The sequence below is a fragment of the Nonomuraea sp. NPDC003709 genome (assembly GCF_040610775.1).
GTDB lineage: Bacteria > Actinomycetota > Actinomycetes > Streptosporangiales > Streptosporangiaceae > Nonomuraea > Nonomuraea angiospora_A.
The window spans coordinates 1-57097 of the sequence record NZ_JBEXMW010000029.1 but is presented as its reverse complement, the minus strand read 5'-3'; the positions used below and the strand labels follow the sequence as shown (position 1 = coordinate 57097).

General features: G+C 68.9%; 51 protein-coding genes and 1 pseudogene. 30 read left to right on the top strand and 22 right to left on the bottom strand.

Going from position 1 to position 57097, the window contains the following annotated elements:
• The first annotated feature begins 62 nt into the window (after nucleotides 1-62).
• Genes ABZX61_RS54675 through ABZX61_RS54660 form a run of 4 tightly spaced genes read left to right on the top strand, consistent with a single transcriptional unit; the run spans nucleotide 63 to nucleotide 5216 of the window.
• Nucleotides 63-386 carry a hypothetical protein gene (locus ABZX61_RS54675; RefSeq protein WP_355208284.1) on the top strand — a complete coding sequence of 108 codons (324 nt, stop codon included), beginning with the start codon at nucleotides 63-65 and terminating at the stop codon, nucleotides 384-386.
• Complete coding sequence (locus ABZX61_RS54670; protein WP_355208281.1) at nucleotides 383-2866, top strand: Hsp70 family protein; 2484 nt, start codon at nucleotides 383-385, stop codon at nucleotides 2864-2866. Before ABZX61_RS54675 ends, ABZX61_RS54670 begins: the two co-directional genes overlap by 4 nt.
• 11 nt (nucleotides 2867-2877) lie before the next feature.
• Nucleotides 2878-3753: an OmpA family protein gene (locus ABZX61_RS54665; protein ID WP_355208278.1), complete on the top strand. Its 876-nt coding sequence runs from the start codon at nucleotides 2878-2880 to the stop codon at nucleotides 3751-3753.
• The gene (locus ABZX61_RS54660; protein ID WP_355208275.1) at nucleotides 3750-5216 is read left to right on the top strand and encodes a hypothetical protein; all 1467 of its coding nucleotides are present in this window, start codon (nucleotides 3750-3752) and stop codon (nucleotides 5214-5216) included. Before ABZX61_RS54665 ends, ABZX61_RS54660 begins: the two co-directional genes overlap by 4 nt.
• A 94-nt stretch (nucleotides 5217-5310) precedes the next feature.
• Here the strand turns inward: ABZX61_RS54660 and ABZX61_RS54655 are convergent, their stop codons facing one another.
• From ABZX61_RS54655 to ABZX61_RS54640, 4 genes are all read right to left on the bottom strand, one after another.
• Nucleotides 5311-5568: a hypothetical protein gene (locus ABZX61_RS54655; protein WP_355208272.1), complete on the bottom strand. Its 258-nt coding sequence runs from the start codon at nucleotides 5566-5568 to the stop codon at nucleotides 5311-5313.
• 542 nt (nucleotides 5569-6110) lie between these two features.
• On the bottom strand, nucleotides 6111-7160 hold the full coding sequence (locus ABZX61_RS54650) for a hypothetical protein (protein WP_355208269.1): 1050 nt from the start codon (nucleotides 7158-7160) through the stop codon (nucleotides 6111-6113).
• Between the two features lie 39 nt (nucleotides 7161-7199).
• Nucleotides 7200-7799 (bottom strand): DUF1345 domain-containing protein, encoded by a 600-nt coding sequence (locus ABZX61_RS54645; protein ID WP_355208266.1) that lies wholly within the window; start codon nucleotides 7797-7799, stop codon nucleotides 7200-7202.
• A 132-nt stretch (nucleotides 7800-7931) separates the two neighbouring features.
• Nucleotides 7932-8360 (bottom strand): DUF2267 domain-containing protein, encoded by a 429-nt coding sequence (locus ABZX61_RS54640; protein ID WP_355208264.1) that lies wholly within the window; start codon nucleotides 8358-8360, stop codon nucleotides 7932-7934.
• A gap of 171 nt (nucleotides 8361-8531) precedes the next feature.
• Between ABZX61_RS54640 and ABZX61_RS54635 the strand changes: the two genes are divergently transcribed.
• The 13 genes from ABZX61_RS54635 to ABZX61_RS54575 all read left to right on the top strand — a co-directional run bounded on the left by ABZX61_RS54635 (nucleotide 8532) and on the right by ABZX61_RS54575 (nucleotide 23075).
• A complete protein-coding gene (locus ABZX61_RS54635; RefSeq protein ID WP_355208262.1) occupies nucleotides 8532-11183 on the top strand; it encodes an AAA family ATPase in 2652 nt (883 codons plus the stop codon).
• A 47-nt stretch (nucleotides 11184-11230) separates the two neighbouring features.
• The gene (locus ABZX61_RS54630; protein WP_355208259.1) at nucleotides 11231-11692 is read left to right on the top strand and encodes an Hsp20/alpha crystallin family protein; all 462 of its coding nucleotides are present in this window, start codon (nucleotides 11231-11233) and stop codon (nucleotides 11690-11692) included.
• 19 nt (nucleotides 11693-11711) lie between these two features.
• Nucleotides 11712-12185, top strand: coding sequence for a general stress protein (locus ABZX61_RS54625; RefSeq protein ID WP_355208256.1), 474 nt, complete (start codon nucleotides 11712-11714; stop codon nucleotides 12183-12185).
• Between the two features lie 19 nt (nucleotides 12186-12204).
• Nucleotides 12205-14097 carry a molecular chaperone DnaK gene (gene dnaK, locus ABZX61_RS54620; protein WP_355208253.1) on the top strand — a complete coding sequence of 631 codons (1893 nt, stop codon included), beginning with the start codon at nucleotides 12205-12207 and terminating at the stop codon, nucleotides 14095-14097.
• Between the two features lies 1 nt (nucleotide 14098).
• Complete coding sequence (locus ABZX61_RS54615) at nucleotides 14099-14602, top strand: nucleotide exchange factor GrpE (RefSeq protein ID WP_355208251.1); 504 nt, start codon at nucleotides 14099-14101, stop codon at nucleotides 14600-14602.
• Nucleotides 14602-15540 (top strand): DnaJ C-terminal domain-containing protein, encoded by a 939-nt coding sequence (locus tag ABZX61_RS54610; protein ID WP_355208248.1) that lies wholly within the window; start codon nucleotides 14602-14604, stop codon nucleotides 15538-15540. The genes ABZX61_RS54615 and ABZX61_RS54610 overlap by 1 nt, the downstream gene beginning before the upstream one ends.
• Nucleotides 15537-15827: a chaperone modulator CbpM gene (locus ABZX61_RS54605; RefSeq protein ID WP_355208246.1), complete on the top strand. Its 291-nt coding sequence runs from the start codon at nucleotides 15537-15539 to the stop codon at nucleotides 15825-15827. Before ABZX61_RS54610 ends, ABZX61_RS54605 begins: the two co-directional genes overlap by 4 nt.
• 9 nt (nucleotides 15828-15836) lie before the next feature.
• The gene (gene clpB / locus ABZX61_RS54600) at nucleotides 15837-18455 is read left to right on the top strand and encodes an ATP-dependent chaperone ClpB (RefSeq protein WP_355208243.1); all 2619 of its coding nucleotides are present in this window, start codon (nucleotides 15837-15839) and stop codon (nucleotides 18453-18455) included.
• A 1-nt stretch (nucleotide 18456) separates the two neighbouring features.
• Complete coding sequence (gene trxA / locus ABZX61_RS54595) at nucleotides 18457-18888, top strand: thioredoxin (RefSeq protein WP_355208241.1); 432 nt, start codon at nucleotides 18457-18459, stop codon at nucleotides 18886-18888.
• Nucleotides 18885-20552 carry an FAD-dependent oxidoreductase gene (locus tag ABZX61_RS54590; protein ID WP_355208238.1) on the top strand — a complete coding sequence of 556 codons (1668 nt, stop codon included), beginning with the start codon at nucleotides 18885-18887 and terminating at the stop codon, nucleotides 20550-20552. Before trxA ends, ABZX61_RS54590 begins: the two co-directional genes overlap by 4 nt.
• A gap of 5 nt (nucleotides 20553-20557) precedes the next feature.
• The gene (locus ABZX61_RS54585) at nucleotides 20558-21007 is read left to right on the top strand and encodes a DUF1931 family protein (protein ID WP_355208236.1); all 450 of its coding nucleotides are present in this window, start codon (nucleotides 20558-20560) and stop codon (nucleotides 21005-21007) included.
• 492 nt (nucleotides 21008-21499) lie between these two features.
• The gene (locus tag ABZX61_RS54580) at nucleotides 21500-21688 is read left to right on the top strand and encodes a hypothetical protein (RefSeq protein ID WP_355208235.1); all 189 of its coding nucleotides are present in this window, start codon (nucleotides 21500-21502) and stop codon (nucleotides 21686-21688) included.
• Nucleotides 21689-21986: 298 nt separating this feature from the next.
• Nucleotides 21987-23075: a hypothetical protein gene (locus tag ABZX61_RS54575; protein WP_355208233.1), complete on the top strand. Its 1089-nt coding sequence runs from the start codon at nucleotides 21987-21989 to the stop codon at nucleotides 23073-23075.
• A 73-nt stretch (nucleotides 23076-23148) separates the two neighbouring features.
• Here the strand turns inward: ABZX61_RS54575 and ABZX61_RS54570 are convergent, their stop codons facing one another.
• The gene (locus ABZX61_RS54570) at nucleotides 23149-23367 is read right to left on the bottom strand and encodes a hypothetical protein (protein ID WP_355208230.1); all 219 of its coding nucleotides are present in this window, start codon (nucleotides 23365-23367) and stop codon (nucleotides 23149-23151) included.
• A 47-nt stretch (nucleotides 23368-23414) separates the two neighbouring features.
• Here ABZX61_RS54570 and ABZX61_RS54565 point away from each other — a divergent pair, with 47 nt between their 5' ends.
• On the top strand, nucleotides 23415-23864 hold the full coding sequence (locus tag ABZX61_RS54565; protein ID WP_355208227.1) for a transposase: 450 nt from the start codon (nucleotides 23415-23417) through the stop codon (nucleotides 23862-23864).
• Nucleotides 23865-24347: 483 nt separating this feature from the next.
• Here ABZX61_RS54565 and ABZX61_RS54560 read toward each other — a convergent pair whose 3' ends face one another.
• From ABZX61_RS54560 to ABZX61_RS54540, 5 genes are all read right to left on the bottom strand, one after another.
• Nucleotides 24348-24836 (bottom strand): hypothetical protein, encoded by a 489-nt coding sequence (locus tag ABZX61_RS54560; RefSeq protein WP_355208471.1) that lies wholly within the window; start codon nucleotides 24834-24836, stop codon nucleotides 24348-24350.
• A gap of 129 nt (nucleotides 24837-24965) precedes the next feature.
• Nucleotides 24966-27074, bottom strand: coding sequence for a hypothetical protein (locus ABZX61_RS54555; protein ID WP_355208224.1), 2109 nt, complete (start codon nucleotides 27072-27074; stop codon nucleotides 24966-24968).
• Nucleotides 27075-27093: 19 nt separating this feature from the next.
• A complete protein-coding gene (locus ABZX61_RS54550; protein ID WP_355208222.1) occupies nucleotides 27094-29271 on the bottom strand; it encodes a hypothetical protein in 2178 nt (725 codons plus the stop codon).
• Complete coding sequence (locus ABZX61_RS54545; protein WP_355208220.1) at nucleotides 29268-29558, bottom strand: hypothetical protein; 291 nt, start codon at nucleotides 29556-29558, stop codon at nucleotides 29268-29270. Before ABZX61_RS54545 ends, ABZX61_RS54550 begins: the two co-directional genes overlap by 4 nt.
• 676 nt (nucleotides 29559-30234) lie before the next feature.
• On the bottom strand, nucleotides 30235-30534 hold the full coding sequence (locus tag ABZX61_RS54540) for a hypothetical protein (RefSeq protein ID WP_355208217.1): 300 nt from the start codon (nucleotides 30532-30534) through the stop codon (nucleotides 30235-30237).
• Between ABZX61_RS54540 and ABZX61_RS54535 the strand changes: the two genes are divergently transcribed.
• The gene (locus ABZX61_RS54535; RefSeq protein WP_355208214.1) at nucleotides 30533-30655 is read left to right on the top strand and encodes a hypothetical protein; all 123 of its coding nucleotides are present in this window, start codon (nucleotides 30533-30535) and stop codon (nucleotides 30653-30655) included. The genes ABZX61_RS54540 and ABZX61_RS54535 overlap by 2 nt on opposite strands.
• Before the next feature lie 244 nt (nucleotides 30656-30899).
• Here the strand turns inward: ABZX61_RS54535 and ABZX61_RS54530 are convergent, their stop codons facing one another.
• The 4 genes from ABZX61_RS54530 to ABZX61_RS54515 all read right to left on the bottom strand — a co-directional run bounded on the left by ABZX61_RS54530 (nucleotide 30900) and on the right by ABZX61_RS54515 (nucleotide 34151).
• A complete protein-coding gene (locus tag ABZX61_RS54530; RefSeq protein WP_355208211.1) occupies nucleotides 30900-32081 on the bottom strand; it encodes a mannosyltransferase family protein in 1182 nt (393 codons plus the stop codon).
• The gene (locus ABZX61_RS54525) at nucleotides 32078-32515 is read right to left on the bottom strand and encodes an IS3 family transposase (RefSeq protein WP_355208208.1); all 438 of its coding nucleotides are present in this window, start codon (nucleotides 32513-32515) and stop codon (nucleotides 32078-32080) included. The genes ABZX61_RS54530 and ABZX61_RS54525 overlap by 4 nt, the downstream gene beginning before the upstream one ends.
• A gap of 212 nt (nucleotides 32516-32727) precedes the next feature.
• Entirely contained in the window at nucleotides 32728-33219 is a 492-nt protein-coding gene (locus tag ABZX61_RS54520; RefSeq protein WP_355208205.1) for a hypothetical protein, read from the bottom strand.
• A 338-nt stretch (nucleotides 33220-33557) separates the two neighbouring features.
• Entirely contained in the window at nucleotides 33558-34151 is a 594-nt protein-coding gene (locus ABZX61_RS54515; protein ID WP_355208202.1) for a CHRD domain-containing protein, read from the bottom strand.
• Between the two features lie 147 nt (nucleotides 34152-34298).
• Between ABZX61_RS54515 and ABZX61_RS54510 the strand changes: the two genes are divergently transcribed.
• Nucleotides 34299-34505 (top strand): hypothetical protein, encoded by a 207-nt coding sequence (locus ABZX61_RS54510; RefSeq protein WP_355208199.1) that lies wholly within the window; start codon nucleotides 34299-34301, stop codon nucleotides 34503-34505.
• 183 nt (nucleotides 34506-34688) lie between these two features.
• On the opposite strand, the gene ABZX61_RS54505 is transcribed toward ABZX61_RS54510, so the two are convergent.
• From ABZX61_RS54505 to ABZX61_RS54480, 6 genes are all read right to left on the bottom strand, one after another.
• Entirely contained in the window at nucleotides 34689-34910 is a 222-nt protein-coding gene (locus ABZX61_RS54505) for a hypothetical protein (protein ID WP_355208196.1), read from the bottom strand.
• A complete protein-coding gene (locus ABZX61_RS54500) occupies nucleotides 34903-35331 on the bottom strand; it encodes an MEKHLA domain-containing protein (protein ID WP_355208194.1) in 429 nt (142 codons plus the stop codon). Before ABZX61_RS54500 ends, ABZX61_RS54505 begins: the two co-directional genes overlap by 8 nt.
• Before the next feature lie 189 nt (nucleotides 35332-35520).
• The gene (locus tag ABZX61_RS54495; protein WP_355208191.1) at nucleotides 35521-36084 is read right to left on the bottom strand and encodes a CHRD domain-containing protein; all 564 of its coding nucleotides are present in this window, start codon (nucleotides 36082-36084) and stop codon (nucleotides 35521-35523) included.
• A 513-nt stretch (nucleotides 36085-36597) separates the two neighbouring features.
• Nucleotides 36598-39753 carry an isoleucine--tRNA ligase gene (ileS, locus tag ABZX61_RS54490; protein ID WP_355208188.1) on the bottom strand — a complete coding sequence of 1052 codons (3156 nt, stop codon included), beginning with the start codon at nucleotides 39751-39753 and terminating at the stop codon, nucleotides 36598-36600.
• Nucleotides 39753-40553 (bottom strand): alpha/beta fold hydrolase, encoded by an 801-nt coding sequence (locus ABZX61_RS54485; protein WP_355208185.1) that lies wholly within the window; start codon nucleotides 40551-40553, stop codon nucleotides 39753-39755. The genes ileS and ABZX61_RS54485 overlap by 1 nt, the downstream gene beginning before the upstream one ends.
• Before the next feature lie 128 nt (nucleotides 40554-40681).
• Nucleotides 40682-43939, bottom strand: a complete 3258-nt coding sequence (locus ABZX61_RS54480; RefSeq protein WP_355208182.1) for an AAA family ATPase — start codon at nucleotides 43937-43939, stop codon at nucleotides 40682-40684.
• 166 nt (nucleotides 43940-44105) lie between these two features.
• Between ABZX61_RS54480 and ABZX61_RS54475 the strand changes: the two genes are divergently transcribed.
• From ABZX61_RS54475 to ABZX61_RS54445, 7 genes and pseudogenes are all read left to right on the top strand, one after another.
• On the top strand, nucleotides 44106-44840 hold the full coding sequence (locus ABZX61_RS54475) for a tetratricopeptide repeat protein (protein ID WP_355208179.1): 735 nt from the start codon (nucleotides 44106-44108) through the stop codon (nucleotides 44838-44840).
• Nucleotides 44830-45456 (top strand): helix-turn-helix domain-containing protein, encoded by a 627-nt coding sequence (locus tag ABZX61_RS54470; protein ID WP_355208177.1) that lies wholly within the window; start codon nucleotides 44830-44832, stop codon nucleotides 45454-45456. The genes ABZX61_RS54475 and ABZX61_RS54470 overlap by 11 nt, the downstream gene beginning before the upstream one ends.
• Nucleotides 45457-46004: 548 nt before the next feature.
• Nucleotides 46005-46724 carry an alpha/beta hydrolase gene (locus tag ABZX61_RS54465; RefSeq protein WP_355208174.1) on the top strand — a complete coding sequence of 240 codons (720 nt, stop codon included), beginning with the start codon at nucleotides 46005-46007 and terminating at the stop codon, nucleotides 46722-46724.
• A 371-nt stretch (nucleotides 46725-47095) separates the two neighbouring features.
• A pseudogene (locus ABZX61_RS54460) lies at nucleotides 47096-47365 on the top strand (hypothetical protein); the annotation flags it as partial.
• Nucleotides 47366-47396: 31 nt separating this feature from the next.
• Complete coding sequence (locus ABZX61_RS54455) at nucleotides 47397-48404, top strand: alpha/beta hydrolase (protein ID WP_355208171.1); 1008 nt, start codon at nucleotides 47397-47399, stop codon at nucleotides 48402-48404.
• Nucleotides 48405-48595: 191 nt separating this feature from the next.
• Nucleotides 48596-49360, top strand: a complete 765-nt coding sequence (locus ABZX61_RS54450; protein WP_355208168.1) for a pyridoxamine 5'-phosphate oxidase family protein — start codon at nucleotides 48596-48598, stop codon at nucleotides 49358-49360.
• A complete protein-coding gene (locus ABZX61_RS54445; protein ID WP_355208165.1) occupies nucleotides 49357-49602 on the top strand; it encodes a DUF2630 family protein in 246 nt (81 codons plus the stop codon). The genes ABZX61_RS54450 and ABZX61_RS54445 overlap by 4 nt, the downstream gene beginning before the upstream one ends.
• A gap of 1244 nt (nucleotides 49603-50846) precedes the next feature.
• Here ABZX61_RS54445 and ABZX61_RS54440 read toward each other — a convergent pair.
• Together ABZX61_RS54440 and ABZX61_RS54435 are read right to left on the bottom strand one after the other, a co-directional pair.
• Nucleotides 50847-51638, bottom strand: a complete 792-nt coding sequence (locus ABZX61_RS54440; protein ID WP_355208163.1) for an alpha/beta hydrolase — start codon at nucleotides 51636-51638, stop codon at nucleotides 50847-50849.
• 93 nt (nucleotides 51639-51731) lie between these two features.
• A complete protein-coding gene (locus ABZX61_RS54435; RefSeq protein WP_355208160.1) occupies nucleotides 51732-54992 on the bottom strand; it encodes a BTAD domain-containing putative transcriptional regulator in 3261 nt (1086 codons plus the stop codon).
• A gap of 195 nt (nucleotides 54993-55187) precedes the next feature.
• Between ABZX61_RS54435 and ABZX61_RS54430 the strand changes: the two genes are divergently transcribed.
• The 3 genes from ABZX61_RS54430 to ABZX61_RS54420 all read left to right on the top strand — a co-directional run.
• Complete coding sequence (locus ABZX61_RS54430; protein WP_355208157.1) at nucleotides 55188-55757, top strand: helix-turn-helix domain-containing protein; 570 nt, start codon at nucleotides 55188-55190, stop codon at nucleotides 55755-55757.
• A 607-nt stretch (nucleotides 55758-56364) separates the two neighbouring features.
• On the top strand, nucleotides 56365-56697 hold the full coding sequence (locus tag ABZX61_RS54425) for an integrase core domain-containing protein (RefSeq protein WP_355208154.1): 333 nt from the start codon (nucleotides 56365-56367) through the stop codon (nucleotides 56695-56697).
• On the top strand, nucleotides 56639-57097 hold a 459-nt coding region (locus ABZX61_RS54420), incomplete at its 3' end, for an Arm DNA-binding domain-containing protein (protein ID WP_355208151.1). The genes ABZX61_RS54425 and ABZX61_RS54420, both read left to right, overlap by 59 nt.

Below are 57097 nucleotides of genomic sequence, written 5' to 3'. Positions count from 1 at the left end.
TCGAGCGTCTCGTGAGGGACCGGCCCACGGAGACTCCGGACGACACTCTCCCAGGGCGCTCGGTGGCCGAGGTGGTGACGAGTATCTGGCGGCTCGATCGCCGGGTGCGGCGGCTCCCGGGGGAGACGCGGGCCGTGACCCGCTACCTGGAGATGGCCTGGGATACCTTCACCCAGGCCGGCATCAAGATCCAGGAGCACTTGAACGATCCGTTCGACCCGGGGCTCGCGCTCGAGGTGCTGTCCTACCAGCCCGCGCTCGGACTCGACCGTGACCGGGTGGTGGAGACCATCCGGCCGAGCATTTACCTGAACGATCATGTGATTCAGCGAGGAGAGGTGATCGTGGGAACCCCCGGCCCCGTCGCGAAGGAAGCCACCCCGTGACCAGGACCACGATCGGCTACGGGATCGACCTCGGTACCACCAACAGCTCGATCGCCGTGCTGAACGGCGTCGATGTCGAGGTGGTCAAGAACAACCGCCAATCAGAGATCACTCCTTCCGCCATCTGGATCGACCGAGCGGAACGGCTCCACGTCGGCGACGTCGCCAAGAAGCGCAGCGAGTTGGATCACGAGAACACCTGCATCGAGTTCAAGGCCAGGATGGGCATGACAGACCAGCCCAAGGTCTTCGCCGACGGCGGCCGGTCGATGACGCCGGAGGAGATGTCCGCTGAAGTGCTGAAGTCACTGAAGGGCGACGTAGCGCAGCGGACCGGCGATGATCTGCGGGCGGCGGTCATCACGGTGCCGGCGGCCTTCCAGTTGAGCGCTTGCGAGGCGACCAAGCAGGCCGCCAAGCTCGCCGGGCTGGAGCACGCGCCGCTGCTGCAGGAGCCCACCGCGGCCGCGCTGGCGTACGGGTTCCAGAGCACGGCTGACAACGCCTTCTGGCTGGTGTACGACCTGGGAGGCGGGACGTTCGACGCGGCCGTGGTCAATATCAGGGACGGCGAGTTCACCGTCGTCAACCACCGGGGTGACAACACCCTCGGCGGGAAGCTGATCGACTGGAAGATCGTCGAGGAGCTGTTCGTCCCGGCCCTGACGAGGGAGCACCGGTTCGCCGATCTCAGCCGGGGCAACCCGAGCTCACTCGCGACCATCAGCCAGCTCAAGCGGGCCGCGGAAGAGGCCAAGATCGAGCTGTCGCGGAGCGATTCCGCGTCGATCTCCCTCTTGCTGAAGGACGACCGTGGCGACGATATCGACTTCTTCTACGACCTGGGGCGGGCGGAGCTGGAGCGGCTCACCGAGCCGCTCATCGTGCGCTCGGTGAACCTCTGCAAGAAGGCCCTGGAGGAGCGCGGGCTCGGCGCGGCCGACATCGAGAAGGTCCTGCTGGTGGGCGGCCCCACACTGTCGCCGTACCTCCGGGAACGGCTTGCCGACCCCCGGGAGGGGCTCGGGATCCCGCTCGACCACAGCAAGGACCCCATCACGGCCGTGGCCACGGGCGCCGCCATCTTCGCCGGAACCCAACGCCTGGACGCCGTGGAGCCGCTGTCCGTCCCGCCCGCCGGTGAGTACGTAGTGGATCTGGCCTACCAGCCGGTAGGGGCGGACACCGAGCCGCTCATCGGAGGCCGGGTGTCGGGGGCGGACACAGCGGGGTTCGCGATCGAGCTGGTCAACCCGGAGGCCCGGCCGGAGTGGCGGAGCGGCAAGATCGCGCTGGACGCCGACGGGACGTTCACCACCACACTGTGGGCCGAGCGCGGGCGGGCCAACACGTTCCGCGTCGAGCTCACCGACGGCTCGGGAACCCGGCGCAAGGTGACCCCCGACCGGCTGACCTACACTGTCGGAGCCGTCGACTCCCAACCCACGCTCACCAACGCGATCGGCGTATGGCTGGAGGACCAAGGCGTGGCCTGGCTGCTCCCGAGGGGGACGCCGCTCCCGGCGCGGCGCAGGCACACGCTGCGCACCACGATCGCGCTCAGCCGGAGCCGTCTCGAGGGCTACATCCGCATCCCGATCGTGGAGGGCGAGCATTCGCGCGCCGACCGCAACCGGCGGGTCGGCCGGTTGCAGATCGATCCTGGCCAGGTCACCCGTGACGTGCCGGCGGGCAGCGAGGTGGAGTTCTCCGTGGTGGTCGACGAATCCCGGCTGGTCGTCGCCCGTGCCTACATCCCGCTCCTTGACGAGGAGTTCGAGCACGTCGTCAACCTGCGTACCGAGACGACTCCCACGCACGACGAGCTGAACAGGAAGGTGCACGCGGAGAAGCACCGGCTGCACGAGCTGCGCACGGAGGCCGGCGACCTCGGCGACGCCAGGGCCGAGACCCTGCTCGCCAGGATCGACGCGGAAGGGACCGCCAAGGACCTCGACCGGCTTGTCGATGCGGCCCGCGCCGATCCGAACGCCGCCACGGAGTGCGGCAAGCGTCTGCTCGATCTCCAGGTTGCCATCGACGACGTTGAGGAGATGGTGGAGTGGCCCAAGCTGGTCCAGGAGGCCAAGGACACGATGGCCGGCGTCCGGGACATCGTGCTGAGCATGGGCGACATGAACGACCAGCGGACCCTGACCACGTTCGAGTCCGCGATGCGGGAGGCGATCAACGCTCATGACGCCGACCTGCTCAGGAGACGTGTCGACGACCTGTACGGACTGGCGGCGGAAGTGCTGGAGAGAACGGACGAGCTCCCCCGCATCCGGTTCGACCATCTCCGGAGCCTGCTGCCTGACATGCGTGACAGGCACGAGGCCGCCCAGCTCATCGACACGGGCAGGAAGGCGATGGAGCGGGGCGACATGAGGACGGTACGCGACGTGAACCGCGAACTGGAGAGCATGCTGCCCGCGCCGCCACCGCTCGATCTGTCCAGCACCGTCGTACGCGGGTCATGAAGCAGGTGACCATGTCCCTTTCCATCACCCGCGAGCTGGTCCTGGCCCAGGCCAGGACCCTAGCACGGAGCGGTCGCCACGGCGAGGCCGTGGAGCTGCTGGAAGGTCTCCAGGAGGAGCCCAGCGTGCCCGTGCTGGACCTGCTGGCTCGCATCCACGCCCAGCAGGGCGATCTCGACCGGGCGGACCAGTGCTGGGCCGAGGCGGAGCGGCTGGCCCCAGGCGGGGCGGAGATCGCCGCCGGGCGGCGGCGGATCGCGGCCATGCGGCCCGCCGCCCGGCGGCGCGGGCTCGGCAAGGGCCTGCTCGCCACGTGCGCGGTGCTGGTCACAGGTGCGGTGCTCGTCCTGCTCGTCGATATCCGCCTGGAGACCGCCGGGCTGCGGATGTCCCGGCAGCCCGCGGCCCTGCCGACGGGCCAGGAGGTCGCCGCCCCACCGACAGTCGTGACGATCTCGCCGCCGGAGAAGCCCGACGTGCTCGCCCGCATGAGACTCGATGTGCCGGGAATCCGGGTGAGGCGGTCGCCGGGGGAGATCTCCATCGTCTTCAAAGAGGCCCTGTTCAGCCAGGGCACCGAGCTGACTCGCCGCGGTCAGGCCGTGCTCGACGGCCTGGGCAGGCGCCTGCGCCCGTACGCCAACGAGATAGACGTGGCCGTCGTCGGCCACACGGACCACGACGCGCTCCTGCCGGGCGGCGAGTACGTCAGCAACACCGACCTCGGCCTGGCCAGGGCCACCTACGTTCGCGAGATCCTCCGCACCACGTCGCGGATCCCCACGACCAGGTTCGCGCTGTCGTCCCTGGGCGGGGTCATGCCGCCGTACCGCGACGACGCTCGGAATCGTACGGTCACCCTGCGGATCTCCGGAGCCGCCGGATGAAGCTGGTGGGGCTGCGGCCGGACCTGTATCGGGAGAACGCCTTCCGGATCACGGGGCTCCCGGTGCGCGCGACGACACGCGACATCCGGAGGCACACAGAGAAACTGCGCCTCATGGAGAGCCTCGGCAGGTCCGGCGCGAGCGAGGGGATACTGCCGCCCGCGCAACCCCCTGACGAGGACGCGCGGCAACGGGCCGCACAGCGGCTCAGGGATCCGGTGTCCCGGCTGGTGGACGAGCTGTTCTGGCTGTGGCCGATGGCCAACGGCGAGATCGACGCCGCCATGGCCGCCCTGCTCAAGGGCGAGCCGTACGACGCGCTCCGCGTGTGGGAGCGCACGACGAAGCGGCCCGCCAAGGCCATCGCGGTGCACAACATCGCGGTGTTGTCACACGTTTGGGCGCTTGACGCGGACAGGCTGGACGCCGACGCCATACGGCTGTGGAAGCGGGCTTACAAGTGCTGGGCCGAGGTGATTGCCGACGACTCCTTCTGGGACCTGATGCGGGCACGGGCCAAGGAGCTCGACGATCCGCGGCTGACCGCGGGCACGGTCCGCCGGATACGCGAGGATCTGCCTGCTGCCCTGCTGGCAATCAACGCCCAACTGGCGGTCGCAGCCGCACGGGACGGGCAGCTCAAGGACTCACACGGGCACATCAGCGGCATGCGTGCGTCCGGATTCGCGTCCGAGCTGGTCGACGAGGCCCTGCACGGCGCGGTGGAGCACGAGAAGTCCAGGATCAAGATGCTGTGCGAGAACGCGGGGCAGGCCGTCAGAGCGGCCCCTGGACGTGGGGACGAGCTGGCCGAGCGGCTCCTCGATGAGGCCAAGCCCCTTCTCAGAGTGGTGGCCGGCGTGCTGCCCGACGATCACCGGGTGGTGCGGGACGCCGGTGACGACATGGCCCTGACAGTTCTCGGCTGCGTCGTGGCCTACGTCAACACGGCCAAGGGGTATCAGCGATCTCTGGACCTTCTCCAGCCTGCCCTCGCCCTGGCGAACACGGAATCGGTCCGTGACCGCGTGCAGGAGAACGTCGACATCATTCGCGACAACCTCTCCTATGCCTCCTGCTTCTTCTGCGGACAGGACGCCGACAAGGCGTGTGCGCTGAAACTGCCTATGCACGGTGACGTCAACCGTGAGACCGCGCACTACCAGACTCGGATAACCTGGCGGACGGTTACGGTCCACGTGCCGCGCTGCCGCCGGTGCAGGAGGAAGCGCGGCTGGAGAATCGCCGGGTCCGTGCTGATCGGACCCTTGGCCGCGGTTACGGTCGTCGCGTTCTTGATGGACGCGATCGCCCTAAGCACCGTCCTGATCGCGGTCGGAATCTTCGTGGCGAGCTGGCTGATCGCGGGTTCGCGCCGCGACCTCACCGAGTTCGGGCCGGTCAAGGAGCTGTACGCCAAGGGTTGGCGGCCCGGTGACCGTCCGTCGGAGGCCGGACGCTAGCCAACCATGCCGGTTACCTACGGGACAGAGCCGTTGACCTGGACACGCCCGCGCGGCGGGGTCGCCGAACTGCGCCGGGTGGCTGCCGACAGGTTCACGAATTCTGCGGAGTTTCATCCGAGGAGCGTTGATCGGGACCGATCAGAGCTTTGGCATGTCGAACAGCACGGTCGCTGCGGTGATAACGGGTTGGACGGCGTTGAGGATAGGGCTTGAGCTGCCATCTGCGGCGGCCGGTGGTCTCGTCGAGCAGGTAGGCGTAGGTCTGGACGATGTGGACTTGGCAGCCTGCGGGGTCGAAGTGGGAGACGTGGAGGCCGGCGATTTCACCCCGACGCAGGCCGGTGGCCATTTCAGTGACGATGAACAGCGCGGTGTCGGGTCGATGTCGTGGACGGCTGTGAGATGGATGCCCACCTCGGGACCGTAGAGGACGGCTGGAGTAGTTGCCGGTGCGGTCGGCAGACGAAGCCGGTGCAGGGCGAGGAAGTCAGCAGGGGAGGCTCGCCGTCCTCGCCTTGCTGCAGGGCTGCCTGGAAGATGAGGCGAGCCTGCTTCTCGCCACCGGCCGCAGCACGTGCGGGGAGATACGGCCGGTCTTCTTCACCGGGATGTTGTTCGCTCGTGCGACTTGTTCATCGGATAGTCCGGAGCGGCGCTGGTGTTGGTTACCGGCGGAGGGTTTGGTGAGCATCCATTCCACCCATTCGCGCAGCACGCGGCGAGTGACTTGGTCGAGGGGAAGGTGGCCGAAGCGGGGGAAGACGTGGCGCGTTGGGTGGGGGAGGCGCCGAGGCGGGTGGCGTAGTTGTGGCGGGCGTACACTACGAGCGAGTTTTGGCACGGGACACCCATGCGCCCGCTCCGGCCCAGGCGGCGACTTCGGCCGAGTGGTCAGACGTTCTGTTGTTCTGCGAGCCGGTCGCGCTGACGCTGGCCGTAGGCCGCTTTGCGAACGGTCCCGTCGTCCTCGAGCCCGGAGCCGAAGGCGCCGCCCACCATCGCGCTGGAGGTCAGGAACCAGGCCAGCGCCAGGTAGTCGGTGACGCCCCATCGATGGTTCAGCGTCTCCGAGAGCGGGGCGGGGACCAGCACAAGCGCGCCGACCCCGGTGAGAACCACGAACAGCACCGCGTAAAGGCAGAGCACGCCCAGTGTGATGGTGATCAGGGTGACGGTGTTGTAGAGGTGGGCACGGGCCTTGGGCACCCTGCCGCCGGGACGCTCCCACAACTCGTGGTCGACGATGATCCATGCGGCGAGAGCGAGGATGGACAGCACCATGATCAGCGACTGCCGCCAGGTGTCCAGCGCGATGGAGAGCTGCCAGGCGGTGTCGTTGATCACGCCGAACGCGGCGGTGGCGAACACGCCCGCCAGCGCCCGTGACAACGAGGTGAACAGCCGCCATGGGCGGTTGGCCCGCACCATGCCGGCGAGCAGGCGCACCCGCCCGCGCAGGCCGGGCATGCCGTAGCGATCGGGGACGACCCGGCCGGGCTCGGTGTCTCCTTCCACCCTACGGCCGATCGCGGGGAGGCGGTCACGGCCGGTGGGCGGGAGGACTAGCAGGCCGACGACGTTAACCACGGCCTCCAAGGTCCGACCGACCAGGTGAAAGGTGCCGAGGGCGGGCAACGACAGCAGGGCGACGCGGTCGCCGGTGCTGACCTCCGCGCTCACCGCGTCCAGGCCCAGCCGGCGAGGGAGGTCGGTGAGGAATATCCCGACGTCCCAGCCGGACTCGGGCAGGTGCGGGCGGACAGCGGTGAGCATGGCTGAGATGTCGACCTGCTCTTCCGCCGCCAGGGGAGCGGTGTACGCGCGCACCTGCCAGTCGAAGCCCGGGCCGAGCCGCTCCCGCAACCGGCCGGGTAGGTCGCGCGCCACCCTCACAGCCAGCTCGGTGGGCAGGTCAGGATCGGCGACCAGGGCGATACGCATGTCCAGGCCCTACCCCGAGCGGATCGCCCTGACCAGGAGTTACTGGCCCAGGCCGGTGACGAGATTGATGGCCACGGCCAGGATGCCGGTGCTGAAGAAGTAGGACAGCAGGGCGTGCGCGAGGGCTACCTTGCGGATATGCGTGCTGACCACACGGTTGTCGGTGACGCCGAAGGTCACGCCGATCGTGAACGCGAGGTAGGCGAAGTCGCTGTACGCCGGCGGATCCTCCTGCCCGAAGTCGATGCCGCCGTCCTCGTCCACGTAGTAGAGCCTGGCGTACTTGAAGGCGAACACCGTGTTCACCAGGCCCCACGACACGACGACCGTCACCATGCTCAGGATGACCAGGGCCGTCGTCAGCGGGGTGTGACTGGCGGTGCGGACCAGGGCGAGCGCGACCGCCCCCAGGCTGGCCACCGCGCCGATCAGCACGCCGGTGTCGGTGGAGCGAGCGTCGCCCTCCTCCTTGGCCAACCGCTTGGTGTCATGGTGATCCTTGGGCCAGCTGATCAGCCACACCCAGACCAGGCCCACCGTCGCGGCCACACCCCAGCCGAGCAGCGGCGACAACTCCGGGACCCCCAGCCGCCAGGCACCGGCCGCCATGACGACCCCGGCCCCCAGAGACGTCAGCACGCGCCTCACCGACATGACGCGCTTCCCCTCGCGTCCCCTGGACCCAGACCTCACCGCTCCAACATCCCAACGAGCCCCCGCAGCCAAGGTACCCCGGCCGATGTAGTCGCCAATCGGAGTTCAGGCCGGCGATCAGGGCAGGATCGAGGCCAAATCCTTCGGCATGGTGGACTTCACGTCCTCCCACTCGCCATCGGTAATGTGCTTCCTGAGCGCTTGCAAAACCTTCTTGACCAGGTCCTCCTCGCTCTCCTGGAGGTCGAAGGCCAGTTCGCCGCAGACGCGGTGGAGGAACTCCTCGCGATCGGCCTTGACCGGCACGGTGCTCGGCCGCCAGCCGTCGTAGTAGACCCCGCGGATCAGCAGCGGCAACTGGGCAGCGAGGTGGGCGCTCTCGTCCACGGTCAGCCGGTCGCGCAGGGCGTGCAGCACGGCGCGCAGGGCGGCGTAGGACTGGTTGCGGTGCTCGGGAGTCCAGCCGTGCGCCTCCTCGATCTCTCGCAGCACGCGGTTCGTTTTGTCGACCGTACGGTTGAACGGCGCATAACCGGTCTCCGCCATCTCCTTCACCCCTTCCTTACATCCTCGGGCAGGCCTCGGCTCAAGGCTCAGCGCGGCGGACGGGAGGTCACATCCCCCAGCCGGGTAGTGGTCCCCCGCGGGTGTGAAAGATCTTGGCGGGCTTGGGATTCACCGTTCCCCGTCGTGGCAGGCGGCCCATGGGGGGACAGCATGCGGGGACGCGATCGGGAGTGGCGTCACGTCGATGGCCTGCTGCGGGGCCTGCGGCGAGGTGGGGGCGGGACGCTGCTGGTGGACGGCGAGCCGGGGTCGGGGAAGAGCCGGCTGCTGGCCGAAGCCGTCGCCGAGGCGTCCGAACGCGGCATCGGGGTCGTCCACGGCAGGGTGGAGGAGCTGGGCGAGGTCGCCCCGTGCGGCATGTTGCTGGAGGCCCTCGATCTGCGCTCTGAGCCGGAATCGGGCGACGCCGCCGCCCGTTTCGGTCCGCCGGTCCTGGAGCGGCTGCGGGCAGGGTTCGAGCAGCTGGCCACATCACCGGTGCTGGCCGCGCTCGACGACCTGCAACGGGCGGACCCGGTGACGCTGAGGACGTTGCACTGCCTGCACGACCGGCTGGCCAACTGGCCCATCGGCTGGATGATGAGCCGCTCGACAGTGCCGGACGGGGGCCAGGCCGTGTCGCTGTTCGACATCCTGGAGCGGGAGGGGGCCGACAGGGTGACGCTCGCGCCGCTGTCACCGGACGCGGTCGCGGCGCTGACGCAGGACACGCTCGGGCGGTCGCCGGACCCGGCGACGCGGGCGCTGGCGGCGGCCGCCGGAGGCAATCCGCTGCTGATCACCGAGCTGTTCGCGGGGCTGCGCGAGGAAGGGCTGCTGGGGGACGCGGCGCGGGCCCGCGTGCCCGACCGGCTGCGGATGGTGGTGCGGCGCTGGATCGGCACGCTGAGCGCGGAGGCCAGGAGCCTGATGGAGACGATCGCAGTGCTGGGCCGTTCGTTGTCGCTGGAGCACGCCGCGTCGCTGCTGGACACCACGCCCGCCGCGCTGCTCCCGGTGACGGAGGAGGCCACGGCCGCGGGCATCCTCCTCGTGACCGAGCACGGCCTCACCTTCCGTCACGAACTCGTCGGGGGCGTCGTCGCCGCGGGCATCCCCGCATCGGTGCGGCAGACCCTGCTCGACCAGTCCGGCGTTCTCATGGGCTCTGAGCGGCCGGGGTCGGCCGGCCTGCTCACCGGCCCGGCCTCCTCCGACATAGACGCGGCGGTCGCCAGTGGCCGGCTGGACGAGGCCGAGCAGATGGTGCGTGGCCGCCTCGCCGAGCACGGCTCCGTGTACGGGGTGGCCGAACTGCGCTGCCTGCTCGCGGACACCATGTACCTGACGGGCCGGGGTGAGGAGGCGATCCGCGAGGCCGAGACGGTGCTGGCGGTGCCGGGCCTCCCCCGCCACGTACGCGAGCGGGCGACCCTCGTGCATCTGTACGCCACGGTGCGCCTGCGGGAGGACGCCGGCTCGCGGTCGTTCGCGCAGGAGGTCATCGACGGAACGGATCGATACGGTCCCGCGGCCAGGACCGCCGCGCTGGTCGCCCTGGCCACCGCCGAGCGGCACGAGGGCAGGCTCACGGCCGCGCTGGCCCTGGCGGAGAGCGCCGGACGGCTGGCCGCCGCCGACGCGCCCGAGGACCGCCGCTACGAGGCCTGCCTGGCCACCGTCGCCGTGCTCGTCGACATCCACCGGCTGGACGAGGCACGGACGATGCTCCGCCAGGCACGCAAGGACATGTTCGGCCACGGTCATCTGGCCTGGGCGGCGGACGCCTCGGCGCTGGAGGCCCGCCTGGAGCTGCTCGCGGGCCGTTTCGATGACGCGGTCACCCAGGCGAACAGGGCCCTGGACCTGGCCGGTGCGCTCATCACGCCGCTGTCGGCTGCGGCGGCCCGCGCCGTGCTCGCCGCAGTCGCGCTGCGGCGCGGCGACCTGCAGGGGGTGGCGCATCACGTCGCGGAACAGCCCGGGGGCACGGCCGAGGCTCGCTTCCGGCACGCCTTGCTGTCCGCGCAGCTCGCGGAGGCACGAGACGGGCCGCGCAGCGCCATGCCCCTGCTCGCAGAGCTGCCCCGCCCGCTGCTGCTCAGCATGGAGCCCGCCGCCGGCCCCTGGATGGTCCGGGTCGCCCTGGCCGCCGGCGACCGGGCGGCGGCCGAGCACGTGGTGGCCGCCGCCGAGGCCCTCGGCCGGGCCAACCATGAGTTTCCCACGCTTGCCGCCGCCGCGGCGCATGCCAGGGGCCTGCTCGACGGGGATCGCGACGAGCTGGCCCTGGCCGCCGGGCGGACCGAGGACGTGTGGGCGCGGGCCTCCGCCGAGGAGGATCTCGGCATGCTGCTCTCCGCCGCCGGGCAGCGCGTGGCGGCGGCCGAGAGCCTGGACCGCGCCTTGGGCCTGTATCACGACATCGGCGCCCTGCGGGACTCCGCGCGCATCCGCCAGAGACTGCGCGGAATGGGGGTACGCCACCGCCACTGGAGCTACGCCGAACGCCCGGTCTCCGGCTGGGACAGCCTGACAGAGACCGAGCACGCCATCTCGTTGCTTGCGGCGGACGGATGGACCAACCCGCAGATAGCCGAACAGATGTTCATCAGTGTGCACACGGTCGCGTTCCACCTGAGGCACGTCTTCCGCAAGCTGAGCATCAGATCCCGGGTCGAGCTCGCGCGGCTCGCGACGGAGCAGTCGAGGGACGCCTCGCCCGGCGGCGGCCGCGGCGCACGGGTCGCACGGAGTCGCGGCGATGACTACTCGGCTGGGGGATGTGCCCGCGAGACGCCTGGGCCAGGTTCGGAAATGTAGGTTGTTACATTTTTCGGCCTATTCAGGAGCCCCTCCAGGAGGTCCAGATGGCACTGCTCACAGTACGTCGCAGGGGCGGCGAGATGTTCCCCGCCCGCGAGATCGAAGACACCTACGACAGGCTCGGACAGCTCATGAACGCGGCTCTGGGCGAGGCTCTGGGCGCTCTTCCCGGCGATGGCGGCATGGGGGCTTGGGTGCCCATGGCGGACGTGTCGGAGACTGAAGACTCCTACGTCGTGGAGATCGATGTCCCCGGAGCGCGCAAGGACCAGATCGACGTTCAGTTGTCCGAGCGCGAGCTGATCGTCACCGGGCAGGTCGACGAGCAGGAGCGTCAGCGCCGGCACCGCAAGATGCGCAGGACCGGCCAGTTCGAGCTGCGCACGACGCTCCCGGGAGACGTCGACGCCGACCGCGTGGAGGCTCACCTGTCCGACGGTGTGCTGACCATCACCGTGCCCAAGGCGCAGGCCGCCAAGCCCAAGCACATCGAGGTTTCCGCCTGAGGCGGGGAGAGGAGGAGTCGTGCCCGTCGCGTCGTCAGGCCCCGCCACCACCAACCGGGAACCGATCGGGAGCTACCGCAGCTACGAGGAGGCGCAGAAAGTCGTCGACTACCTGGCCGACCATGGATTCCCCGTGCAGGGGACATTGATCGTCGGCGCCGGGCTGCGCTCGGTGGAGCGGGTCCTCGCGCGGATGACCCTTCTGCGCGCGGCCGCATGGGGCGCGGCCGCCGGAGCCTGGTTCGGGCTGCTCATCGGTCTGTTCCTGGCGATCTTCTCGGTCACGGCCGCGGCAGCGTTGCCTCTGGTGCTCTGGGGGCTGGTGTGGGGCGCGGTGGCGGGAGCGATCTTCGGGCTGGTCTCGCACGCCCTCCAGGGCGGCCGGCGGGACTTCGTCTCCGAGAGCACCCTCGTGGCCGACAAGTACGAGGTTCTCGTCGATTCGGAACACGCGGTCAGGGCCCATGAGCTGCTCCGGGCGATGAGTGGATAGCGGTACGAGGGAGCGAGTAATGGCGAAAGCAGTCGGCATCGATCTCGGCACCACGAACTCGGTGATCGCCGCCACGGTGGACGGCCATCCCACGGTGTTGCCCAACGCGGAGGGCTCGCGGACGACGCCGTCCGTGGTGGCCTTCACCGATCAGGGCGAACGGCTGGTAGGCCAGATGGCCCGCCGCCAGGCCATACTGAACCCGAAGGGAACGATCTATTCCTCGAAACGATTCATCGGCCGCCGCTTCGACGAGGTCAAGAGCGAGATCCACGCGGTCTCCTTCGACGTGGTCGAGGGACCCCAGGGAGCCGTGCGCTTCCAGGTCGGCGGCAAGCAGTACGCGCCGGAGGAGGTCTCCGGCCTCGTCCTGCGGAAGCTGGCCGCCGATGCGGCGAAATACCTCGGTGAGAAGGTGACCGAGGCGGTCATCACCGTTCCGGCGTACTTCAATGACGCCCAGCGCCAGGCGACCAAGGATGCGGGGCGGATCGCGGGGCTCGAGGTCCTGCGGATCATCAACGAGCCGACGGCGGCGGCGCTCGCGTACGGGCTGGACAAGAAGACGAACGAGACCGTGCTGGTGTTCGACCTGGGCGGCGGCACCTTCGACGTCAGCATCCTGGATATCGGCGAAGGCGTGGTCGAGGTCCGCGCGACCTCCGGCGATGGCCACCTCGGCGGCGACGACTTCGACCGCAGGATCGTCGACCACCTGGCCGACGAGTTCCAGCGGGACCAGGGCATCGACCTGCGCAACGACCCGCAGGCCCTGCAGCGACTCTTCGAGGCGGCCGAGAAGGCCAAGGTGGAGCTCTCGGAGGTCACCCAGACCACGATCAGCCTGCCGTTCATCACGGCGGACGCCTCGGGGCCGAAGCACCTCAACACCACGCTCATGCGCTCCACGTTCGAGCAGATCACCGCCGACCTGGTCGAGCGTTGCATCGCCCCCGTCAAGCAGGCGATGGAGGACGCGAAGCTCAGGCCCGCGGACGTCGACGAAGTGATCCTCGTCGGCGGGGCGACCCGGATGCCCGCCGTGCAGAATCTCGTGCGCCGGCTCACCGAGGGCAAGGAGCCCAATATGACGGTGAACCCGGACGAGGTCGTCGCGATCGGCGCGGCTGTCCAGGCGGGGATCATCAAGGGCGAGGTGCAGGATGTCGTCCTGCTCGACGTCACGCCTCTGTCGCTGGGCGTCGAGACGCTCGGCGGGCTCATGACCAAGGTGATCGAGCGCAACACGACCATTCCCGCGCGCCGTACCGAGGTCTTCAGCACGGCCGAGGACAACCAGAACGCCGTCGACATCGTCATCCTGCAGGGCGAGCGTGAGCGCGCCGCCGACAACCGGGTGCTCGGGCGCTTCCGGCTGGAGAACATCCGGCCCGCGCCGCGGGGGGTGCCGCAGATCGAGGTCACCTTCGACATCGACGCCAACGGCATACTCAACGTCTCGGCACGGGACAAGGACACCGGCGCCGAGCAGCGGATCACCATCAGCGAGAGCTCCAACCTGGACAAGTCGGAGATCGAGCGGATGGTCGCCGACGCCGAGCGGCACCGTGCGGAGGACGTCAGGCTCCGCGAGACCATCGACGCGCGCAACGAGCTGGACTCGGTCGCGTACCAGGTGGAGCGCCGGCTGGAGGAGCTGGGCGACGCGGTTCCCGTGCACGAGAAGGCGAGGGCCGGGCAGCTCGTGGAGGAGGCCCGGCAGGCGATCAAGGAAGAGGCGCCGATCGACCGGCTGCGCACACTCAGCGGCGAGCTGCAGCAGGTCTATCACAGCCTCGGAGCCGCCGCGGGCGGCGGGCCCAGCGTGCCGCCGCAGGACAGGACGGAAGGTGTCCCTGGCGGTGAGGAGGACGTGATCGACGCCGAGTTCACGACGTCGGAGCCCGAGTGACATGAACGATCACACACCCCGGGCCCAGGCCGGCGCGCAGGGTGAGGAAGCCATCTCGCCCGCGGAGACCGACGCGAAGCTCGCGGAGCTGGAGGATCGATGGCTGCGTGCCGTCGCCGACCTGGACAACCTGCGCAAGCGCATCGCCCGCGACGCCGAGCGGATCAGGGCGGAGGAACGGGCGAGGGTGGCGGCCGAGTGGCTGCCCATCCTGGACAACCTGGAGCTCGCGCTGAGCCACGCAGGCGACGGCGGCGCGGACGCGGTACTCGACGGGATACGGGCCGTGCGTGACCAGGCTGTCGCCCTCCTGGCCAAGCTCGGCTACCCCCGCCACGACGAGGTGGGCGTGCCCTTCGATCCCGCCCGCCACGAGGCGGTGGCCACCGTCGAGCGGGCCGATGCCGACCCGGGCACTGTGGTGGAGGTGCTCCGTCCCGGCTACGGCGATGCCGAGCGGCAGCTCAGGCCGGCGATCGTGGCCGTCGCGAAGAAGGTGGAGTGATGGCCCCACGGCGCGACTACTACGAGGTGCTCGGCGTGGACAGGAACGCCGACGCCGACGAGATCCAGCGGGCGTACCGCAAGCTCGTGCGCGCCTATCACCCTGATGTCAACAAGGATCCCGGCGCCGAGGACAAGTTCAAGGAGATCTCGGAGGCGTACTCCGTGCTCTCCGATCCCGAGACGCGCCGCCGCTACGACGCGTTCGGGCACGATTTCCGCCAGGTGCCGCCCGATGTGGACCCCGACGAGTGGGCCCGCGCCCGTGCGGGCGCCGGCGCGCGGGCCGGCGCGGGCGGCCAGTGGCGCCAGGCCCGGCCCGGGAACTTCGGCTTCGGCGAGGGAGTCGACCTGGAGGACCTGCTCGGCGGCATGTTCGGCGGCCGGGGCAGACGGCACTGGGGCCCCGTGCCCGGTGCCGACCAGGAGGCGGAGCTGACGCTTTCCGTTGAGGAGGCCTACCACGGCGGGCGGCGCACCATCACGCTACCCGGCGGGAGGCGACTGGAGGTCAACATCCCACCCGGTGTCACCAACGGTCAGCGGATCAGGCTGGCCGGCCAGGGCGGGCATGGAAGCGACGGAGCGCCGGCCGGCGACCTCCTCCTGATCACGCGAATCGCCCCCCATCCCCGCTACCGCGTGGAGGGCCGCGACATCCACGCCTCGCTGCCTCTCGCTCCGTGGGAGGCGGCGCTGGGCGCCACGGTCGCGGTGGACACCCCGGGCGGCGAGGCGAAGGTGAAGGTGCCGCCGGGCACGTCCTCGGGCCGCCGCCTGCGGTTGAAGGGCCGCGGTATGCCAAATCCGCGCGGAGCGCCCGGCGACTTCTTCGCCGAGGTCCGGATCATGGTGCCGGCCAGGCTCACGGACGAGGAGCGGCGCCTGTTCGAGCAGCTCGCCGCCGTCTCTCACTTCGACCCGAGGGGGCGTTCATGACGTACGCGATCGTCCGCCCGATCCGACTCGACCTGGACTCCTACGCGCGGGCCACGGGCCTGCACCCGCAGGCCGTGCGCCGGCTGGTGACGCTCGGCCTGCTGGAGCCGACCAGGAACGCCAGGGGGGAGTTGTGCTTCGCCCCCTCCCAGGTGGCAACCGCGGCCCGGATCCAGCGGCTGCACGAGGGACTGTCCATCAACTACGCCGCGATCGGCGTGGTGATCGATCTCCTCGACCGGGTCGAGGAGCTGGAGGCCGCCCTGCGCGGCCTCTCACGACGCTAGGGGGCTGGAGTGGACCCGAACAGGATGACGCAGAAGTCGCAGGAAGCCCTGCACGACGCCCAGACCAAGGCCCTGCGCTTCGGCCACACCGAGGTCGACGGCGAGCATCTCCTGATGGCCCTGCTCGACCAGCCAGAAGGTCTGGCACCCAGGCTGGTGGAGCAGGCCGGAGCCGATCCGCGGCGCCTGCACGCCGACCTGGAGGCCGAGTTGTCGCGGCGGCCCAAGGTCAGCGGGCCGGGCGCCGCGCCGGGCCAGGTGTTCGTCACCCAGCGCCTGTCGCGGCTGCTCGACGCCGCCGACCGGGAGGCGAGCCGGCTGAAGGACGAGTACATCTCTGTCGAGCACCTGCTGCTGGCCCTGATCGAGGAAGGACCCACGACCGTGTCCGGTCGGCTGCTGCACGAGCAGGGGCTGACCAGGGACCGGTTCCTGGAGGCGCTCACCTCCGTACGCGGTCACCAGCGCGTCACCTCGGCCATGCCCGAGGTCGCGTACGAGGCGCTGGAGAAGTACGGACGCGACCTGGTCGCCGATGCTCGGGCGGACAAGCTCGACCCGGTGATCGGCCGCGACACGGAGATCCGGCGGGTGATCCAGATCCTCTCCCGCAAGACCAAGAACAACCCGGTGCTGATCGGCGACCCCGGCGTCGGCAAGACGGCCGTCGTCGAAGGGCTCGCCCAGCGCATCGCCAACGGCGACGTCCCCGAGGGGCTGCACGACAAGACCGTCTTCAACCTGGACATGGGCGCGCTCGTGGCGGGCGCCAAGTACCGCGGGGAGTTCGAGGAACGCCTCAAGGCCGTGCTGAACGAGGTGAAGGCGGCGGAGGGCCGAATCCTGCTGTTCGTGGACGAGATGCACACGGTGGTGGGAGCCGGGGCGACCGAGGGAGCCATGGACGCGGGCAACATGCTCAAGCCGATGCTGGCCCGCGGCGAGCTGCACATGATCGGCGCGACCACGGTCGAGGAGTATCGCCTGCACATCGAGAAGGACGCCGCCCTGGAGCGCAGGTTCCAGCCGGTGCTGATCGACGAGCCCTCGGTCGAGGACACCATCTCGATCCTGCGCGGCCTGCGCGAGCGGCTGGAGGTCTTCCACGGCGTGAAGATCCAGGACAGCGCTCTCGTCGCCGCGGTGACGCTGAGCCACCGCTACATCTCCGACCGGTTCCTGCCCGACAAGGCGATCGACCTGGTCGACGAGGCGTGCGCGATGATCAGGACCGAGATCGACTCCATGCCGGCCGAGCTGGACGCCCTGACCAGGCGGGTGCGGCGGCTGGAGATCGAGGAGGCCGCCCTGGAGAAGGAGGAGGACCCGGCCAGCCGGGCCAGGCTCGCCGAGTTGCGCACGGAGCTGTCCGCCCTGCGTTCCGAGGCCGACGCGATGCGGGCGCAGTGGGAGGCCGAGCGCTCGGCCCTGCGCAAGGTCCAGAGCCTGCGGCAGGAGATCGAGCACGTACGGCGGGAGGCCGAGCAGGCCGAACGCGACTACGACCTCAACCGTGCCGCCGAGCTTCGCCACGGCAAGCTCCCCGAGCTGGAGCGCCGGCTGCGCGCCGAGGAGGAGCGGCTGAGCAGCCGGCAGCACGGGCAGCGGCTGCTGCGCGAGGTGGTGACCGAGAACGAGATCGCGGACATCGTCTCGCGCTGGACCGGCATTCCCGTGTCCCGGCTGCAGGAGGCCGAGCGGGACAAGCTGCTCAAGCTCGACCAGATCCTGCACGAGCGGGTCGTCGGGCAGGAGGAGGCGGTGCGACTGGTGGCCGACGCCATCATCCGCGCCCGCTCCGGCATCAAGGATCCCCGTCGCCCCATCGGGTCGTTCCTCTTCCTCGGGCCGACCGGGGTCGGCAAGACCGAGCTGGCCAGGTCACTCGCGGCGGCCCTGTTCGACACCGAGGACAACATGGTCCGCATCGACATGAGCGAGTACCAGGAACGCCACACGGTCAGCCGCCTCGTCGGCGCCCCTCCCGGCTACGTCGGCTACGAGGAGGGCGGGCAGCTCACGGAGGCGGTGCGGCGCAAGCCGTACTCGGTGGTGTTGTTCGACGAGATCGAGAAGGCCCACGCGGACGTCTTCAACACGCTGCTGCAGGTCCTCGACGACGGCCGGCTGACCGACGCGCAGGGCCGCACGGTCAACTTCCGCAACTCGGTGATCATCATGACCTCGAACATCGGCTCGCACCACCTGCTCGACGGGATCACCCCCGACGGCGAGATCAAGCCCGAGGCCCACGACGGGGTGATGGCGGAGCTGCGCCGGCACTTCCGCCCCGAGTTCCTCAACAGGATCGACGACGTCGTGCTGTTCAAGCCGCTGACCGAGGCGGAGATCGAGCGGATCGTCGAGCTGATGTTCAACGACATCAGGCAGCGCCTGGCCGAGCGGCGGCTCACGCTGGAGGTCACCGAGGACGCGCGCAAGCTCATCGCCAACCAGGGGTACGACCCCGTCTACGGCGCCAGGCCGCTGCGCCGCTTCATCGCCCGCGAGGTCGAGACCAGGATCGGCCGCGCCCTGCTGGCCGGCGACGTCCCCGACGGCTCGACCATCACGGTCGGCGCCGACAAGGGGGAACTCAACGTCACCTTCCACTCGCCGAGGAGCTGACATGAACACCGTCGTGACCTGCGTGAACTGCGGGAGGCAGAACAGGGTTCCGGCCGCAGCCGAGGGCCGGCCCCGCTGCGGGAACTGTCACCAGCCGCTGCCGTGGATCGCCGACGCCGGCGACGACACCTTCGCGGAGGTCGCGGAACGGGTGCACCTCCCCGTACTCGTCGACTTCTGGGCGCAGTGGTGCGCGCCGTGCCGGGCGGTCACGCCCGCGCTCGAACAGCTCGCCCACGAGATGGCCGGACGGGTGAAGCTCGTCAAGGTCGATGTGGACCGGGCCCCGGCCCTCTCGCAGCGCTTCACGATCACGGCCGTGCCGACGCTCATGATGCTCAACGAGGGCCGCGTCGTGGCTCAACGCGCCGGCGCGGCCCCGGCGCCCCAGCTGCGCGAATGGGTCGAGGACACGCTGAGTACGCCGTCATGACCCAGTCGCCGGACACCCTGGCCGAGACACCGGACCTGTACGGGGCCTATCCCCGGCTGGACGAGCGGCGCATCGCGGACCTGTCGCAGTGCGGCGAGCGCAGGCCCGTGTCGCCCGGCGAGGTCCTCTACCGGGAGGGCGAGCCGGTCGGCGAGTTCATCGTGATTCTGCGCGGCACGGTGGCCATGGTCGAGGGGTACGGCAGCGGGGAGGAACGCACGATCGCCGTCCACGGTCCCGGACGTTTCCTCGGCGAGCTGGGCCTGCTCACCGGCCAGGCCGGGTTCCTGACCGCGCTCGTGCGGGAGCCCGGCGAGATCCTGGCCGTCGGGGCCGGCCAGGTGCTTGCGCTGGTGGCCGGTGACCCGGCGTTCGGGGACCTCATCCTGCGGGCCTACCTGACCCGCCGTACTCTGCTGATCGGCATGGACGCCGGGTTCCGCATCATCGGCTCCCGCTACTCGCCCGACGCCCGCCGGCTGCGCGAGTTCGCCGCCCGCAACAGGCTCCCGCACCGGTGGATCGACCTGGAGGAGGACGAGGAGGCGGAGGCGCTGCTGCGCCGGCTCGGCATCTCCCCGCAGGACACGCCGATCGTGATCTGGCGCGGAGACCAGGTGCTGCGCAACCCGACCGCCGCCACGCTGGCCAAGACCATCGGCCTGCCCGCCCCGCGGCCCGGCGACGGCGTGTGCGACCTGATCGTCGTGGGCGCGGGCCCCGCCGGCCTGGCCGCGAGCGTGTACGGAGCCTCGGAGGGCCTGACCACGGTCGTGCTCGACGCGGTCGCCGCGGGCGGCCAGGCGAGCACCTCCTCCCGCATCGACAACTACCTCGGCTTCCCGTCGGGCATCTCGGGCGCCGAGCTCGCCGAACGCGCCGTCATCCAGGCGGCCAAGTTCGGAGCCCGACTGACCGTACCGGCCGAGGCGAGCGGGCTGGAGGCCGACGACGGCCACTACAGCGTGCTCATCGAGGGCGGGTCCGCCGTGCAGGGCCACGCCGTGCTCATCGCCACCGGCGCCCGCTACCGCAAACTCGACGTTCCCGACCTGGAGAAGTACGAAGGCTGCGGCGTCTACTACGCGGCGACGCCGTTCGAGCTGCGCATGTGCCGGCAGGCGCCGGTGGTCATCGTCGGCGGCGGCAACTCCGCGGGCCAGGCGGCACTATACCTAGCCAGGAACGCCGCGTCGGTGCGCATGCTCGTCCGCGGCGGCGACCTCAGCGAGAGCATGTCCCGCTACCTCACCGACGCGATCGGCCGGACGCCCAGCATCGAAATCATGTTCCATACCGAGGTGCGCGAACTCCTCGGCGACGGCTCTCTGCGGGTCGTCCGCGCCCAGAACAACCAGACGGGGCAGTTCATCGAGATCGAGACCAACGCGATGTTCGTGTTCATCGGCGCGGATCCGCACACCGGCTGGCTGGCGGGCGCCGTCGTGCTGGACGACCGGGGCTTCGTCATCACGGGGAAGGGCCGGGCGCCGAACTGGGAGGCCCTTCCTCTGGAGACCGGGCGGCCCGGCGTGTTCGCCGTGGGGGACGTCCGCAGCGGGTCGGTCAAACGGGTCGCATCCGCGGTCGGGGAGGGCGCCATGGCCGTACGCCTGATACACGAAAGGTTCACCAAGACAGGGAATCGACAGGAAAGACGGTGATCCGGATGCCAGTGATCGCGGTTTCCAGGTTCGAGCACTTCTTCCGCGCCGCCGCGGGACTAGATGTGGACAAATCCGATCTCAAGCGATACAGCGACTTCATCAACCGGAAGCTGTACGACATGCTCGTCGTCGCCGAGGCCGCCGCGAAGTCGAACCGGCGCGACATCATCCAGCCCTGGGATCTGCCCATCACCAAGGGACTGCAGGAGAGCATGCACGACTTCCGGGACCTGGACGAGGAACTGGACCTGGCATCGGTCCTGGCGGAGCTCGCGGCGCTGCCTCCGCTGGATCTGTCGCTCAGCGAAGAAGCCGAGGCGCGGCTACCGGCGGTGGCGGGTGGGCTCTCCGTGGCGCTGGCCAGGGCGATCAGAGCCATAGAGCCTGATCGCAAGAACCCGGCGAGCAAGGAGTGGACACGCACGATCCGTGTCTTCGACCTGCTGCTATGACGAGATTCGGCGCGTTGCTGGTGCCTCTGCTCGCCACGCGACCGGATGGTGGCTGCTCGGGCACCGGCAGGCCTGGGCCCCTGGCCACGATGGTCACCTGGCACCCGGCAACTGCCGTCGCCGGAGACCGGCCGGCTCTCCTCGACCTCGCACCCCATGATCGCCAACCCGTTCCGTGGCGGGGGCATCGGCACCCACCCACCGATCGCCGGCCGGATCGCACGGCTGGAGGCCATGGCCGGTTATCGCCGCTGATCTGGGCTCGGGGCCGACAGGTAGTTCCTCAGGTTGAGGGCAAGGTCAGCGACAGCGAGCGTGCGCTGGACCCGTACGTCGAGGGGGCGGAGATGGTCTGGCGGGTTTCGCCGGGCTGGCCGCGGTGCGAACGCCGGCCAAGGCGGGCGCGCTGGTCACGCTGATCGATTACAATCCGTACTCGACCTTTCAACCCCTGCTCTACCAGGTGGCTACGGCCGGGATGAGTACTTTCTCGTGCTGGCCACCGGTGTGACCACCAACGGATACAACGTGCCGGGCGCGCCGGAGAACGCACAGCCGCTTTATTCGCTCGACGACGCGGCAGCGTTGCGGCGGCGGCTCCAGCACAGTCTGGAGGACGCGGCGGCGGGTCGGCGCGAGAGCGTCCACGTCGTCAAGCGGCGCTTACCGGACGGACGCTGAGAGGGCCTCATGCCGGTCAGCGACATCGGCGCTCGATCCGCCGCTGTGTCGTCGAAGGGCCTGCTTAGGGCAAAATGCTGAGCGCCCGCTACCCAACGCGGGCAGCTTCACGGTAAGAGGTGGAAGACGACCGGAAGCCGCCAGGCGGGGCATCACGTCTGGGGGTGCGGTGATGGCATTGTCCGCCGCGAGGCGATGGCTGGACAGGTGGGGTGACCGAGTCCCCGGCTCAGGCCAATGGCGGCGGCGTGGGCTACGCCGCTGGGTGCGGCGTGAGAGGCAGTTGCTGATGCCTACGGTGACGGTCATCGTCGGGTGCCTGGTGGCTTGGTGGGTCTCCACCGAACTGATCGGCTCACCTCAGCCGGTGCTCGCTCCTACCGGCGTGCTGCTTTCGGTGACGGCGACCGCCTACAGCACCGTGGTTCATGCCATCCAGCAGACCGTCGCGGTGCTGGTCGGACTGGCGGCTGCTATCGGCTTCGTGCAGGTGTTCGGCACCAGCGCCGCCACCATGGCCGTCCTGGTCACGGTCGCGCTGGTGGTCAGCAGAACAGTCGGCATACCGTGGCAGAACACACAGGCGCCCATCACCGCCCTACTCGTGTTCGCCCTGGGCCGCGAGTACGGCATGGCGCGGCTGCTCGACATCGTCATCGGCGCGTTCGTCGGAGCCACGCTCACACTGATGATCCCGCCCCGTCACGTGGGCCGGGCCGCTAAGGAGCTGGCCGACCTGGCCGATGATCTCGCCGACCTTTGCTCCGACCTGGCGGAAGGCGTCAGGCAGCCCTGGACCGCGCACGAGGCGCAGAAATGGCTGGCCCGCGCCAGACGCATGTCCGTCAGGCTGCGTTCGGCCCACGAGAGCGCTGAACGAGCCACTGAGTCCCTGCGTTTCACCCTACGTCGGGCGCGAACCCGCCAGCGCCTACGCCGCATCATGCAGGCTGTCCTATGCCTGGAGCACGCCTGTCTTCAACTGCGCGGCGTCGCCCGTGCCCTCGCCGACCTGGCTGCCGGGGTTCGCGGCCTGCCAGGACAGCGCGAGACCGGCAGCTTTCCCCGGGTCTTCGCCGATCTGCTGGATGCGATCGGGAAGGCCTACGCCTGTTTCGAGCACCTGCTGGTCGCCCCTGGCAGCGGCGAGGATCTGATCCGCCTGCGCGCCGCCGTAGCGGAAGGCGAGCGCCTCGAACGCGCTGCCCGCAAGCAGATGGCAAAGATCGATCCGCATTCACCCCTCTGGACGTTGTACGGCGCGCTGCTCGACGACTGCGTCCAACTGCGACATGAGGTCGATCCCGACGACGGGCCACATCGCAAGGCCATCCCCCCACGCGCCCGTGACCAAGCGGCCCGGCTCTCGTCACGTCGGCGACACTGACCTTCCGCAGTCCAGCAGGTTCACCGGGGGTGTTGTCGGTCTGTACGCCGCGGCGCTTGACCTGAGCGATGGATCAAATGTGACAGGTGGTGGCGCTGATCCACGAACTGCCCGACCAGCACCAGATCGACGCCTGCGGCGTGCCGGCACGGCCGCGCTGACCACCATCGCCACGTGGTTGGTGCTCTCGCTGCTGGCGGCACTGATGGTGCAGATGGCGGCCGGCATGTTCGCGGTGCCGGGCAGCGTCCAGAAAGCCGGGCAACGGAACTTCCCCCTGGTTGGTGGACACGCTGATACTGGATCTTGCTTGATCCGGAGGAAGCGAGAAGACCGCCGATGGCCTTGAAGGACTACTCGGATGAGTTCAGGGCCGATGCCGTGGCCTTGTACGAGTCCACCCCCGGCGCGACCTACAAAGGCATCGCCGCCGACCTGGGCGTGAGCCGGGGTAGCCTGCGCGAGTGGGTGCTGCGAGCACGTGCCCGCCGTGGTGAGGAGCCGGCCGGGCCGACGACCAGCTCCGCTACCGGGCGCGCCCGACCGCCCACCGGGGCGAGTGACGAAGCCGCGCAGCGGATCGCTCAGCTGGAAGCCCGCGTGCGTGAGCTGGAGGTGATCGGCCTCAACCGGGCCGGCTACTACAAGTGGCGCGCCAGTGCTGGAAACCGGGCCGCCAGTCAGGCCGCCGACGCGGCGCTGGCCGAACAGATCCGCCTCGTACACGCCGACTTCGACGGCTGCCCGGTGCCAGAAACTGGCGCTGAGGGGCCTGACCTGGTCTTCTAGGCTCGTCTCTCGTGTTGTTCCGGCTTCTGCATCTGCTGGTGGTCAGGGTGTTCGGCTGGCTGGTGCTGCTCACTCGGGGCAGCGCTGCCAAAGAGGTGGGATCTTGGTGCTGCGGTATGAGGTCGCGGTGCTTCGCCGCCAGGTCGTCCAGCCCAGACTGGACTGGGCCGATCGAGCGCTGCTGGCCGCGCTGGCCAGGCTGTTACTTGCTCGCTGCCGACTGCATCGCATAGTGACGCCCGGCACGCTGCTCGCCTGGCACCGCAGGCTGGTCAAGAAGAAGTGGACCTACCCCACCAAGCAGGGGCGGCCCTCAGTTTCCGAAGACATCCGTGATCTGATCGTCCGGCTGGCGCGGGAGAATCCACGCTGGGGGCATCGGCGCATCAGGGGCGAGCTTCTTGGTCTTGGGTATCGGGTGGGGAGGAGACGGTCCGCAGAGTCCTGGCGGTGGCGGGGCTTGGGCCCGCGCCGCGTCGAGCTTCACCGACTTGGCGCCAGTTCCTCGCCACCCAGGCCTCCGGCATCCTGGTGTGCGACTTTCTCCACGTCGATACGGTGTTTCTCGAACGCTTGTGCGTGCTGTTTGTCATGGAGATCGAAACGCGGCGCGTGCATATCCTTGGTGTCACGGCTCATCCGACCGGTGTCTGGACGGCGCAGCAGGCGCGCAATCTGCTGATGGAACTGGGGGAGCGAGCGGCCGGGTTCCGATTCTTGATCCGGGACAGGGATGGCAAGGTCGGCGGAGGACTTGACGGGGTGCTCGCTGGGGCGGGCGTACGTGTCCTCAAGACGCCGCCGCGCTCGCCGCGGGCGAACGCGTCCGCCGAGCGGTTCGTCGGTACGCTCCGGCCGGTCGGTGAGGTTGTCCACCCGCTGCAACACCGTGACCAGCGCCAGCCGTCCCGGCGACCAGCCCGGTCTGCCCTCCTTGCCGAAGGCGCCCGCGAACGCCTCATCGGCGAACACCTCGCCTCATTCATCACGCACCCGCACAGGCAACGGCACCTGCCGCTTGCCCCGGTAGATCGCCCGGATCGCCGCAGCGACCTCGGGCGCCGGCTCCGGCCACGGCCGAGGCCGCAGCGGGGTCCCTTCCTAGTCCGCGCTGAGGTTAAGCGGCGTCGTGACGACCAGGGCCCATTTGCCGTTGAGCAGCGAGCCGTCGTCGTCGATCCAGGCGATCGTTGGTTTGCCCTCGCTGTTCGTGGTCATGGCCAGACCGTCGCCAGCGCCCCGCATCCTGGCCACCGCGGTGCTCACGCAGCGGCGGCCGGTGCAGGTGGCGAGCATGAGCCGCGTCCCGTCCCGGTTCTGGTACGCGACCAGCGGCTGTCCTGCCGGGTCCAAGACCAGCGCCGGAGTCGAGCGGTACGGGCCTCCGGCGTCCAGCGTGATCACGTCGGCCTGGGCGCAGTCAGGCGTGCGGCAGTCGAGCAGCTTGGTCGCGCGGTCGTTCATGTCCCGGTAGGCGATCACGGGGCGGCCGTCCGCCCGTACCGCCAGGGCCAGGCCGGTCTCGCGGCCCCGCCGGTCGTTGACGCCCGGCGGGTAGGGAGCGACGGGTCGGGTGACGCGCGGCTGCCTGCAGACGGCGTCCGCGCAGGAGATGACGTGGATCTGGCCGTTGGTCGTGTCGAACCGGGCGACGACAGGACGGCCGCCGGGCGCCATCGCAACGGCCAGGTTGTGCACATCGGGCAGGTACGCGCTCGCATCCAGGCGGGCAACCTGCCTCGGCTCCGGGCGCGAGCAGCTCACGTCGGCGCAGAAGATGACAGAGACGAGGTCCTTGGTCGGGCTGTCGTCACCTTTTACCCGCTCCTTGTCGGCGAAAGCGACGACCGGGCCGCCATTGTGCCGTACGGCCAGTGCCACCCCCGTGTATTGCGATGGGTAGTGCGCTCTCGCAATGTTCCAGCTGCCGGGGGTGGGTAGGCACTTGTTCGCCTCACATGTCAGCAGCCGGAGTGCCTGATGTGACCAGGTGGTCAGCAGAAGCCGCCCGTCAGGCAGGCGTGTGCTGACCGCGCCGGGAGCCGCGTCCGTGTTGGCGCTCGGCGGTTCCGCCCACGTGAAAGTCGTCTTCCGGCAAGAGATGTCCGAACAGGTCAGCAGGCTGGCGTAGTCCTCGAAGCCGTCGATGACCACGGTCAGGCCCGTGCCGCGGCCGGGGTGCACGTCCCGCAGGTCGAAGGGTCGTAACACGGGTGTGTTGCCGGAGGAGCCGGAGCGCTGCGTCGGCTGCCACGACTCCGTCACGTTCGTCTCGGTGACCTCCGGCCAGGCGAACGGGTTGACCAGCACGAGTCCGCTGAACAGCAGGCCGGGCAGCAGCGCCACCGCCAGGAGGATGGGCCGTACCTGGCGCGGCGGCGGGCCGTCGGGCAGGCCGTGCGCCAGGTCCGAGTCGTCCACCTCGGTGCGCCAGGCCATGCAATGGAGGAACTGCCGCGTGACCACGGCGGCCTGGAAAGGCGTTATGGCCAGCGCGAGCACGGTGCCGGCCAGGCCCCATCCGAGGGTCGCGAGCGGCCCGGGGAGCAGGCCCAGCCCTGACTCGAGAGCCCACGCCGCCGCGCCGGGAACGAGGACGACTCCGAAGGCCAGCGTCGACGCGGTCGGCAGGAAGCTCAGCTCGGTCAGGCGATAGGCACGGCGGATCGAGCCCAGCCCCGAGCAGCCGTGCAACAGGATGGCAGGCACGGCCAGGAGCCCCGGCATCGCCGCGTACGCGGCTGCCGCCAGCACCACGGTGGCCAGCCAATGCTGATCGGTCGCCATGAGTACGACGATCCCTGCGGCGCAGGCCAGCGCGGCTACCAGGAGCAGGACGAGCAGGGCCGGCAGCCGTCGTACCGTTGCTCGCAGCGCCTCGACGGGCGACACGTGCCGGTCGACCAGGTGCCCCGCAGCGATCATGACTGTTGCGGGGAACACCAGGATCTCCCCGGCCAGCGCGAGCGCCGACAGCACGAGCGTCCAGGTCAGCAGCGGGGCATCGGACGTTCCGATCAGCTCGAACCGCCCATTGACCACCGCAGCCGAGCCGCCGGTCGCCACTGTCAGCGCCGGCAGGGACAGGGTGGCGAGCGGCACGTGCACCAGCACCCCGGGCAGCGCGAGCCGCACCAGATGCCGCCCGGCGTCCAGATGGCTCCGGAACGCCACGCCGCCCTTGCGCAGCCGTTCGACGTGCTCCATCACGGGTCACCGGCTCCTTGCGTCATCGAAGGGTGAGCGGCGTGGTCACGACCAGGTCCCAGTCGTCCCCACCCCCGAAGTCCATCCAGGCGAGCACCGGTCGGCCGCGGCCGTCCAACGTCATGGCCAGGCCGCGGCCACCACCGCGCGGGATCGTCGTCACCGGAGTCCGCGTGCAGCGCGTCCCCGTACAGGTGGCGATGACGATCCGTTCGCGGTCGAGATCCTGGAAGGCCACCATGGCCCGCCCCGCCCGATCCAGCACCAGCGCCGGCCCCGCGTCACGGTCACCAGGTGCGGTCAGCGTGGCCGTGTCGGCCTGCGAGCACGCGCGGGTGCGGCAGTCGAGCAGCTTGATCGTGCCGTCGGCCATGTCCTGGTAGGCGATCAGCGGACGACCGTCAGCCCGGATGGCCATGGCGGCGTGGGGCCGGCCGCGGCGGTCGAACAAGTAGCCGGACGAATCATCCCCGACGGGCTGCTCCACGCGCGCCCGGGCGCAGGCGGGGTCGTCGCAGGAGACCACATGGATGGCACCGCTGTCCTGATCCAGGCGGAGCATGACGGGGCGATCGTCCGGGTCCACGCCGGCGATGAGATCGCGTCCGCCGCCCGTGTACGTGTTCACGGGGACCTTGGCGACCTCCTTCGTGCGTGGGCGGGCACACCCCGGATCGTCGCAGACGATGAGCGAGAGCACCTCCTTGTCGGCGTCGCTCTCTTCCGAGAGCCCGTGGAGTTGGGCGACCACCAGGCCGCCGCCCGGCCGCGCCGCCAGGGCGACCACCCTGTTCCGGCTGCCCCACGTTACCTCCGCGAGGATCTTGCCGCCGGGGGCCGGCACGCAGGCCATCGCGTCGCAGAGCAGCAGCCCGAGCCGAGCGCGCCAGTTCTCGTCGTACACCCATCGGTAGTGCTCCTCCACTGCCCAGGTCGTCACGACGAGGCGGCCGTCCGCGAGCAGAGCGCTGACCGCTGTTCGCTCGGCATCGACGGCGGCCGGCTCGGCCCAGGTGAGCCGAGGGCTGGCACAATTGCTGTCCGCGCACGTCAGCAGCTTCGCCTCGCGGGTGTCGTCCATGAGCATGACCATGCGCTCACCCTGCCCGGCGTACAGGGCCTGCAGTTCCGACCAATCGAGCCTCGGTTGCGGGCGTCCGTCTACCTCGGACGCCTCGTCGCCTGCGTTGCGGGGCAGGTTCTTCGTGACGGCCGTCTCGGAGACCTCCAGCCAGCCGAGCGGGTTGACCAGCACCGCGCCGCCGTACAGCAGGCCCGGCAGGAGGAGCGCCACGAGCACCGGCACGGGCCTGGCCGGGCGTGACGTGCTCCCGGGCAGGCCATCCGCGATCTCCTTGAACTCGGTGGTCATCCCCGCGATGGCCAGGCGGTGCAGGAACAGGCGCGCGATCACGGTCGCCTGGAACGGTACGGCCACCAGTGCCAGAACGCAGCCCACCCCGATCCGCACGATGGGTATTCCGGACGTGGCCACGTTCAGCGCCTGCTGAGCCAGCGCGGGAAAGATCACGAAGCCGAAGGCCAGCGTGAGCGCGGTCGCCCAGGGGGCGTCGGACGTCAGCCGGTAGGCAAGAGCGAGCGCACCCTTGGCGGACCGCCTCTTCAGAACCACGCCCGGCACGGCCAGCAGGCACGGCAGTGAGAACAGGACCAGGAATGCCATCACAGCGAACGCCGTGACCTGCGCCCCGGTCCACATGAGGAGGCCGAAACCAGCCGCCGCATCCGCCCCGATCACGACTGCGCCGACCAGGACCAATGCCAGCATCGCGGGCCAGCGCCGGGCCGCGGCCCACATCGCGCCGGAGACGGAGACGTTCTTGCCGGCCAGCCGTCCGGCGGCGAGTACCACCGTCGCGGGCAGCACCACCATCTGTCCGGTCACCGTGGCGACCAGCACCACCCCCGACCACGCCAGCACCGGCACGCCGGGTGAGCCGATGAGCTCGAAGCCGCCGTTGACCACCGCCGCCGACCCGTCCACGATCACGACCAGCGCTGACACGGCAATCAAGCCGAGCGGCAGGAACACCAGCAGGCCGGGCATCACCAGCCCGATCAGGTGCCGTGCCGCGAAGGCGTAGGCCAGCCAGACCACACCGTCGCGTCGCATCTCGGCCCAGGCGTCCGTGCGGCGGTCGTCTCGGACGGCGGGCCCCTCAGCGCTCAGCCGGCTCACAGTCTCTCCCGTCCTCGCAGGTGAAACCAGTCTTGGGCGGGCTCCGTGAGAAGTTGCGTCGCCCCCACGCCCGCCACCAGAAGACCCAGAGTGGACAACCCGAGAATCGCTGCCGTCTGCACGACCAGCACGATGATGACGGTGCCGGTGAGCTCGCCGGACCCCCACCGCACGTACTGGATCAGCGTCATCAGCGGCACGAGCAGGATCAGCGCCTGCACCCAGAGGCAGGCCCGCGCCAGCCTGACCGGTCTCGGCGCGGCGAACAGTTGATCAGGCCCGGACATGGAGGCCTCCAGCGGGACAGGGGGTGTGGCCAGGAGCCTAGATCCCGCGCTGTGCCGTGAAGGATGCCGAAGACCTCATCGGCATCGGATCGAACCCGTGACTGGACGCGCTCCGTACTCCACCGGCACGCATGTTCGCTGACCGAAACGTGAGCAGACCCGGGACTGGAGCGGCCCGAGCAACTGCGCGGCCTACTTCAACAACATCATGTTGTGAAGACGGGGGCGGAAGGCTGCGACGCCTGCCTCGTAGCGGACGGGACTACGTCGGGCCGACCTCGTCCTCAGGTGTTTTGTGCTGCGCTTGGTGTTGACTGGCGCTGCGCTGGGCGCAAGTCGTACGTGGCCCGGGAACACGGGGTTGGCGAACAGGTTGAGGCCGGCGACGTGGAACGTCGGCAGCAGGGTGAGGCAACGTGAGGTCGCGGTCACCTCGTGCGCGACCAGGATGCCCAGCGGGCTGCACAACGCCCCCCGATGGGTGATCTGCACCCCTTCGGCACCCCCGTGGTGCCCGAGGTGTAGATGATCGTCCACACTTCGTCCTCGGTGACAGGCAAGGTGCGCGGTCCAGTGCCCTGAGGGACCGGTCGGTGATGGAACGCGCACCGGGCCCACCGCGGGGTCCACGCGACGGGCCCGGAATGGACGCGGCTGGTGCCCAGCCGAGCCGGCCCTACTGGAAGTCGCATCCAGGGTTGGGGGCGTCGGTGGAGAGGGGCGTGCCGTGGGGCATGATGTAGGCGACATCGAGAACGACGGGCTTCTTGCCGAGGTTGCGACCGATGTGCACGTATTTCGCGCCGCCCGGCTCCGTGATGGTGCTGCCCTTCTTGTAGCCACCATCCGACTTGCACGAGGCGTCGAAGTGGCTGAGCGTGCCGTTCTGGACGACGCCGAAGATGGTGTACTGGTGGTAGTGCCAGCCAGTGGTCTGCCCCGGGGGCAGAGTGATCCGCCGGATGATGTAGTCCATGCCGTTCACAGTCCTCTGCGAGATCACCACGGCGGTGACTCCCGAGCCGCCCGGGGTCGCGGAGGCGGGGCTGGCGATGAGAGATGCACCGGCGATCACGCCTGCGGTCAACCCCCAATGAAGCAACTTACGCACGTGTCTCACCTTTCCTTGATTTTTTGGCAGCACTGTTCTGCCGTGATGTCCTTGTTCGGCTGGAAGCTGGTGGTGGCCGCACCCGCCCGGCGCCTTCCGCGCTGATGGCGGCGATCTGGGCTGCCGCGAGCGACGCGCGATGGACCCGTCTCCATCTCCAGCGAAACTCAGCGCTGTGGATCGCAACTCTGGGATCACCGGGGACAAGACGCCCGTCCCGAGCTCGTCCGTCACCCCGCCCAACCCCCGTTGAAGAACAGGGCGGCATGGAGCAGCATCAAGGGCCCGAGGAGCAGCGTGTAGAGCGCCATCACCCATGGCCTCCTGGTGGTGACCTTGGCGACCAGGACCCACAGCGGGAAGCAGAGCAGCAGCGAGCGCGGGATCGACAGGTAGTACGCCGACGTCAGCAGCGCGGCGCCCTGCGCCCCCACGTAGAGGACCTCGCTCCACCTGCGCAGCACAAGCAGCCAGACCAGCGCGCAGACGGTCACCATTGCCCCGACGATCTCCATGCGGAACCCCACCGCGAAGTCGCCGGAGCCCATGGCCGAGCGCCAAGACGTCTCCCATGCCTCCCACGGCCAGGCGAACGTGCGGCCCCAACCGGCTTCCTGCGCGTGCTGCCAGGCCAGCCAGTCGCCCGACCTGCTGTAGTGGTAGGCGGAGTAGGCGACCAGTGGGGCCGGTGGCAGCAGAAGCCAGCCGGCGCGACGCGGCGACTGCCTCCGGAGACTGAACTCCACGATGAGCGCGACCGCCAGGAACAGCCCCGTGATGCGTACGCAGGAGCCCCCCGCGGCCAGTATGGCGGCCCGTGGCCAGTGCCCTTGCCGAGCGGCCAGCCAGGCGGGGATCGCGAAAGCGAGGAAGAGCGACTCGCTGTAGCCTGCCGTCAGAAATACCGCCGTCGGGAAGAGCAGCAGCGCCAGCACGGCCATCCAGCCGTTGGCGCCCTCCATCTCGGCCAGCCGGGCCAGCGTCACCATCGCCACCGCCCCGGAGATCAGCGAGATCAGCAGCCCGGCCGCCGTCCAGTCGGGAACGACGAGGTGGACCAGCCGCATCAGGAGCGGCAACCCGGGAAAGAAGGCGGGCAGCCCAGGATCGTGGGGCTTGCCGGGATCGCCGTCGTAGCCGTGCTCGGCGATGGTGGTGAACAACACGACGTCCCACTGGCGCCACTTGTCCACATACTCGCCGAGCGCCACGCCGAGCAGCGTGGAGACCAGGATGCCCGCCCGCGAGCCGAACCAGAGCAGCAGCGCGTCCCAGCGGGCAGAGCGAGTGATCGTCGACGTACGGAAGCCGGCGGGAGCCGGGTCAGGGGTGCCCCGGGGGAGGTCTGCCCCGCTGCCGGTAGGTGCTTCCGTGGGCGGGATAACCGAGACTTCGCCTGGGCCGGTCCTCATGCCTTCCCTTGGGGGATGGCAGGTTCGGTGGCGCGGACCGGTCGCGCCTGATCGGGTGCCGCGGCCTCGGCACGGCGCTGCCCGACGCGCTTGTGGGTGACTTCCTCGCTTGGACTGAGCCGTAATTGGGCATCGATGCGCGGTGAGCCGTACCTGCCGCGGGAGTCGGCATATATCTGACGGATCAGTTGCGTGGATTCTTTGTTGTGGAGCTCGCGCGGAGCCTGGGCCCGCATGAGCCAGTCGTGATATCCAGATGTCGGCACGTGGAGCACTCGGCAGGGTCGCGCGACCGGGATGTTGTCGTCGGCGAGCTCCGCGATCTTCATCTTGGTCTCGCTGGTCAACCGGCTGCCCTCGCCGGCGAGCCGAAGGAGCGGTTCGTCGCCTCGGCGCGACCGTTCGATGGCGCGCCGGAGGGTAAGGGAGAGCATGAAAGACGTTCTTTCCTGTTGATCGGAAGCGACTTCACGTCACGTATCCGGAGAACGCGGAGGAGCCCGCGATCGCTGAACTCACTGAAAAAGGTGAAAGTCGTGATCAGCGGTTGAAAACGTGGACGCCACGTAACCGGAGGCAGGACACGATGCACTTGACGCCGCGTTTCAGTGCAGTGAGATCGCGCCATTCTCGCGCGGCTTCGCGATCACATTGGCCGATCGGCGGCGCGGGGCTGCCAGGTCCAGGTTGCCCGTGTGTACAGGGGCTGAAGGCCGGCTCTCATCATGTTGTTCAGCGACGGGTTGGATTGGCCCTGCGCCGGTTTCCCGGTCTCGGCGACGGGCCAGCGGCAACCGGCGTTCGCGGCCTCCTTGGCACGGGCCGCCGGCAGGGCCGACTGCGCGCCGCGGTTGCGATATTCGGGAAGAGTCGAGCCTGTGTTCAGGGAGCCGACCTCGCCGTGGAGGAACAGGTTCGCACCGGTCACCATGCGGTCGTCGTCCCAAACCGCGAAAGGCCGGAAGCCAGGGTGCTCCACGGCAGCCGCCGGCATCTCCGCGACGCCCCTTTCCAACATGCCGAAGCCGCGAAGGACGCCCGAAGCCCACTCCAGGGCCTCATGGGGGCCGACGCGGCCGACGCGCAGGTCGGTCGCGCCGGGACTGAAGGAGTTGATCGGGCACCACAGTTTTACCATGTGCTCTTCCTCCCGCAGATCGTGTGTAACGCAGAGGTCTTCCCAATCCGGCGGCAGAACAGACGGAGCGAGTTGCAACGCCGCGCCCTTCGATCTCCGGCTCCATCAAGGTGCGGAACAGCCGGACCTGGTGAATGCGGCCTGATTCCAGGCGGTTCACCCGGACGACGGTGGGCGGGCAGTGAAAAGGAGCGTCGATGAGCTCGTTCTCTCAGATGACCGCGTCGCGGCCGGCCACGACGTTGGCTCAGCGTGACGTGGGGGAGCCGGTCAACAACATGTTTTCTGGCTCGGCGTCAGGTAGTTGTCATCAACGAGGATCACTGGACAGTGGCTATCTACCAGTGGTTGGCGCTGTGGAGCTGGCCGCGGACAGCACCGTCGGGGAACTCGCCCGTGTGCAGGTTGGCGTACCAGTTCTTCGGCTTGGCTTTGATGTCTCTGAGCAGGCTGCTTTTGACACGAACCGAACCGGAGGCGATGTTGCCGCGAATGTCGCCGTTGGACAGCAAATTGATGACGACAGGGCCGTTCACGCCGGCTTTTCCCCGGTGGATGTGAAAGGCAGTGGGCCTACCGGTCTTGGCGAACCGCACAGCGTAGTAGAGACGTGTGCCCTCGATGCGGAACCTGGCGACGGCCACACCATTCGGATCGTTGACCTTCTTACCCGGCTCACGCACTTCGTTCCTGCCGGAAAGCTCGGCGGTGAAGTAGTACTTCCTGCCGCTGGTCGTCATGGCATGGCTGGCGGCGGCCGGAACCGTGACCGATCCCGCAGGGTGGTCAGACGCTCGCCACGGAGCGGCGGCCGCGGGAACAACCGCCATCGTGCTCAAGGCCGCCGCCGCGACCACTCCTGCCGCCGACGCGCCCCCGACCACGCGTCGCCACGAGATCCGCCCGTTGTTCGGCCGCTCAAATATGTTCATCTTGATCCTTCTGGCTGGAGAGATTTCGTGCATCGCAGACCGTACGCGAGGCAACAATGATCGTTCTGCGCAAGATTGCACACAGGGCATGGCGGCAACGTCTTATCCGGGACGCGTCGCTCCCTGCTCGACGAACGCTGTCAGAAAATGGTGGATTTTCAGTTGATGCGGCTCCGGGTCAAGGTACGGCCGGGTGACCGCGCCGAATTCAACGCCCCGCGGCAGCAGGTGAGCCAGCCGTGGGGACGTCGGATGTCGACCGTCGTAGCGGCATTCAGCGCGAAGCCGGCCAACGACGGGACCCGGATCCCCTTGATCGGCGCGGGCGAGATGGCTACAGCCGTCACCGCCTGACCGCGGGCGATAAGCTTCTGCGCGACCCGCAGACCATGGATGAAGACGACGTTCCTTTTCAGCGCTGACCAAATGTGTGCGGAGGGGCGGTCGCTGTCTCGCGACGCTGAGCCGGGCCCTGTTGACGACGAGTGCATGACGAGTGAACCGAGGTGGTCAGCGATCGGACGCCGGCACGTCCAATCAGGTGAAGACGCAGGAACGGACGAAGTCAAGGAGGCTCGTCTCGATGATCCGTTCGGTTTCTTTGGCGGCTCCGGCTGGATCGTCGCCGGTGGTCGCCCCTGCCCAGCACCGCGCGAGCCGCTGGTAAGTGCCGAGGAAGGCATAGGAGAGAGCGGGGTCGACGGCGATGCCTCGCTCCGCCGCGCGCACCCGCGCGTCGCCGCGCCGGGTCTCAGGCATCTGGCCAGCGCCGGAAGCTCGCCGCCTGGCCCACGAGCCGATCGCCGTCCACCAGGTTCCACATCGTCACATCCTCGATCCAGAACCGGCGGCCGGACTTGGCGATGCGTTGTCCCCGATAGCCTGCCGCGAACCCGTCGCGGTGCACGGTGCCCAGAAGCCGCTGGCGGTCCTCCTGCCGGTCAGGCTCGGCCGAGAGTTTGGAGGGCAGACCTACGAACTCCGCCCAGCCGTACTCGAAGCATCGCTGTGCGGTGAGGTTCGCGTAGGTGAAGCGGGGCTCGTTCGCCGCGTCGTGCGCCAGTACGCCGAAGGGCGCGTCCTCGTACAGCCAGCGCGCGGTGGCTCCGGGGCCGGCCAGAGGAGTGCCGACGAAGCGCAGGTGGCATCCCGCCAGCAGATCGAAAAAATCGGTGTTCACCTAGCAGCTCGTTCTCCATCTTCACTTTCGACCGGAGCAGGCCCAGGGGTGACTCGCATGTCGGCTGAGGCATGTGATCAGCCATGCCAGGACGGGGTGCGTCGCAGGTTCGCCGCACCGCGTCCGGGCATGACCGGCCGGCCTGTCGCCGGGCCTGAGCGACCCGGTCATGCGCCAGGTGCCGGCGATTTACCAGTGATTGCCATGACGGAGCTGGCCGCGGACCGCGCCGTCAGGGAACTCGGCGGTGTGCAGGTTGGCGTACCAGTTCTTGGGGTTCTTCCTGATGTCCTTGAGCAGGCTGCTCTTGACGTGAACGGAGCCGAAGCTGACGTTGCCGCGAATGTCGCCGTTGGACAGCAGGTCGATGACGACAGGACCGTTCGTGCCCGCCTTGCCCCTGTGGATGTGGAAGGCGGTGGGCCTGCCGGTCTTCCTCCATTCGACGGAGTAGTAGAGACGGGTGCCGCTGATGCGGAACTTGGCGACCGCCGCGCCGTTCGGGTCATTGACCTTCTTGCCGCGTTCGCGCACCTCGTTCCTGCCGAGCAGCCCGGCGGCCAAGTAGTACTTCATGGCCGAACCGCTCGTGTGAGCGTGGTCGTGCTCGGTGGTGGCCGTGACCGCCGAGGCGGGCTGGGACGCGGCGGCCGCAGGGGTGGCCATCACCGTGCCGGCGCCCACCATGGCGAGCGCTCCCGTCACGGCCGCGCCCCTGAGGAAGCGCTGCCACGCGATTCGTCCATCACTCATCGCCTTATACATGTTCATCGCCACTCTTCTTTCCTGACATTTCTTGTGACATGTCCTGCCGCTCGCAGACAGTAAGGCCGACGATAGCCGGTGTTCTGCGCAAAAATTCACTTAAGGCTTGTGATCAACGTCATAAGGCTTTGTGGATGATTTCGGTGCATTGCGTTGCCACTGCAGGTCGCAGGCTGGTTCGAGTGAATGCATCGCCCGATACACGGCATTGTCCGAGGGGAATCCAGTGAATTTTCAGTATTAATCAACCGGCCCCAGCATGGATTTATGGCTCAGATGCGCCGGTTCGATGACGCGGACCGCCCAGGAACGCCGGGGACAGTTTGTGGCCGCGGGAGTTCGTCATGACGACTTCGGAGATCGTGCATCGCGTCAGTTCGGCGGATCTCGTTGCGGCGTTGGCCGCGCGTACGCCCAGGGTCGGCGGCAACGACGGGGGCCGGCCCGGGCTGAGGCTCTACCGCTTCATCGAGCCGGCGGCGAGCACTCATCCCCGCTGTCTCAGGCTCGCAGGGCGCGTACAAGAATCTCCTGGCCGTTGCCCACGGTGCCGGCGAAGCCCTCCGACAGCACGCTCATCAGGGTCAGGGAGATCGCGAGGGTCTCGTGCGTGATGAATTCCTGGTGGCTGGAGATCGCCGCTGAGACGTTCGCAGGCGCCGCGATCGACAGCGTGATCCGGTCGGTGACGACAAGATCGGCCTCCCGGCGGGCCTGTTGCACGATGCGTACGACGTCGCGGGCGATGCCCTCGCTCCGCAGCTCCGGGGTGATCTTGGTGTCCAGCGCGATCGTCACCCCGTTCTGGGACTCCACCACCCAGCCGGTCCGCGGTACCTCGCTTACCAGGATGTCGTCCGGGCCCACTGCCACCTGCTCGCCCTCAACCGGCAAGTAGAAGACTCCGTCCTCCCGGACGCCGTCGACCAGCTTGCGAGGATCGGCGGCCGTGACGGCCTGGGCGACGCGCTGGGTCTGCGCGGTGAACCGTCGGCCGAGCGTGCGGAAGTTCGGCTTGACCGCGACGTCGATGATCTTGTTGTTCGCATCGAGCGGCTCCAGTGCCTTGACGTTCAGCTCGTCGCCGATGTCGTCCAGCAGCGCCTGCGGGAGCATGATGCCGGCCGGCAAGCCGACGAGCGCACGGCTCAGCGGCTGTCGGATCCGCAGGCTGCTCGCGGTGCGCGCCGCTCGGCCCGCCTCGGCCAGGGCGCGTGCCGTGGCGACCTGGGCCGAAAGCTCAGAGCTGATCAGGCTGGTGTCCGGCGTGGGCCAGGTCGCCAGGTGCACCGACTCCGGGGCCGACTCGTCACCGCGGCGTATGAGCTGCTGCCACACCTCCTCGGTGAGGAACGGGATGAACGGAGCCAGCAGCCGCGTCAAGATCTCGAGACACTCGTACAGGGTGGCCAGCGCGTCCTGGTCGCCCTCCCAGACCCGCTGGCGGGTCCGTCGCACGTACCAGTTCGAAAGGTCGTCGATGAAGGCGGCGAGCAACCGGCCGGCGCGAGCCGTGTCATAGCTCTGCATCCGCTCGTCGACGGCAGCGGCGAGCGCGTGGACCTCGCCGAGGATCCACCGGTCCAGGATCGGCCGTTCACCGACCGGCCGGACGGCCTGCGGTGGCCACGTCGCGTGCGTCGCGTAGAGCGAGAAGAACGACGCGGTGTTCCAGTAGGTCATCAGCACCTTGCGGACGATCTCCTCGAGCGGGCCGGGACCGACCCGGCGCTGCGACCAAGGCGAGCCCGAGCAGGCCATGAACCAGCGCACAGCATCGGCTCCGTGCGCGTCCATCAGCGGGATCGGCAGCAGGATGTTGCCGAGGTGCTTGCTCATCTTGCGGCCGTCCTCGGCCAGGATGTGCCCGAGGCACACCACGTTCTCGTACGGGGACCGGTCGAAGACGAGAGTGCCTACCGCCATGAGCGTGTAGAACCATCCCCGAGTCTGGTCGATGGCCTCGCAGATGTATTGGGCCGGGTACGTCTTCTCGAACGCCTCCTTGCTGCCCGGCACATGTGGGTAGCCCAGCGAGGCGAACGGCATGGCGCCGGAGTCGTACCAGGCGTCGATCACCTCGGGGACGCGGGTTGCGGTCTCGTCGCACTCCGGGCACGCGAAGGTGATCGTGTCGATGTACGGCCGGTGCGGGTCCAGGTCGGACAGATCGGCGCCGGCCAGCACTCCGAGCTCCTTACGGGATCCGATCGCGGTGACGTGGCTGTTCGCGCAGCGCCACAGCGGTAGCGGGGTGCCCCAGTACCGCGCCCGGGACACGGCCCAGTCGATGTTGTTCTCGAGCCAGTCGCCGTATCGCCCGTGCTTTATGTGCTCGGGGTACCAGTTCGTCTTCTCGTTCTCCCGCAGCAGCGCGTCGCGGACGGCGGTGGTCCGTATGTACCAGGACGGCTGGGCGTAGTACATGAGCGGAGTGTGGCATCGCCAGCAGTGCGGGTACGCGTGCTGGAACGGCTCGTGCCGGTACAGCTTGCCGTACTCCCTGAGCCGGTCGATGAGCAGCGCGTCGGCGTCCTTGAAGAACATGCCACCGACCAGGTCGATCCCGTTCAGGAAACGTCCGTTCGAGGCGACCGGGTTGACCAGCGGAAGATCGTAGGCCCGGCTGACGGCGAGGTCGTCCGCGCCGAAGGCAGGCGCCAGGTGGACCAGGCCGGTGCCGTCTTCTGTCGTGGGGTGGTCCGCGAGCACCACCCGGTGAGCGTCCGGAATGTCCACCAGGTCGAAAGGCCGCTCGTAGTGCAGCCCCTCAAGCGCGGATCCGGGCAGGGACGCCAGGATCTCGGCGGCCTCGCCGAGGACTCGCCGGACCAAGGGTTCGGCGACCACGAATGTGCCCTGGTCGGTGCGGGCGACTACGTAGGTCACGTCCGGGTGCGCCGCCACCGCGGTGTTGGAGACCAGTGTCCATGGCGTGGTCGTCCAGATGAGCAGGTCTGCGCCGGTGTGCCCGGCCACCGCGTCGCACAGCGGGAACCGTACGTAGACCGAGGGGTCGGTGACTGTCTCGTATCCTTGCGCGACCTCGTGGTCGGACAGAGTCGTGCCGTCGCGCGGACAGTAAGGAGCCACCCGGAAGTCCTCGACGAGACATCCGTCACTGTGGATCCGCTTGAGCGACCACCAGACGCTGTCCACGTATTCGGGGGACATCGTCTGGTACGGATGCGCGAGGTCGATCCAGTAGCCCATACGCTCGCTGAGCTGCATGAACTCGTCCACGTGTCGCAACACCGAGGCGCGGCAGCGGGCGTTGAACCCGGCGATGCCGATTTTCTGTTCGATGTCGGGCTTTCCGCTCAGCCCCAGTTCCTTCTTCACGGCCAGCTCGACCGGCAGGCCGTGGCAGTCCCAGCCGGCACGCCGAGGCACCGAGAAACCGCGCATCGTCCGGTATCGGGGGAAGAGGTCCTTGAAGACCCGCGCCTCGATGTGGTGAGTGCCCGGGGTGCCGTTGGCGGTCGGTGGACCCTCGTAGAACACCCACGGAGTCCCGCCGGCCGTGCGCTCCAGACTCCGAGCGAACACATCGTTGGCCTGCCACCACTCGATGACCTTACGGTCCATCCGATCGAAGTCGATCCTGGTGGGCAGTGGCACGAACGGCGACTCCACCGGCTGACCGCCGATCGCCATCAGGGCTTCAGCCCGTGACCATCGAGCCAGGCGAGCGTGTCATCGGCGAGTTCGCGCCAGCCGTGGTCGAACGGAGCGCTGTGACCCCGGTCCTCGTAGGTGCGAAGGTCGGCGGGTGCGCCGCTGCGGGCGTACAGCCGGTGCGCCCCTCGGACGACGACGGCCGGCACGGTGTGGTCCGTGCCGGTAGCGATCAGCAGCAAGGGCCCGCGGTCGCTACGACGGGTGTCGACCGCGGTCGGCGAGCTCCTTCGGAAGTTCGCGGTGGAAGCCTCGAAGAGCGGACGTCCCGGGGATGGGATCGTGAGATCGCGGTACAGCTCCTCGGACCCTTCCGGCGAGATCGCGTTGCCGAAGGAGTAGACGAACTGACGCGCCGTCAGTGAGACTGCCTTCCGCTTGTTGGCGGGGCTCCTGAGCACCGGAAGGCTCGAGCGCAGCAGGCTCAGCGGCACGGCCCGGACGCCCTTGATCGGAGCAGGTGAGATGCATACGGCGGCGGCGGCGGCCAGACCGCGGTCCCGCAGCTTCTGCGCGATCAGGCCTCCGAAGGAGTGGCCGACCACGATCGGAGCCTCGGGCAGGTTCTCGACGGCCCGTGCGTAGGAGTCGGTGACCGCGTCGACGCCGACGTCGGCGAGTCGTACGGGATCGGCGCGTGTCGCGGCGACGGTGCTTTCGTCGCCAGGCCAACCGGGCGCGAGGGTGCGGTAGCCCCGCTTGTCGAAGAGTTCTTGCCAGAGCTGCCACGAGACGGAGTGGACCCACAGGCCATGGATGAAGACAACGGACGTGGGCATCGTGTCGACCTCGCTCACTGAGGGGGGACGCGGCTCGGGTCCGGCGCCGCCGCGCTCGGGACGAGAATCTAGGGGTGCCCGGTGGACGAAGTGTGAAGGAATCCTGGACCGCCGCTGCCCATGGGCGTCTAGCCGCCCAACCCGGCAAGGAACCGGTCGGCGCGCTGCACGAAGAGATGTGCCCCCTGCCGAAGCGCCAGGCTGCGGGCCTGGTTGACCAGACGTACGGCGCCGCGGTCGTCGCCGGAGGCGTGCTCCAGCTGCGCGCGGACGAGGATGACCAGCGCCTCTGCGGAACGTTGGCCGTAGCGCTCGAGGTACTCCTTGGCGCTGTCGAGCGCTGCCGCGGCCTTGTCCAGCGAGCCCGCGGCGATGCGCATCTCACCCAGCAGTGCGTACCAGGTGGAGACGCAGGTACGGGCGGGGCTGGCGAGGTTGGTGCGGATGAGCCGTTCGGCCTCCTCCGCGGCGGCCGCGGGGTCCTGTCCGGTCGTCGCCAGCGCCCAGCACCGGGCCAGGCGCAGGTAGGTGCCGAGGGAGGCGAAGGAGAAGTGCGGGTCGGCGGCGATCCCGCGCTCTGCTGCACGCAGAGCCCAGTCGGGGTCGCCGACCACCGAGGCGGTCCGGGCCTCGAAGGAGGTCGCGGCGGTGACTGCGTAGGGGTCATCACCTGCCGCCTTCGCCAGGGTGTCGAGCACTGCGCGCGCCTTGGCCGTCTGTCCGTGGTAGCCCGCGATCTCAGCGAACATCCCAGCGGCCATCAACTGCACGCCGTCCCGCACGGAATCGCCGTGTTCTTCATCGTGGTCGGAGAGGACGTCGGGGCCCAGCGTGCTCAGCCGCTGGAACGACCCATCGATGTTCCCCAGGCACCACTCGTGGATGCCCGCCGCGGCCCTGCCGTAGCACCGGACAACCGGGTCCTCGGAGGTCCTGCCCAGCTCCTCGAGCCGACGGGCGAGAGGACTGCTGCGGTCCAGGTCGAGGGCCTGGCCGTGTGCGGTCCAGCGGGAGAACAGAAACCCGGCCGCCTCGCGATCTCGCCCGAGGCGCTGCGCGACCTGCTCTGCTCGCTCCAGCAGGCTGACGGAGGCCGTGCCGTACATCGAGCGCATCCCGACGACCGCGATCAGCTGCGAGAGCGCCCCGAGCTCCAGCTCGAGAAGCGACGCCCTGCGCGCCAGCTCTACCGCCGACCCGAGGTGGCGCTCAGCTGCCGCCAACGCCGTCTTCGCCTTGGCTCGAGCGCCGGCGCGGACCAGGGCCGCAACCGTACGAGCCGGGTCTGCCAAGGGCCCCGCAGTCCACAGGTGGTGTGCCACCCGCTCGGCGAGGGACTCGTCGCTCAGCCCGACCTCCTCGATGGCGTCCGCGATGGAGCCGTGCAGCGCGGCCGCGCGACCTAGCGGGACCGCCTCCGACACAGCTTGGCGCACTAGGTCGTGGGTGAAGCGATAGGAGAACGGGTCGCCGGGCGTCGGGCCGATCAGACCGAGGCTGCGGACGGGTTCCAAGCGCTCGAGGCAGGAGCCCACGTCGAGGGACGCCGTCCGGGCGAGCAGGGCGAGTTCGACGCTCTGGCCGACAAGGGCTGCGATCTCCAGCAGTTCCTGTGCATCGCTGTCGAGCGCGGCGAGGCGGTTGCGTACGACGTCGCGCACTGTCACCGGGACGGTGCTGCGCAGCACCGTCTCCGTGGTGAGCTCGCTGCCGACGCCCCACAGCCGGCCCAGTTCCTGGACGAAGAACGGGTTGCCGGCCGTGCGGGTGTGCACTGATGTGGCCACATCAGGGGCGAGCCGGACGCCGGTCTGGAGGTGAATGAGTTCGGCCACCTCAGCGGGGCTCAAGGGGCCGACCAGGAGCCGCCGGTGACCGGTCGCGCGACTGGCAGCGGCGAGCGTCCGGACCAGCTCCAAGCCGGGTGAAGGGCCCCGGTTGCGAAGCGCGCCGACGACAGCTGTGCCGGCAGGAAGGCGGGAGATGACATGCTCCAGGAGCTGTAGCGAGCTCGTGTCGGCCCACTGCAGATCGTCGAGCATCATCACGACCGGTCGCTCGCGGGCCACTTCGGCGATCAGGTCGGCGACCTGTTCCTGCAGGCGGAACCGGGCGTTGCCGTCCGGGATCGTCGGCGCCTTCGACATCTCCACACGGGAACCGACAAGGTGACCGAGATCGCGAGCCGACCACTGTTCGCACCGTGCCTGTGGCAGGACGTCGAGCAGGCTGGACACTGTCTCGACCCACGGCCACATCGTCGGCGTGCCCTCGCCCTCGAGGCAGTGACCCCACACCACGAGGGCGCCACGATCCTCGGCGTGGACGGCGATCTCCTCCATGAGCCGGCTCTTCCCGGCCCCGGGCTCGCCCTCGAGCAGCACGACTGCCGTGCCGTTCTCCAGGGCCGGCTCGACGGCACGTCGCAGCACCGCGACCTCGTCCGACCGGCCGACAAGTCGGTAGATGTCGCCCGACGCGGGCGTGGGCGAGGTCGGCGGCAGAGACGGTGCCGGCGCGCCCGAGAACGCGGCGACCGGGGCCTCGGCGGTTGGCGCCTGGTTCGCGGGGGTCTGGGTGAGCACCCGCTGGTAGGCGGCCTTGAGGACCTCCCCGGGGTCGATTCCGAGATCCTCGGCGAGGCCTCTGCGCACCGCGTCGAACACGGCCAGGGCTTCCGCCTGCTGACCCGCGCCGCCCAGCAGAGTGATGAGGCTGGCCTGCACCGGTTCGTGCAGGGGGGCCATCGCGGCGGCCAGGTGCAGGGCCGGCAGCACTCGCGCGGTCTGCCCGAGCATCAGCGCGACGGCGGCCGCCTCGATGCAGGCCTGGAAGTACTCGTCGTTGAGGCCGGCGAAGATCGGTGCGGCTGCAGGTCCGTGCACCCACATGTCGCCGGCTGGTCCACTCCACAGACGGAGTGCGTCGAGGTAGTGATCCAGCGCCGCTGCATGGTGCCCCGCCGCCCGCGCTGCGCGGGCGGCGCCGGACTGCTGCCGGAACCTCGCGAGGTCGAGAAGATCTGCTCCGGCTGCGCACAGGTAGCCGTTGCCCCGCCTCAGCAGGTAGGCGCCCGTTCCTCGAGGGGGCAAGTCGGGCTCCAGCAGGCGTCGTAGTGAGCCGACGTACTTGTGGATCACGTTCAGGGCGCTGGCGGGCACGTCCTCACCCCAGATCATGTCGATCAGCTCGCCGGTGCCGGTCGGTCGGTCTACGCGAGCGAGGAGCAGCGCCAGCAGGTACGCCTGCTGGCGTGGCCCGGCATCGAGCTCGCTCTCGCCCCGCCACACCCGCAACGGGCCGAGAATCTGCAGGCGCAGGGGGCCCTCGAACGGAAGTCCTCTCATCGCGTCGGTGCTTTCGGGAGTGACGAGCGTTGCTGTCATGTCCGACCCCTTCGGTGATCCGGCCCCAGTCCTGCCGCTCGCTTTGCGCCGGGTCGGAGGTGCGCTAGCGTGAGTGCATGCACACTCTAAACGCTGGAGTGTCACTCCAGCCAGACGTGAATTTCCGCCCAGGAGAGGCACGGTGACGGACGGACAGCACCTCCGCGTGACGTTTCGGCAAGGCGATACCGCCGCCGTGAGCCGGATGGCGGACGCGGAGGTCGCGCGCTCCCGTGCGGCGGGCGACCCGGCCGGCGAGGTGGAGGGGTTGTACGCTCTGGCCCGGGTCGCGCTGCGCGACGAGGACCTGAACCAGGCCACCGACCTGGCGCAGCGTGCCCTCGTCGTCGCGCAGCGCGCGGGTGAGCGTCGCCTCGAGGAGCGGCCGCGCCACGTGCTCGCCGCCGTGGCCCGGCTAGCGGGCGACCACGCGCGGGCGCGGGACCTCTACGCGGCCAGCATCGAGCTCAACCGGGCCCTAGGGCAGGACGAGCACGTGCACTCCGAGTACCACAACTTGGCCCTCGTCGAGCTGCACCTCGGCAACGTGGAGCACGCACGTCAGCTGATCGCGGAGAGCCGTGAGCGCGTCTTCCGAGCCGGCTACCGAGATTTCCTGCCCTACTTGGGACTCGCCGGTGCCGCCCTCGCGTCGGCGGACGGGGACGTGCGACTGGCCGCACGGCTGATCGGGTTCACCGACCATGCCTTCGCGGTCCTCGGCCAGGTGCCCGACCCCGACGACGCACGCGAGCTGGACGCGATCCGGACCCGCGTCTCGGCCGTTCTGGGGCGCGACGCGTTCGAGTCCGAGTGCGTGACCGGTGCCGCCTGGACCTCCATGAGAGCATTCGGCCGCACCTGGTCCGGCGACATAGGCCGCCACGGGGATGGAGAGTGAGACGTTGCCGGACCAAGCACCAAGCCGCCGCGAAGAGCACGCCGAATTGACTCGGCAAGAGGTCATCAAGGCCGCGCGGAAGCTGTACGCCGTGCCTGGCTACGCACAGACCACGGTCGACAAGATCGCACGCGAGGCGTGTGTCTCCCCTGCCACTGTCTACGCCCAGTGTGGAGGCAAGGAGGGCCTCCTCCGGGCCTTGATGGACATATGGACGGCGAGCCCGACGATGGGACGGATCATCACCGACTCGGCGGCCGCACCCACAGGCCGGACCAAGTTGGAGGTCCTGGCTGCGGGTTACGCCACGCACGCCGCGGAGGCCGGCGACATCACGCGCATCGTCGAGCGCGCCGCACCCAGCTCCCCGGCCGCCCAGGCATTCCTCGACGTCGCCGACCAACGCCAGATCGAGGCGCTGGAGATGATCGCCGAGGGCATCGCCAGCAACGGCGACCTGGCCGAGGGGCTCTCGGTCGAGGACGCAGCGAAGATCATCTACTTCCACTTCCGCAACCCTCAACTCGTCCTCGCCGTGGAGTCGTTCGGGTGGGGCGTCGACCGGGCGACACAGTGGCTCGTGGATCGGGTCGCGGCCGCAATCCTCAAGAGCTGACAGGGGTGCACGCGTCACTCTGTCGCGACTTCACCATGCGTCCACAGCGCGTCCATACGTTTCGGTGAGCACCTTTAAGACAACGCCGGGCCGAGGGATCGGCCCACCCTGGTGCTTCTTCATGGCTTCCCCGCCAGCTCTCTGATGTTCCGGCACCTCCTCTCACGGCTCACCGATATCACGGGAGCTCTTCTTGCTCAGCTCGGCATCGAGCGGTACTGCCTGTTCGTCCACGACCACGGTGCGCCGATCGGGTGGAGGCTTGCCCTGAGGGCGCCGAATGCGGTCACGGGCGATCATCACCCCGAGCGGCAACGCGTACGCCGCGACCCGATCTTCGGACCCGCCGGGGTGCTCTGACCTGGGCAAGTACCTCTGACTCGCCCACTCCGGTCGGCGCGGTCCACAGATCGGTCACTAGTCGTCCACCGCGCCTCCCTAACGTCGAAAGCGATGGCAGGAGCTCCCGGGGAGCAACCGACATCTCATGGACGCGCCGGACGGCGCGCTCCCACTACCGTCACCGGCGGTTCACCGAAGGAGAAGCCATGTCCAACATGCCCACCGTGGTCCTGGTCCACGGAGCTTTCGCCGATGCGTCCAGCTTCGCCCGCGTCGTCACCGAGCTGCTCGCCGACGGCACCCAGGTGCTGGTTCCCGCCGTACCCAACCGCAGCCTCGCCGGCGACGCGGCGTACGTCGCCTCCGTCGTCCGGCAGATCGAGGGACCCGTTCTCCTTGTCGGTCACTCCTACGGCGGCGCGGTGATCACCGTCGCCGGTCGTGAGGACAATGTGGTGGGGTTGGTGTACCTGGCCGCCTACGTCCTCGACGAGGGCGAGAGCCTCGGGGAACTGCAGGGCCGCTTCCCCGACTCGCCGCTGGCCGGGGCGCTCGTCTACACGCCCTTCCCCGTCGAGGGCTCCGACGAGCCGGGCACCGATGTGTCAGTGGACATCTCCAGGTTCCCGGAGATCTTCGCCGCCGATGTGGAAACCGCCCTCACGCGCACCCTGGCCGTTTCACAGCGACCGCTCGCCGGGGCCGCCTTCGGCGAGCCGGCCAGCACGGCCGCCTGGAAGGACCGGCCCACGTGGGGGATCGTCGCGTCCTCCGACCAGGCCATCAACCCCGACGTCCAGCGGTTCGGCTACGAGCGCGCCCAGGCCAAGGTCACCGAGGTCGACTCCTCGCACCTGGTGATGCACGCCCACCCGACGGAGGTCGTCCAGGTGATCCGCGAGGCACTCGTTTCCGTGACCGTGTAACAACGCCGGCACCCGATCGAGCATCACCCACCATGAGGAGCTCATGGCAGCGTCGCAGGCCCAACCCGTCATGCCGATCCACGACAGGTGGCTCCACGCCAAGGCGCCGGCCCCGTGGATACGGCTCCTTGGCGAGCACGAGCAAGCCACGGTCGCACCCGGTCGGCCTGGCGAGCAGCAGAGTGTGAGCGAGACATAGGAACACATCTGGTCTGGTCAGCGCCCACCAGCCGCCGGACTCGTGGACCTGGTCGACCACTTCGCCGCGGTCGCTCGGTCGTTCTGCCGTCCCCGGTGATCGTCGGCCACGGCTTCGGGGCGCTTGTTGCGGAGCTCCTCCTGGCTCGGGGTGTTGCCCGGGCCGTGGCGGCGGCTCACCGCAGGAGGTGCTCGAGCGCACGCCGGCCTTCCGGGAGTACGTCGGCGACTACCAGCGCCGGCTGTTCCTTGCCGACCATGCCGACCATGCCGACCTGCCGCTGAAGACGGTGCTCGAGCAGCTGGACCTGCTCGGTGAGCTGCTGCCGGACCTGCGCGCCGCCTTCACCGAGGGCCGACCGGCGCACGTGCCTGATGCGCCGACCCACGCCTCCCTCGTGGCGGCCGCCACGATACGACTCTCCACGCCGTCGACAAGGTGACCGGCACGAGGGACCGCGATGAGGTCTCGGCATGACCTCGGTCGTCGTCTCGGCCGGGCTCTCGAACCCGTCCTCGACGCGGTCAACGGGTCATGCGGAAGAACGTCAGTCTCTTCCTTTGGGCTTCCTGAACATACCGCTTGATCCCATCAACTCCTCAGGAGTGACAGTGAAGATCTTCCGAGCACGGCGGCTGCACACGGTCAGCCTTCTCACCCTCATCGGAATGCTGGCCCTGACCAGCACCTCTGCATCCCAAGCCGCCGGCAACGCGGACAGTCGACGGTCCGCGACGAGCACGCCGCCGTCAAGTGAGGCGAAGCCCAAGCCCACGGTGGTGCTCGTCCACGGGGCCTGGGCGGACTCCTCGGGATGGGCGAAGGTCACCCGTGGCCTGCAAGCCCAGGGCTACCAGGTCCTCGCGCCACCGACCCCGCTGCGTGGGCTACGCGAAGACTCGGAGTACCTCGCCGCTTTCCTCCGTGACCGAACCACCGGCCCGGTCGTCCTGGTCGGCCACTCGTACGGAGGAGCCGTCATCACCAACGCCGGCACATCGGATAAGGACGTCGAGGCCCTCGTCTATATCAACGCGTTCGTTCCCGACGCAGGTGACAGCATCCTTGGGTTGCTGGACCCGAACCACGAGCTCAACCCGGCTGATCTCTTCGACTTCGTGCAGTACCCGGGCGCTCCGGACGGCGACCACGACCTCTACCTGAAGCAGAGTGTCTTCCCGGACGCCATCGCGAACGGGATCCCGGCACGGGCCGCGGCTGCGATGGCTGCGGCCCAGCGGCCCGTCACCCTCAGCGCGCTCACGGCTGAGTCCGCCGCGCCGGCCTGGAAGTCGCTGCCGAGCTTCTACCTGCTAGGGACCCAGGACCACATCGTTCCCGCCGCCTTGCAGAGCGCGATGGCCAAGCACGCAGGGGCAAAGATCACCACAGTCAAGGCGGGGCACCTCCCGATGATCACCAACCCGCACACCGTAGAGGCACTGATCGTCGAGGCCGATCGGTCGACGCCGACCAGGTAACAACCCCTGAGCGGTCATCGGACTTCTCATCCATGGCGCTGCCGGCTCGGCGCAACGATGCACGGGGTCTTCACTCTTCCTCCACTGCACCCACATAGCTTCGGCGACCGGCCGCCCAATCGCGGCTTTTCCTGCATCGCAACGGACCAAACAGACCTCGAGCACGAGGCTCGCTCCGACGAGGAGGACAGATGAGCCGCAACTATCATTCGATCGCCTTCACCGAGCCGGTCCTGGACGCGCAGGACCGGTACGGAAGCCGGACCGCTCTCGATCGCACGGACCGGCACTTCTCCGGCCCGAGGCCTTCGGGCATCGGGGCGGCAGAAGTGATGGGCTCAGCTCCGAACACCGGGGCTGCGGAGACTGATGGACTCGATCAGATCAAGGATCCCTTGGGCCGCACTGAACGAGACTTCATCGCCGAGCGGGACGGCTTCTATCTGGCGACGGTCGCCACCAGCGGTTGGCCGTACGTCCAGTTCCGCGGCGGCCCACCAGGATTCGTGACAGCCCCCGACGAGCACACCCTGGCCTGGGCCGACTTCCGAGGCAATCGTCAGTACATCAGCACCGGCAACGTGGCGCACGACCCGCGCATATCCATCATCTTCGTGGACTACGCCCGCCGGCTGCGCCTCAAGATCTTCGGAGTCGCGACCATCAGCGACGTACGCCACCAAGGACCGTCATCCACCGCGTCCGCGGTCCCGGGGTACCGGGCGATCGTCGAACGTGAGGTGCGCGTCGAGGTCAAAGCGTTCGACTGGAACTGCCCTCAGCACATCACTCCGCGCTACACAGCCGAGGAAGTGGCGCCCGTGCTGCAACCGCTTCGGCACCGCATTGACGCCCTCGAGGCCGAGAACGACCTTCTTCGCGTCCGGGTCGCATCACTCCTGTCGGACCTCGAGACACGTCTATCCCCGTCACAACAACCGGGGGAGGACCGGTGAACGACGACAACATCCTGGACCGGATCACCGCACTGGTCGAGCGTGAGCACAAGTTGCGCAGTCATCGGGCAGACGGCTCCCTGGACGAACAAACCGAACACCACGAGCTGCACGCAGTCGAGGCGGAACTCGATCAGTGCTGGGACCTTCTCCGGCAACGTCGCGCGAAGCGGGACTTCGGCGGAGACCCTGATGAGGCCGTCCCCAGGTCCGCTTCAGTAGTCGAGCGCTACCTGCAGTAGGTCGGGGGCAGGGCTCGAACCGGGCCCTGCTGCCTGCAAGCAGCCGAAGGCGACGAGCCTGCGACTCTCGCGAAGCAGGCGCCCATGACCGCACCAAACGTCCACAGCCGCCGCGATTCGAGCGGACGGCCGGAGACGTCCGGTCGATGATCAGTGCCGTCCCGGCGAGGGTCGCTCAGCCTCTCGCAGGGAGATTCCGGAGTTCCGAGCCACCTTTCGAGGACCCGCCTCGGTTTCCGGCTTTCCCGTCGCGCGTCGACAACAGCCAGGTGGCGGCGGTCTCAACCGCGCAGCGCATCAGCGTCACGGATCGGGGAATTTGGGGACCTGGTACGACTGGTCGGTGCGGCGGGCCCGGATGACAAAGCTGAACTCTATGGTCGGCTCGGGAAGCTCACGTACCACCCAGAAGGCAAGCCCACTCAACGAGTTCAGGTCTTACTGCGCCGTGCACCCCATCCCGGGGAAATCCAGCAACCGCCCGTCCGGAATCTTCAGCAGGCGATTTGCCCTGACCGCGGCCTGCGACCCAGCAACCTGACCGCACCAGGAGCCAGTCCAGTTGCGGGCCCGGCTCTTCTTACCCGGGTCCTCCTCAGCACCGGCCTGCCTGCTCGCCTATCAGCCGGACGTACAGTGGCACATCGTGGGCGGCTTTCTTCGGGCCCTTGCCTTGGATTGATCGGACTTGTCAAAGGCTTCGCTCACGCCAGATCAGAGGGCAATTCCAGGTGAGCTTGACCGCTCCCCATCGCAAGGTCACCGCATCCGGTCTACTGGGGCGACGAGCGGACAGCCGCCGACGGCCAGAGCCGTAGCCGCGATGATGGCCAATTTACGTGACCGCATGAGGATCCTTTCCAGTCGAGCCGTTCTTTCCTGTCAGCGGATGCAGTAGGAGATGTGCGGTCGTTGAAGGTGTTGTCCTCGTTGTAGATCCGCACATAATCGAGTCGGTCGGCCGGCGCATTCGACCACACATTGACGTGGTTGCCGCGCCCGTTGGCGGCAGGATGTTGTAGCAGCCGGGGGCGAGTCGGGCCACCTCACCCTTGGAGCCGTGGTCCTTGAAGAGGCAGGCGGTGCCGACGGGGCAGCCGTAAGGCGCCGCGTTCGCCCGGGGTCGCGGCTACGTTCTCATCTGAGATGCGTCGCTCCCTGCTCAACGAATCCTGTCAGGAGGCAGTGGATTTCCAGTTGATGCGGCTCCAGGGTCAAGGTGTGGCCGGGTGACCGCGTCGAGCCTAAAGTCCCCGGCGGGCGAGCCAGTCGAGGGTGGCATCGGCGAGAGTGCGCCAGCCTCGGTCGAACGGGGCGCTGTGGCCGCGTTCCGGGTACTCGACGAGCTCGGTGTCCGCGTTTGAAGCGGCGTAGAGCTTGTGGGCGGCCTTGACGACGACGGCGGGCACGGTGTGGTCCTTGGCGGCGGCGATCAGTAGCAGGGGCCCTCGGTTGCAGCGGCGGGTGTCGACCGTCGTGGGGGCGTTCGGCCGGAAATTGGCCGACGATGCCTCGAACAGTGGGCGGCCTGGACCCGGGATGGCGAAGCGCTCGTAGAGCTGGGCGGACTCGGCCGGTGGCAGCGCATTGCCGAAGGAATAGGCGAACTGCTTCTCGGTCAGAGCGACGGCTCTGCGCCTGTTCCGCGCGTTTGACAGCACCGGGAAGCTGGAGCGCAGCAGGCTCAGTGGCAGGACGCGGATCCCCTTGATCGGCGCGGGCGAGATGGCCACAGCCGCCGCGGCCTGACCGAGGACCAGGAGCTTTTGCGCGATGAGCCCGCCGAAAGAGTGCCCGATGACGATGGGCGGCGCGCCCAGGCCCGCGAGGAGTTCAGTGTAGGAGTCGGTGATCGCGTCGATGCCGACACCGGCCATCCCGGAGGGGTCGGCGCGGGTCGCCGCCGCCGTCTCCGCGTCTCCGGGCCATCCCGGCGCGAGGGTGACATACCGCTCCTTCTCGAAGTGCTCCTGCCACGGTTTCCAGGACGTGGAATGGATCCACAAGCCGTGAATGAAGACGACGGGCCTTTTCATCGCTGACCTCAAGTGTGCGAGGGGGACAGCCGGTGTCCGCGACGCTAGGCAGGCGTTGTTGACTACGAGTGGACCAGGAGTGGATCCGGCAGGTCAGCGACCGGACGGCGCCACGTCCAGCTGTGCCAGGAACGTGTCGGCGCGTTGGACGAACAGGTGCGCCTCGCGCTCGGCCGACAGCCTTCGCGCCCGCTCCGCTGCGGCTCGCACCTTGGCTCTCGGTTCCCTCCGCGCCTGCAGCAGCCGGGCGCGCAGGAGAAGCAGCAGGCCTTCCGAGTAGCGCTGGCCGTAGGTGCGGAGGTAGTGATCCGCTCGGTCCAGGGCTGCCGCTGCCTGCTGTGGCTGCCCGGCCGCAAGCCGCATTTCGCCCAGAAGCGCGTACCAGGTGGAGACGCAGGAGCGGACGGGGTTGAGGAGGTGCGTCTCGATGATGCGTTCGGCCTCCGTGGCGGCACCGGCCGGATCATCGCCGGTGATCGCCCGCGCCCAGCACCGCGCAATCCGCTGATAGGTGCCCAGGAAGACATAGGAGAAATCGGGATCGACGGCGATTCCTCGCTCTGCCGCACGTAGCGCCGAGACCGGATCGCCGACGATGGCCGCGATCCGCGCGCCGAAGGTGGCCCAGACCGTGACGGCGTAGCGGTCGTCGCCGGCGGCCTCCAGCCTGTCGAGAAGTGTGTATGCCCCGGCCACGTCGCCGTGCAGCGCCGTGATCTCGGCCAGCATCCCGATCATGAGCAGCTGAAGGTCGTGCTGGACGGGGGCGTCCTCACGCTCCGCGGAGCCGGCGAGGAGGGTTCGTCCCGAGCGGCTGAGGTGGCGGTAGGCCTCTCCGATGTCGCCGATGTCCCACTTGTGGATGCCCCAGGCTTGCAGGCCGTACACCTGCACGATCGGGTGCGGGGACGACTCTCCCTGCTTGAGCAGCTGCCGCGCCAGCGGGCCGCTGCGGTCGAGCTCGATGCCCTGGGCGAGGGCCGCCCACCGGGAGTAGAGGATCCCGGCGGCCTCCACCTCCCGGCCCAGACCCCGGGCCAGGCGCTCCGCGCGCTCCAGCAGGGGTAGCTCCGCGCCCGCGTACATCGAACGCATGCCGATGACCGCAGTGAGCTGGGACAGGGCCGCGAGCTCAGATTCCGCGAGGCCCGCGCTCCGTGCCACCTGTGCGGCCAGCCGCAGCTGCTGCTCGGCCGCCTCCAGGGCGGATCTGGCCGCAGCCCGGCGGCCCGAGCGCACCAGAGCCGCCGCCGTGCGTGCCGGCTCGGCCAGCGGTCCAGCCGCCCATAGATGGTGCGCCACCCGCTCAGGTACGAACTCGCCGTCAGGGACGGTCTGCTCCAGCGCGTTCGCGACCCTCAGGTGCAGGCGGGTCGCGTGCCGAGGCGACGTCGTCTCCGAGACCGACTCCCGCACCAGGTCGTGCACGAAGCGGAACGAGTACGGGTCCTCTGGCGCGGGCGCGAGAAGCCCGAGGGCTTCGACGGGTTCCAGGCGGGCGAGACAGGAAGCGCTGTCGAGGTCGGCGACCCGGGCGAGCAGGCTCAGATCCACGTCCGGGCCGATCAGCGCGGCGATTTCGAGCAGGTCCTTGGCGTCGTTGTCCAAAGCGGCCATCCGGTCGCGCACGACGCCTCGCACAGTCGAAGGGACACCGGCACGGGCCGCGGCATCTTCGGTAAGTGGGCCGCCACCGTCGAGAAGCCGGGCCAGCTCCCGGACGAAGAACGGGTTGCCGGCGGTCCGGGCATGGATGGTCCGGGCGACGTCCAGGCCGGGGACCCGCCCGATTTCTCGGCGGACGAGCTCTGCCACCTCCGGCGGGCCGAGCGGGCCGAGCCCGAGGCGGCGGTGACCCGATGACCGGCTCGCCTCCGCGAGCATCCGCGCCAGCTCTGATCCGGGCACCGGCGCTCGGTCACGGAGCGCACCGAGCAGTACGGTGCCGGCCGGTGAGCGGCAGATCAGATGACCGAACAGGTGAAGCGACGCGACGTCCGCCCACTGAAGGTCGTCGACCACTACCATGACCGGCTGTTGTGACGAGACATGGGCGATCAGGCTGGCGACCTTCTCGAACAGGTGGAACTGGCCGCTGCCGCCCGGCAGCACCTGCCCGGTGAGGGTGTCGTCGTGCGGTTGCAGGAGATGGCCGAGCGCACCCTTGAGCCAGCTTCCCCGTTCCGGAGCGGCCACGCCGTCCAGGACGGTACGGACCACCTGCAGCCACGGCCACAGCGGCGGCGCGCCCCCGTCCTCGATGCAGCGGCCCCAGGCGACGAGCACGTCCCGGTCATCGGCCTCGCGGGCGACCTCCTCCATCAGGCGGGTCTTACCCACCCCGGGCTCGCCTTCGATGATGACGAGCCCGGTCCCGCCGTCCACGGCGCGCCGCATCGCCTCCCGCAGAATCGCAAGCTCCTCGGATCGCCCCACCAGGCCGTCGGCGGTCGCACCCGGCGCCCGCGATGCGGTCTCGGAAGACGGCCGGAGATTTTCGTCGCGGCTCTTCACGACCATGGTCGTGGCCGTGAGTTCCTGCCGCAACACCCTCTGATAAGCCTGCTCGAGCACGGGGCCCGGAGCGATGCCCAGGTCCTCCGCGAGCCGCGAACGGGCGGTGCGGAACGCCGACAGCGCCTCGGCCTGCCGACCGGCGGCTCCCAGGACGGTGATGAGATCGGCTTGCACCGGCTCGTGTAACGGCCCCATCAAGGCGGCCAGCTGTAACGGTGAGAGCACACGCTCGGGTCGGCCCAGGGACACGGCGAGTCCGGCGGCGGCCGAGCATGCTTGGAAGAATTCAGCGTTCAGTCCTGCGAAGATGGGCAGAGCCTGGGGCTCAAGGGCCAGCCCGTCGCCTGCGGAGCCACGCCAGAGCTGAAGCGCCTGCTCGTAGTGGTCCAGCGCCTCCTCGTGCAGATTCTGATCGAGGAAGCCTTCCGCAGCCGCGACCAGTTTCCTGAAGGCCGACAGGTCCAGCGTTTCGGCACCGGCCGTGCACAGATAGCCGTTGCCCCGGCCCACCAGGTACGAGCTGCTTCCCCGGGTGGGCAGTTCGGGCTCCAGCAGACGCCGCAGTGCGCCGATGTACTTGTGGATGGCGTTGACCGCGCTGTCCGGGGCCTCCTCCCCCCAGATCAGGCCGATCAGCTCGGGCTTGCTGATCGGCAGGCCTTCGTGGGCCAGGAGCAGGGCGAGCAGGTAGGCCTGCTGACGAGGTCCGGCGTCCAGTTCGACGCCGCCGCGCCACAGCCGCAACGGACCGAGGATCTGCATGCGCAGCGCAGTGCCAGGCACCGGGCAAGCCCCCGCGTCCGCGGTGATGGACAATGTGGAAACGGCCATTTCCATCAACACCCCCAATCGAGCTGACCGATGTTCCCTACGCGACGAGCGTTGCGCGATTTACCCGCTACCGAGTACCTATAGTCATACTCTAAACCCTGGAGTGCGACTCCAGCGGGACCAGGCAACCTCTATCGAAGGGTGAACGCGTTAGTGGCAGGCCACGCACAACCTCCGACCCGACGCGACCAGTACGCCGAGATGACCCGGCAAGACGTCGTCAAGGCAGCACGGCGGCTGTTCGCGGAGCACGGCTACACCCGCACGACCGTCGGCAAGATAGCCCAGGCCGCTCGCGTCTCGCCCGCCACCGTGTACGCACAGTGCGGTGGCAAGGAGGGTCTGCTCGGCACGCTCATGGACATGTGGACCGCCGGGCAACTGGTGCTGGACATCATCGCCGCGTGCGAAGCCGCCGGCTCGGGGCGAGCGAAGATGGAAGTGCTGGCCGAGGGATATGTGACCATCTACGAGCAGTTTGGCGACATCATCCGCATCGTGACGAGGGCGGCCGCGAGCACGCCGGTGGCCGAAGACTATCTCAGGACGGCCGAGCAACGGCATCAGGATGCCCTGCGCCAGATCGTCAAGCAGATTCATGACGTAGGCGACCTCGCGAACGGGCTGTCCCTCGACGACGCGGCGAAGATCATTTTCTTCTACTTCAGGCACGACCAGTTCGTTCTCGCCTCCGACACATTCGGCTGGGGCGTCGACCGCACCGTCCAATGGATCACCGAGCGCATCGAGTCGGCCATCCTGGAAGCCTGACCGGCCGGCGCAGCCATCGCTCCTACGAGTGTCCCAACTCGAAGAGCGACTTCGTCCTCATCGCCCTTGAGAGGGGTTTCACGCAGCTGTCAGAAAAGCCGTAAAGATCTTGGGCAACGGGAATGGCGCTACTGCTCCTATGACCTCGAACTGAACGTCGTCCTACAGGTGTCCGGAGCCGGGTGGCTCGACTTGGTGGGAAGAGCAAAAGTCACGGCCTTGCTCGGGCAGCCGGTGGCGGAGGATCTGGTTGAGCAGGCGACGCAGCGGGCGCCTGAGAGCTGGTGGACCAGGAGAAGCCCCCGGCCGCTCTTCTGGAACGACGTGGTGAGCGGGTCGGCAGCAGTCAGATCGCGAACAATCTTTGCGACACGGGTGAAGCATGGATCGCCGTCAACGATCTTGCGCCCGCCGACAATTACATCCGCCCAGGTCATGACTCTGCGAGGGCTTTACGTAGCGTACGCGAGCTCCGGTCCCCGGAGACGGGAGCGCGTACGGCAGGATGATCCGCCGTGCTCCTTCGCTTGGCCTATCTGGATCTGGACGATGCGGGCTGTCGGGCGCGCTTTTTGCTCCGGGACCGAGATGGGAAGTCCCGGCCCTCATGGACGAGGTCCTCACCGAGGGCGGCATCAAGACGGTGCTCACCGGTATTCAGATGCCGCGGATGAACTCGATCATGGAGCGGTGGGTGCAGACGTGCCGTCACGAGCTTGTCGACCGCTGCCTGATCTGGAACGAACGACATCTTCGGCACGCCCTGCGCGAGTACGAACACTTCTACAACCAGCACCGAGCCCACCAAGCCCTGAACCAAGCAGCCCCTCCGCGCACCGTCCCCGATCCGATAACGGATCCAGAGCGAATCATCGACCTGAATGTACGCCGACGAGACCGGCTCGGCGGCGTCCTCGACGAATACTCGCACGCCGCTTGACCTGCACGGATGGAATTCTCGGCAGGCACAGTCCTGGCCGCGCACCGGACGCCCGAGTGAGATCGGTGTGGCGGGCCGGACGGCCGCTCAGGCCCGGGCGAGCGCGACCGCGTCCGCGAGTGCGGCGGCGGCGGCCAGGGCAGGGAGCCGGCGCCGCCCCGTCGGCATCCACCACTCGCGCCGCCGTTGTGGCTGTGCCGACGCGGTGACAGGCAAGCGGCTGGGAAGTCGCTGCGCCCGGCTGGTGGATCCTGTCCATGGCAGTTGGTATTTCGCCGTCCAGGTGACGGACGTATCCGGGCGGAGGCAGCGACTGCGCCGTGGCGGCTTCCCCACGGCCGAAGCGGCGCTGCAGGCCGCCCGCGATCTCACTCAGTCGCTGGAGGCGGCGCCCGTAACC

What these genes read in the sequence shown, in the direction of transcription:
- ABZX61_RS54450 (WP_355208168.1), top strand. Translation starts at nt 48,596, where the DNA reads ATGAGCCGCAACTATCATTCGATCGCCTTCACCGAGCCGGTCCTGGAC.
- ABZX61_RS54630 (WP_355208259.1), top strand. Translation starts at nt 11,231, where the DNA reads ATGGCACTGCTCACAGTACGTCGCAGGGGCGGCGAGATGTTCCCCGCC.
- ABZX61_RS54615 (WP_355208251.1), top strand. Translation starts at nt 14,099, where the DNA reads ATGAACGATCACACACCCCGGGCCCAGGCCGGCGCGCAGGGTGAGGAA.
- ABZX61_RS54520 (WP_355208205.1), bottom strand. Translation starts at nt 33,219, where the DNA reads ATGGTAAAACTGTGGTGCCCGATCAACTCCTTCAGTCCCGGCGCGACC.
- trxA (WP_355208241.1), top strand. Translation starts at nt 18,457, where the DNA reads ATGAACACCGTCGTGACCTGCGTGAACTGCGGGAGGCAGAACAGGGTT.
- ABZX61_RS54535 (WP_355208214.1), top strand. Translation starts at nt 30,533, where the DNA reads ATGCCGTTCACAGTCCTCTGCGAGATCACCACGGCGGTGACTCCCGAG.
- ABZX61_RS54435 (WP_355208160.1), bottom strand. Translation starts at nt 54,992, where the DNA reads ATGGAAATGGCCGTTTCCACATTGTCCATCACCGCGGACGCGGGGGCT.
- ABZX61_RS54655 (WP_355208272.1), bottom strand. Translation starts at nt 5,568, where the DNA reads ATGGCCACCGGCCTGCGTCGGGGTGAAATCGCCGGCCTCCACGTCTCC.
- ABZX61_RS54440 (WP_355208163.1), bottom strand. Translation starts at nt 51,638, where the DNA reads ATGAAAAGGCCCGTCGTCTTCATTCACGGCTTGTGGATCCATTCCACG.
- ABZX61_RS54605 (WP_355208246.1), top strand. Translation starts at nt 15,537, where the DNA reads ATGACGTACGCGATCGTCCGCCCGATCCGACTCGACCTGGACTCCTAC.
- ABZX61_RS54425 (WP_355208154.1), top strand. Translation starts at nt 56,365, where the DNA reads ATGGACGAGGTCCTCACCGAGGGCGGCATCAAGACGGTGCTCACCGGT.
- ABZX61_RS54495 (WP_355208191.1), bottom strand. Translation starts at nt 36,084, where the DNA reads ATGAGTGATGGACGAATCGCGTGGCAGCGCTTCCTCAGGGGCGCGGCC.
- ABZX61_RS54545 (WP_355208220.1), bottom strand. Translation starts at nt 29,558, where the DNA reads ATGTCCGGGCCTGATCAACTGTTCGCCGCGCCGAGACCGGTCAGGCTG.
- ABZX61_RS54540 (WP_355208217.1), bottom strand. Translation starts at nt 30,534, where the DNA reads ATGGACTACATCATCCGGCGGATCACTCTGCCCCCGGGGCAGACCACT.
- ABZX61_RS54485 (WP_355208185.1), bottom strand. Translation starts at nt 40,553, where the DNA reads ATGCCCACGTCCGTTGTCTTCATCCATGGCCTGTGGGTCCACTCCGTC.
- ABZX61_RS54455 (WP_355208171.1), top strand. Translation starts at nt 47,397, where the DNA reads ATGACCTCGGTCGTCGTCTCGGCCGGGCTCTCGAACCCGTCCTCGACG.
- ABZX61_RS54650 (WP_355208269.1), bottom strand. Translation starts at nt 7,160, where the DNA reads ATGCGTATCGCCCTGGTCGCCGATCCTGACCTGCCCACCGAGCTGGCT.
- ABZX61_RS54465 (WP_355208174.1), top strand. Translation starts at nt 46,005, where the DNA reads ATGTCCAACATGCCCACCGTGGTCCTGGTCCACGGAGCTTTCGCCGAT.
- ABZX61_RS54505 (WP_355208196.1), bottom strand. Translation starts at nt 34,910, where the DNA reads ATGCCTGAGACCCGGCGCGGCGACGCGCGGGTGCGCGCGGCGGAGCGA.
- ABZX61_RS54565 (WP_355208227.1), top strand. Translation starts at nt 23,415, where the DNA reads ATGGCCTTGAAGGACTACTCGGATGAGTTCAGGGCCGATGCCGTGGCC.
- ABZX61_RS54635 (WP_355208262.1), top strand. Translation starts at nt 8,532, where the DNA reads ATGCGGGGACGCGATCGGGAGTGGCGTCACGTCGATGGCCTGCTGCGG.
- dnaK (WP_355208253.1), top strand. Translation starts at nt 12,205, where the DNA reads ATGGCGAAAGCAGTCGGCATCGATCTCGGCACCACGAACTCGGTGATC.
- ABZX61_RS54510 (WP_355208199.1), top strand. Translation starts at nt 34,299, where the DNA reads ATGGTGGATTTTCAGTTGATGCGGCTCCGGGTCAAGGTACGGCCGGGT.
- ABZX61_RS54640 (WP_355208264.1), bottom strand. Translation starts at nt 8,360, where the DNA reads ATGGCGGAGACCGGTTATGCGCCGTTCAACCGTACGGTCGACAAAACG.
- ABZX61_RS54480 (WP_355208182.1), bottom strand. Translation starts at nt 43,939, where the DNA reads ATGACAGCAACGCTCGTCACTCCCGAAAGCACCGACGCGATGAGAGGA.
- ABZX61_RS54470 (WP_355208177.1), top strand. Translation starts at nt 44,830, where the DNA reads ATGGAGAGTGAGACGTTGCCGGACCAAGCACCAAGCCGCCGCGAAGAG.
- ABZX61_RS54430 (WP_355208157.1), top strand. Translation starts at nt 55,188, where the DNA reads ATGACCCGGCAAGACGTCGTCAAGGCAGCACGGCGGCTGTTCGCGGAG.
- ABZX61_RS54610 (WP_355208248.1), top strand. Translation starts at nt 14,602, where the DNA reads ATGGCCCCACGGCGCGACTACTACGAGGTGCTCGGCGTGGACAGGAAC.
- ABZX61_RS54525 (WP_355208208.1), bottom strand. Translation starts at nt 32,515, where the DNA reads ATGCTCTCCCTTACCCTCCGGCGCGCCATCGAACGGTCGCGCCGAGGC.
- ABZX61_RS54515 (WP_355208202.1), bottom strand. Translation starts at nt 34,151, where the DNA reads ATGAACATATTTGAGCGGCCGAACAACGGGCGGATCTCGTGGCGACGC.
- ABZX61_RS54660 (WP_355208275.1), top strand. Translation starts at nt 3,750, where the DNA reads ATGAAGCTGGTGGGGCTGCGGCCGGACCTGTATCGGGAGAACGCCTTC.
- ABZX61_RS54590 (WP_355208238.1), top strand. Translation starts at nt 18,885, where the DNA reads ATGACCCAGTCGCCGGACACCCTGGCCGAGACACCGGACCTGTACGGG.
- ABZX61_RS54665 (WP_355208278.1), top strand. Translation starts at nt 2,878, where the DNA reads ATGTCCCTTTCCATCACCCGCGAGCTGGTCCTGGCCCAGGCCAGGACC.
- ABZX61_RS54530 (WP_355208211.1), bottom strand. Translation starts at nt 32,081, where the DNA reads ATGAGGACCGGCCCAGGCGAAGTCTCGGTTATCCCGCCCACGGAAGCA.
- ileS (WP_355208188.1), bottom strand. Translation starts at nt 39,753, where the DNA reads ATGGCGATCGGCGGTCAGCCGGTGGAGTCGCCGTTCGTGCCACTGCCC.
- ABZX61_RS54585 (WP_355208236.1), top strand. Translation starts at nt 20,558, where the DNA reads ATGCCAGTGATCGCGGTTTCCAGGTTCGAGCACTTCTTCCGCGCCGCC.